Source organism: Priestia sp. YIM B13551 (assembly GCF_042787905.1).
GTDB lineage: Bacteria > Bacillota > Bacilli > Bacillales > Bacillaceae_H > Priestia.
Window position 1 is genome coordinate 1 of record NZ_JBHZOX010000016.1, and the last position, 50,351, is coordinate 50,351.

Here is a 50,351-nt window from a genome sequence, read left to right on the forward strand (position 1 = left end):
GGCTCCACAGGTAGGACTCGAACCTACGACCGATCGGTTAACAGCCGATAGCTCTACCACTGAGCTACTGTGGAATAATATTCATCAGACTTCTTACATTGTAATCGACATTATATGTAATGTCAATAAGTTTTTGTAATTTCTTTGCCGTTTATTTGAGACGGCTTTATTAATTTATCATAATCAATCTATTTTAGTCAAGCATCTTCTACATTTTTTTTAATTTACCTTTACACTTTCCACAAACATATTTAACCGTGTTCACTTTTCTTTTTCGAACATATTTTTGATCACACTGCATACATACATATATGTGCTCTTTTTTCTTTCCATCACTTTCTTTTTTCAATGCCTGACAAAAGCGGGGGGCGCCTACTTCTTTCATTAGCCTTTTAAAGTCTTGATCTCCATGCTTATACCCTTTCCCCTCAATATGCAAATGATAGTGACAGAGCTCATGTTTAATAATTTCTACTATTTCTTGTCTGCCATATTGTTCAAAGTATTTGTAGTTTACTTCTATATTAGATGTACGTAATAAATACCTTCCACCTGTCGTACGTAAACGAGAATTAAAAGTGGCTTCATGACGAAATGGTTTGTGAAACAGCTTCAATGAAATTTCTTCTACAAGTATTTGTAAATCCTTATCATTCATCTTATATACTCCTCTACTGTATGAAATCACCTGACTAGCTCTTTGGGCATACACTTCATTACATACTCACTATTCACCTTATCATAAATGAAAAGGAGTGATTGTCCTTATGCCAATGTGGCTACAAAAACAAATGAGGCGCGCTTATTCTGAAAAAGACCGTGCACAAATAAAATTGCTCAATCAATGTTGGTTTTTTTATCAAAAAAATAATTCCGCTTCTTAAATCACTTCTTTTTACAAATAAAATTGCCTTTTCAGATTTTCTGAAAAGGCAATTTTATTATTGATGAGGCGGAATCATCGTCAGTGCGACTCTTCCTTTTTTCATATCTACGTCTTCTACCCACACATTCACCAAATCTCCTACTGAAACGACATCGAGGGGGTGCTTAACGTACCGATTCGTTAATTTAGAAATATGGACTAGACCATCTTGCTTAACTCCTATATCGATGAACGCTCCGAAGTCTACGACGTTTCGCACCGTACCTTCAAGCTGAATACCTTTGGCAAGATCCTCTAACTTCAAAATATCCTGACGGAGCAAAGGTTTTGGCAGTTCATCACGAGGATCTCTTTCCGGTCTTACGAGCGCTTCTATAATGTCTTTTAAAGTAAGCTCCCCTATACTTAGTTCTTCTGATATTTCAGGTAAAGAAATATGTTTTAATGCTTCTTTTACTTTCTCCGTTCCAAGCTCAGTCTCTTTCACTTCCGCCTTCTTTAAAAGCTTTTTAACGTCTCCATACGTTTCAGGATGGATACCCGTTCTGTCTAAAGGTTCTTCACCTTCTATAATACGTAAAAACCCAATACACTGCTCATACGTTTTAGCGCCTAGACGCGGAATTTTCTTCAACTGTTTTCGGTTAGAGAATTTTCCGTTTTCATCCCGATATTTTACAATGTTTTGAGCAACTGTCTTATTTAGACCAGCAACGTATTGTAGAAGCGAAGCAGAAGCCGTGTTTGCATTTACTCCTACCTGATTTACTACTGTCTCTACAATAAAAGTCAGTGAATCATTTAATTGCTTTTGAGACACATCATGCTGATACTGCCCTACTCCTACCGACTTAGGATCGATTTTCACAAGTTCAGCCAGCGGATCTTGCAGCCTTCTGGCAATCGATACAGCGCTTCGCTCTTCTACTTGAAAATCAGGAAATTCCTCTCTAGCAACATCAGAAGCCGAATATACGCTTGCTCCCGCTTCATTCACAATCAAATAATAAACTGGGTTTTCAATTTCTTTAAGAACATCCGCTACAAATTGCTCCGTTTCGCGAGATGCCGTTCCGTTTCCAATGGCTACTACTTCAATAGGGTATTCAGCGAACATTTTCTTTAATTTATTTTGCGCTTCAGCTGCTTTTCTCACAGGAGGATGTGGATAAATAACATCAATTTTTAATACCTTGCCTGTTTCATCTACTACAGCTAATTTGCAGCCTGTTCGAAAAGCTGGATCTACTCCTAATACCACTTTCCCTTTCAATGGAGGCTGGAGAAGAAGTTTTCGTAAGTTTTCAGAAAAGATGTGAATGGCTCTTTCTTCCGCTTTTTCTGATAGCTCTTTACGGATTTCGCGTTCAATAGATGGTTCTATTAAGCGTTTATAAGCATCTTCTATAGCTGAGATGATATAACTTTCAGCTGAAGAATCCCTTTTTTTGATTACTTGTTTATGTAAATATGAAAGAATACGATCTGTAGGCGCATCAATACTCACTTTTAAAATACCGTCTTTTTCTCCTCTATTCATAGCTAAGATACGATGAGGAACGATTCGCTTTACCGCTTCTGTATATTCGTAGTACATTTCATAGATATTTTTTTCATCTTTTTCCGGATCTTTGACTGAAGTAACAATTATGCCATCTTTTACAGTGGTCGTACGAATCCATTGACGGTAAGATGCTTCGTCAGAAATTTGTTCCGCTACAATGTCTAGGGCTCCCTGAATAGCTTCGTCAGAAGATTGAACTCCCGCTTCTTCATTTATGTATGTTTGCGCTTCATTCTTCACGTCAGAACGTGGAAAACTTAGTAGCCACTCTGCTAATGGTTCAAGACCTTTTTCTTTTGCTACAGTTGCTTTTGTACGTCGTTTTTGCTTAAAAGGGCGGTATAAATCTTCTACTTGCTGCAATTTCTTCGCTTGATGAATTTGAGCAGCCAGTTCCTCAGTTAATTTCCCTTGCTCTTCAATTAATCGAAGAACTTCCTCTTTACGCTCCTCTAAATTCATTAAGTAGTTCCAGGAATCTAAAATATTCCGGATTTGGACTTCATCCAAAGCACCAGTTTGTTCTTTTCTATATCGAGCAATAAAGGGAACTGTATTACCGTCTTCTACTAAAGCAATTACGTTTTGTACTTGCTTTTGTGAAATCTCCACCTCTTTACTTACACGTTGAACAATTTGATTATCTAATTTCGTTGCAACAGACACAGCTTATCCTCCTACCTAAATGAAACTTTGTCTCTATTGTAACAAAACTCACATGCAATAACACATGTGAGCTAAAAAGAAAGGCTATGCAGTTGGAAGATGACCAGCGATATACGTAATATCGTCATTATGAGATCGAATTGCTGCCTGTAGCCGTGTCGACAATTGATCTACATTCATCGAGTTAGCAAAAACAGATTTAATCTCTTTTAATTCTAAGCCATCTGTATGAATCAAAAATTTAGAACCGGAGTCATATGGGAAGGTTTGTGTGCGGAACTTTTGAATTTTCCCTGATAAAAAACCTTGAATTGGCAGAGGGTACGTTAATTTCCCCTCCGGAGAATACAGATAAAAGCGGATATTACCTACATTTGTATAATGAAATTCGTTATGTTTTTTATCAATTTTCAAAATAGCTACTGCCGCGCCTCTTGTATGTCGAGTAGCTTTGTTGCACTTAGAAATGATTTCATCCACATCTAGATGATGATGAGCTTTCGCTACATCCGTAACAGCTACAGAAGCGGCTCTAGCTTGTTCACCGCTTCCTAATCCATCTGCCACTGCACATAGAAAATAGTCATCCGTTTCTTTGACATAGTAACTATCTCCACAACATACGTTCCCTTGCTTTGGCTCTTGGTATATATGAGTTTGAATCAACTTTGTATTAGGGTCTACTGTCATCACGACATATACTCCGAATCGTTAGAATCTGAGCGAGCTGCAGTCCTTAGCTTATCAAGAGCTCTTCTTTGCAGTCGAGATACATGCATTTGAGAAATCCCTAACTTCTCACCGGCATCTTTTTGACTCAGATTTTCAATAAATGTATAGCGAATCACTTCTTTTTCTCTATCGCTTAATACATGAAGAATCTTTTCTAACACTAAGCGCTGATCAGTTTTCTCATAACCCGACTCTTGTTCACCTACTAAATCAAGGATTGTAACAGTACTTCCATCAGAGTCTGCTTCAATGGAATGATCAACAGACAACGCTTGATAACTTTGCCCCATCTCCATCGTTTCTAAAATTTCTTCCTCTGTCACTCCGATATGATCAGCAATTTCTTTCACTTGAGGAGATCGCTGTAAACGGGTTGTTAGCTCTTCGACAGCTGCTTTAATTTTAGGACCTAATTCTTTGATGCGGCGCGGTACGTGAACACTCCAAGTTTTATCGCGTAAAAATCGCTTAATCTCTCCAATGATTGTAGGAACAGCAAACGATTCAAAGCTTCTTCCAAATGAAGCATCATACCTTCTAATAGCTCCTAACAGTCCTAGCATCCCTACCTGCACAATATCTTCATGTAAGCTTCTGCCTTTTGAATAACGACGTGCAATAGATTCAACAAGGTTCTTGTAATGTACTACTAGATCACTTTGTGCTTCTTCATCCTGCGTTTTTTGAAAGCGCTCAATTCGTTCCTGAACCTGTTCTTTAGTTAATTTCATAGGTTGAGACTGTGTTTTCATCACTCTCCACCTGCTCTCTTTGCACATACTTAGTCATCATTAGCGTTACACCTTTTGAATTGACCATTTTCACTTCGTCCATTAGTGTTTCAATTAAATATAAACCAAGTCCACCTTCAGGAAGAAATTCAACTTCTTTTGATGTTTCATAAGGTCCTATATGTTCCTTAAGCTCTTCAAAATTAAAACTTTCACCTTTATCGACCACCATGATTTCTAAACGGTCATCAAATAAACCAAAACCTACTCTCACTTCACCATTTTCTTCATTCTTGTAAGCATGCTGCACGGCATTCGTACATGCCTCACTCACAGCAATTTTCATATCTTCAATTTCATCATAAGAAAAACCCATCCGGTTCGCTACACCAGACAGCGTCAGTCGAATAATCGCTACGTAGTCTGGCTTAGCAGGAATCTTCATCTCAACAAAGTCATAAGGCTGTTTCATTTTACGCCACCTTCTACTTGTGAATTCACGTTTAAAATGTCTGTGAGGCCCGTAATATCAAATAAGCGCTTGATGCGCTCTGATACACCAACAAATTTCAAAGAGCCGTTATTTTTCTTATTGGCTTTTAACAATGCAATAAATACACCTAGTCCTGTACTATCCATGTATGATACATCGGTTAAATCGACTACAATTTCCGGTTCAGTATGTTCAGTAATTCCCATGAACTTTTCTTTTAGCTTAGGTGCTGTATATGCGTCAATCTCTCCAGCCAGCTTAATACGATATGCTTGACCGTCCTTTTGTATATCTATTTTTAAATTCATCGTATTAGTAGACCCCCTCTAATTTTGTGCTATCTTTTCTGTACCCTTTTTTAGAATACTTAAACTAAACTCTTCAAAATAATCAATGTAAAGTCATCCCTCAATTGAAAATGCTGTAATTTTTCCAGCTCTTTATATACAGATTCTACAATTTCTTGAGGAGACAAATGCATGTATTTTCGAATTAATTTTATGATGTCCAATCTTTCAATAAATCCTTCTTCAGTTCTGCATTCTGTTACGCCATCTGTTAACAGAACAATCATATCGCCTTTTGAAAGCTGCTGCTCGTACTGAAGATATTTCACATGGCGATCGACTCCTAGCACGAGTCCTTTTGCCTCCAAATCTTCAAATGAATCAGCTTTTGCATCATAATAAAAACCTGGCTCATGCCCTGCAGAAGCATAATCAAATAAGTTTGTCTCGGGATTATAGCTTCCGTAGAACATCGTAATAAACATACTTGGATCTACGTTTCGCTCTACAATATTATTCAAGTTCTCTAATACATAACTTGGATTTTTTCTTGAGTCCGGTAAGCTGTCCATTGCATATTTGATCATAGACATACACATTGCAGCTGGAATTCCTTTTCCGATCACATCGGCAATGGCAATACTTAACCCACCGTGCTCTTCTTCTACAAAGTGAAAATAATCTCCGTTCATCTGTTTAGCCGGTACGCTAATCGCACCAATTTCTAAAGTTGAACTAGCCGGAACCTTTGTCCCCAACAGCGTCTGCTGGACGTTAGCAGCAACTTCAATCTCAGAACGAAGTTCCCGCTGCTTATTTTTTAATGTTTGATGCTCACGAAGAGCAAGACCGTAGCTAATCATTACCTCAAGTAAAAAGTCCAGAGAATGCAGCACTTTTTCTGGAATATCAGAATAAATTTCTTCAATCACTTCTTTATGAATGCTCACAATATCTTCTGGCGATATTTCATTCTCTAAAGATTTTCTACTTAGTTTTTGTCCTTGATACAAAATTTGTTCATTTTGTGTTTGGATATAGTTCCCCAAAATATCTTTGTATAAATCTCTCATCTCTTTATCAAAAGACATTATCTATTTCCTCCTACCGGAGCCACTTAACTGCTTTAATCTCAGTACCTTCTCCGACATTTGTTTCGATGTCAAACTCATCCATCAATCGTTTTACCCCAGGAAGCCCAGCTCCTAGTCCACCCGATGTTGAGTATCCATCCTCCATTACTTTGCGAACGTCGGGGATACCTGGCCCTTCATCTGTTGCTACGACAAGAAGACCGTTTTTTCCTCCACGATTTAATTTCTCAATATAGATTTGACCCTTACCCGCATATAGGTAAATATTACGAGCTAATTCAGAAATGGCGGTTGTAATACGAGCTTGGTCAACTGTTCCAAACCCTAGCTCTTTCGACACATTTCTACCTAATTGGCGTGCCGCTACGATGTCCCATTCTGTTACGATTTTTACGCTGGATTGGAATTCCATATACTAATCCCCCAATTCCGATTGGAGTTTCTCAAGACCTTTTTCTAAATCGAGTGCAGTAAGAACATCATTTAGGCCAATCCCTAACTCAACAAGTGTAATAGCTACTGCAGGCTGGATACCTGTTAATACTACTCTAGCCCCCATCAAATTAGACATGCTAACCACGTCACCTAACACTTTTGCGATGAATGAATCGATCATATCAATTGAAGTTAAATCGATTACCACTCCTTTTGCTCCAGTTTGATGAATTTTACTTAGCAAATCTTCTTGGAATTGAATAGCCGTTTGATCATCCAGCTCCCATTGAATGGATACCAATAAATAGTCGTACAATTTCAAAATGGGTATTCTCACGTTTATTCCTCCGATTCTATATCAACTATTTTCCGCTCAGTCATTTCTAACGCAAACTCTACGCCTTTTTTTAATGAGTTTTTCGTAATAATTTCGTTTAAGTTAATACCTAAGTTCACAATAGTCTGAGCAATTTCCGGACGAATTCCTACTAACAAACACTTGGCTCCAACCAAACGTACGGCTTCAGCAGCTTGAATGATATGATGGGCAACCATCGTATCCACTACTGGTACTCCGGTAATATCTATTAATACGACCTCTGATCGGTGCTTTACGACACCTTGCAATAAATTTTCCATAATTTTCTTCGCACGATCAGTGTCAATTGTTCCCACAAGCGGCATTACTGTAATTTTATCAAATACCGGTATTAATGGAGCAGACAATTCTTGAAGTGCAACTTTTTGCAACATAACTGTATTTTCCCACGAGTTGGAGTATTGTTCTACTATTTTGTTATAAATAGGGCTTAACCACTTATCAAACCGATAGAATAATTCAGAATGAGTTTGGTCAGCCTTCACATGTTCACTGTTTACATACCCTTCAACCACTACGTGACCCAAGTTACGTACACCCTGTGTCAAATAAGCAAGAGGCCATCCTAAACTCACGACTCGTCCTACTACTTCCTCTAGTTCCTCTGCAAAATTTTCCTGATCACGGAATGCTTTTGCCAAAAGTAAATTTACAAAATCAGAGCTTACATTTACGTACACTTGCTCGGATACAATATTTTTAATCCGCTCTGTTTCCACATCATTCATTAACACTAGCCATCGATCAAAAATTTCTGATTTATGATTTTGTATATAATTGAATAAATCTTGATTCATGAGGTCCTCCTTGTGAGTCAATACACTCATTTATATCTATATATATATATTATCATTTTTAAAACGTTTCTTATTACAATATACGTTTACTGATTATTCCTAGTCAAATTAAAAAAGTTGCTCATAAAGGAGCAACTTAGTATAAATGGAAGTATAATTCTAAAAGTCGATAAGTCCTACACTGATTTGCAAGGCTTCATCCACTCTGTCCATCATTTCATCATCTAAATGGGTAATCTTGTCTGTTAGCCTCTGTTTATCAATAGTACGAATTTGTTCTAGTAAAATAACTGAATCTCGCTCAAATCCATAGCGCTTTGCATCAATTTCAACATGCGTAGGTAACTTTGCCTTTTGAATTTGAGCAGTGATCGCAGCTACAATAACAGTTGGGCTAAAACGATTGCCTATATCATTTTGAATGACAAGTACAGGGCGAACGCCTCCTTGTTCTGAGCCAACAACAGGAGATAGGTCAGCAAAATAAACGTCGCCACGTTTGACTACCAAGTCATTACCCCCCGCTTACTAAACGATCCACAGTATGATCAGCTTCATACTCTGCTAGAAAAGCCTCGGAAGCAATATTTAAGTTTATCTTTGCCATCTCCATATATCCACGTCTCATTGATTCGCGAATATGGCGTTTTTTTCGCTCACGAAGGTACAATTTTGTTGCTTGGTGAATAAAATCACTTCGGTTGCCATTTTCTTGTTTAACCATAAGATCGAGCTCCGATACTAAATTTTTCGGTAATCTTACTAGGATTTCTGTAGTTGCGCTCGCTTCAGACACAAACATACACCTCCAACATCAATACACACACCAATAGTCTCATCTTTCCTTATCATAACATTGATTAGCTTTAATGGAAAGTTAATTCTGTCAATTTCTACACTATTATCGTCAATTGATACCCTCTTTTATGCATGGAAGTTATTATTTTATTGTCTTTTGTTCGCAGACTTTTTATGTTGACTCAGGAAGATGTATATTCAGCGCAAGATATAATTATTAACATCAATATGCTGCGAATCTCTTGTATAAACCCTCGGAACCCTTGCTGCAACCATGCAAGGGATTTCATAATTAATTGTTTCAAGATGCTTCGCTACTTCATCAATTGTAATTTCAGCACCTTTTTGTTTTCCAATAAATGTTACTTTTGTGCCCATTTTATACATTTTAGGTAATTTAATCATCAATTGATCCATGCAGATTCTACCAACAATTGGCACTTTAACTCCATCTACTAATACTTCAAAATTGCTTAATTTACGAATCCAGCCGTCTGCGTATCCTACTGGAATAGTAGCAATCCATTCATCTTCTTTAGCTTCATAAGTAGCTCCGTAACTGATATGACTCCCTTTTTTGACTTTTTTAACATGCACAATACGGCTGTGCAGCGAAAAAGCTTGTTTTAACGGAATTGGCAAGACTTCTTTTAATTCCTCAGAAGGACTCAAGCCATACATAGAGATACCTAAGCGTACGCCATTAAAGATATCTTTCGGACGACGAAGCAAGGCTGCGCTATTTGCACAGTGAATCATCGGAGGTGTAAAATTATACTCTTTCACAATTCGAACCATTTCTTCAAAGAATGTGTATTGTTCTTCAAAATAAGACGAGTTTAGCTCGTCTGCTGTTGCAAAGTGTGTAAACACTCCATCCAGCACGAATCCCGAATGAGAAGCGATGATCTTCATCGTTTCGTGTAATTCTTCTTTTGTTCTAACTCCCAAGCGACCCATGCCTGTATCTATTTTTAAATGCATATGCAGCTGACTGTTTTCATCTAGAATGGACGCCGCTTCTTCAATCCAAGCTTTGCTATAAGCAGTGACCGTTACATCCCACTCCAATGCAGTTTGAATGTGTAGGGTAGGCACGGCGCCTAATACTAAAATGGATTCCTTTATCCCTTTTTTCCGAAGAGCAATAGCTTCATCCAAAAAAGCTACAGCTAGCATATCAGCACCAGCTTGAAGCGCAATCTCTGCTACTTCTTTATCTCCATGCCCGTACGCATTCGCCTTCACTACGGCCATTAACGTTTTATGCCCCGGTATCAGTTCTCTTACATGATTCACATTTTGAAAAATGGCTTCTACATCAATTTCTGCCCATGTTTCTCTATAAAATGCATCCATTACTACGACACTTCCTTTTTTCAGAACCATTCTAAACGTACTTTCCTCTGTTAGTATAATACATCTATAGCCAAACTTCATCTCGATCTTTATTCAAATTAAGCAAGAACAAGCCTACATATATGCAGGCTTGTAAGCTTCTCTTATTTTCCCATCTGACTTTGCACAGATCTAGCAACTGTACTCAATTCATCTGGTGTTAGCTGATCAGAAGCCAGCATAAAGTCTACTCCATTATATGTCCAAGATAGACTTTTATCCGTTAAAGCTCCCACAGTAAAACCTAAATCAAATGGCTCTCCGGCAGTAACTGTAGATGTTGCTGTTTTAGCTACTTGCGCTTTTTCTTGTACAAGCGTAAACGGCTTTTCTCCTTTGTACATTAAAACGACTCTCTCGCCATTTTCCGTCTCAATTTTCTTTTCCTTGGACAGCTTTGTACCTTTTGGAACATCCTTAGGATAAAGGACGCTAAATGATTTCTGCTGAGCTAATGTCGGAACGTCAATCTTTGCACTTGTCATGTTTCTTTTTGTATCAAAAGCCCCTTTATCAAACTTAGAATCGAATTTCACCTTAGAGAAATCAACTTTTATTAACACTTTATTATCCGTATCCATAATTTTAACAGAAACAGGCGCTAAATCACTTTTGTTCAGCGTAATTTCTTGTTTAGGAAGCATCGTGCTATTTTGATAGTTGGTTTTTGTTTCAAAAATATAATGCTTATCCGTTGATTTAAAACTTGCCTTTTCATCCTTCACAATATCTTGGACAAGGGATTCATACAAATAAGCTTGGCTGCTATTTTGCGGCCAATCACTTTGAAAACGAAAGCTTTTATTTAAGGCAGGCGTTAAAACAAAAACCCCTTCATCATTACGCAAAATCATTTGGCTTTGATCTTTCTTTGTATTTTTCAAATTCACTCGATAATACATAGGCTTACTATGCCAAATCTCTACATCGTATACTTGAGCATCTTTCCCTGTATTCAATGTCATCTTAGCATCTGATTTATACCCCGCCATTTCTTGTACCTTGGCATCCAATGCATCTGTTACATCCTGCTGACTTTTTTCACCGCATGCTGATAAGGCTAAGAGAAAAAAGGCGCAAACAAATAAGCCAATCCATTTTTTATGCATTTCCCCAACTCCTTTATTTCGTATATTCACAGCTAAACGGAGAAGCAAGAACATATCTTGTCTCCCCTATCCACACTATGAATATATGAACAAGAAATAGTGAATATGCAGACTAGCTTGACAAGCGTTCAATAATTACTTGAGCAATCGCATAGTGCGCACTGTGGGAAATAGATACGTGTACGGACGCGTCCAGTGGTTGTTTTGTAACAATGTGGGGTTTTCCTCTTTCATCATTCATAATTTCGATATCTTGGAAGCTGAAATCTTTTCCTATTCCTGTTCCAAGAGCTTTCGAATATGCTTCCTTCACAGCAAATCTTCCTGCTAAAAATTCGACCTTACGTCGGCTTGATAGCTTTTCATAGCGTTCTCTTTCATTTTTTGTTAAAATCCGAGTAACAAAAGCACTTTGACGCTGCACCATTTTTTCAATCCGCTCTAACTCTGTAATATCAATTCCAGTTCCTATAATCATTTTCATTTAATCCTCTCTTACAGAATAGTATATAAAAATGCCTTTATAAAAAGGAGTGACAAATATGTTCGTACGCACAGAAAATGCAGCTGAATTTAAACGTTTTTACCCTGTTACCTTCACGCTTATCTGCATCCACATTGCGCTATGGTTACTTGCCGCTCTTCCCTCACACCTTGCAGAATCTTTTATACATCAGCTTATTGGTGTGAATAGCTTAATTTCTCAAGGAGACTACTGGCGACTTTTCACACCTATCTTTTTGCATCTAAGCTTTTCACACCTTCTTTTTAACTCATTTTCATTGTTCTTGTTAGGGCCAGGTGCTGAGCGTATTCTTTCTTCTTATAAGTTTCTTCTATTCTACCTTACGTGTGGATTGCTTGGAAATATCGTTACATTTTTAATCCAATCTTCTTTTTACAGCCATGTGGGTGCATCCGGTGCCATTTTCGGGCTGCTTGGGTTTTACCTCTACCTTGTAATAAAACAAAAGCATATGCTTTCTCAAAGTAACCAGCAAATCATTGTCGTCTTTTTAATTATTGGATTACTTTCAGGTCTGCTAACGCCAGGAACCAACAACACAGCTCATTTCGTTGGAGGTATTGCTGGATTTCTTCTCGCTTTTCTCGCGTTCAAACAGAAAAACAAGCCACAGATATGAGGCCTGCTTTAAGATTTAATATAAAAAGTGGATGAGTTAATAAATTCCACATCTTCATAAGACTTCAAGTCTCTTACTAACTGAAAGAGCGCTTCATCTTTTTTCTTAGCTTCAATCATGCAATCAATTTGCGGTATCGTTCCATTTACTTCTTTTAAAAAGCTGTAAAACCCATTGACATCGATATAATCTGCATGGGCTCTAAATTCTTTATCACTTTTAGGACTAGATATATGCATTTTTAGAGGAAGCGTTTCCTGTTCCCACGTTCTAATGATACGGTCCCAATGCTCTTGCCATGAAGTTTCATCATTGTTTGCCTGATGATGATGAAGATCAAAAATGATTGGGACATTTAGTTTTTCACATAAATACAAGACGTCCTTTATATGAAAGGTTGTATCGTCGTTTTCTAACATAATCATTTGCTGAAGGGATTGAGGTACAAGCCCCCAATTATGAATAAACTGCTCCAGTGCTTTTTCTTTATCATTATAAGCCCCTCCAACATGTAAAACACAGCGATTTTTAAGCGGAATGTCCATTCCTTTTAGCAACTTTTGATGCATGCGAAGAGTTTGGATAGAATGCTTAAAAACCTCTTTATCCGTTGAGTTTAAAACAACAAAATGATCCGGGTGAAAATCTACTCGCATTGGATGTTCCTTCAAAAATACAGAAATACGCTGAAGAGCATCCTTTAAAGGAGCTATGTAGTTCCAATCTTTTAGCGCCTCATGGTTAGCTAACGGAATTAACTTAGAACTGAATCGAAAAAACTCAATTTCACTCCACGCATTATGTTTTAATAACCGTAAGCAGTTTTCTAAGTTGGATATTGCAATACGTTCGAGCTTGCGAATGGCCGCTTCATGGTCTTTCACACGCTGAAATTGTGCAAAAGTCATTGTTTGAGAAGGAGAACTATTTTCCAAATGAACGCTCATCGCCACATAACCTAACCGAACAATGGTCGACATCAGTGAACACCCCATTTTATTTTACTCATAGTGTGCACCAATAAAATAGCAATTAACACATAAAAAAACGAGCCTGTTAAGGCTCGTTTTTATTTTACGCTTTGCTGCGAGAATCTTTACGATTACTGCTGCTATTACGATTTCTATTATCACTGCCGTTGCTTCCACCGCGACGCTTGTCACCAAAACGCTTTGAGTTTCCACGACGATTTTGCTGTGAGTAGTTTTTAGAGTTAGAACGTGAACGACCTCCGCCATTTCCACGTTTGTTTTTATCACCTTTTGCAATTACCGGTGGTTCAGCAGTTAATTGAATTGGTGATTCGTTTGGTTCTTTTGTAAATAATTTGATTGCTGCTGCCACTAATGAAACTGAATCGTGCTCTTCAAGTAACTCTTCTGCCAACTGTTTGTAGTAAGATAAGTTGCCTTGTGTCACAGATTCTGTTAATTTGTCAGCTGCAATACGCTGTTGACCTTCCATTGCTTCATCAAGCGTTGGAGGAGTAAGACGCTCCATTTTACGTTTTGTTGTACGCTCAATATTGTGTAACTGTCCAGTTTCTCTTGGCGTTACAAATGTCATAGCAGCACCCATTTTACCAGCACGTCCTGTACGTCCGATACGGTGTACATAGCTCTCTGGATCTTGAGGGATATCAAAGTTGTATACATGAGTAACACCAGAAATATCAAGTCCGCGTGCAGCTACGTCCGTCGCAACTAATACATCAATAGAACCTTCTTTAAATTGACGTAGTACAGATAGACGTTTCGATTGCGTCAAGTCACCGTGGATACCTTGTGCAGAATAACCACGCATATTTAATGCTTCTGATAGCTCATCAACACGGCGCTTTGTACGACCAAAGATGATAGCTAATTCAGGTGATTGCATATCTAAAAGACGAGTAAGGATATCAAATTTACGCTTTTCTTGTACTTCTAAATAATACTGCGTAATGTTTGGCATCGTTACTTCTTTTGCTTTTACTTTTACCACTTTTGGTTCGTTCATGAATTTTTCAGCAATGCGACGGATTGGAGTAGGCATTGTTGCTGAGAATAAAAGTGTTTGGTGGTTCTCAGGTACGTTTGATAAGATTTTTTCAATGTCTTCGATGAATCCCATGTTTAACATTTCATCTGCTTCATCTAAAATAACTGTATGAACATCTTGTAGACGAAGTGTACGACGATTAATATGATCTAGCATACGCCCCGGTGTCCCTACGATGATATGAGGGTGCTTTTTCAATGCACGAATTTGACGACTGATATCTTGACCACCGTAAATTGATAGCACGCGTACGCGCTTTGTTTGACCAATTTTGTAAAGTTCTTCAGATACCTGTACAGCAAGTTCACGAGTAGGAGCAATAATTAACCCTTGAATTGCATCTACGTTTACATCAACTTTTTCAATAAGAGGAATACCAAATGCCGCTGTTTTCCCTGTTCCTGTTTGTGCTTGTCCGATCAAATCGTGACCTTCTAGTGCTAATGGGATAGTTTCTGATTGAATTGGTGTTGCTTCTTCAAAACCCATTTTACTCACAGCTTTATTAAGCTGTTGACTTAATCCTAAATCTTGAAATAATGCCAAGTTTTTCAAACTCCTTTTATATTTAGACTATCTATATTTTACAAAAAAAAGCATTCTCCGAGGAAACGGAAAATGCTCTAAACGACTACTTCAATAAATTCAACGTTTAGAGTATAAGCGCCTCAAGACACTCAGACTACATCATAACACTATGGCTTTCCGTTTGCAATAGAGCTTACTTATACTCTTTTTAATATCACGGTAATTTATGCATCATTTTTGAGATAACTTCCTCAAGCTTCATCCCTCGAGATGCTTTCACTAAAACCACATCTTCTCTTGTTGTAATCGCTGTTAATTTTTTAACAAGCTCATCTTTCTCCTCAAAGTGCATTACCTTATCTTCTGCAAAATTATTTTTTGCTCCTTGCTCAATTTCAACAGATAAGGGGCCGTATGTTAGAACATAATCAATTTTTTCTGCTTGAATAAACTCTCCCACTTCTTTGTGGAACTCTTTTTCCTGATCACCTAATTCAAGCATATCGCCGAGAACAAGAATTTTTTGCTTATAGCCTTCTAAATCATGCATCAACGTAATAGCAGCTTTAACGGACGTTGGGCTTGCATTATATGCGTCATTAATGAAGGTCAGGCCATCTGTTCTTTTCACGAGCTCCATACGCATATTGGTTAGCTTTAATTCTTTTAATCCCTTAGCGATTGTTTCATTGTCTAGTCCAAAATAATGACCTACCGCAATAGCAGAAAGCGCATTGTGAACATTATGTTTACCTAATACCGGGATAAAGAATGAATATGTTGTTTCACGTGAAACAGTGAATGTTGTGCCTAACTCTTCAGCTGAAATAGCACTTGGATACAAATCGTTTTGTTCTGAGCTGCCAAATGTCACCGTTTCAAATACTGGATTAACAACGCGCGACGTTAAAAGTGGCTCATCACCATTATAGACAAGCTGACCTGTTGGCGCTAAGCCGCTTGTAATTTCTAATTTTGCCTCCGCAATTCCATCACGGCTTCCTAAGTCTTGAAGGTGCGATTCTCCGATATTTGTAATAATGGCCACATCAGGCTCCGCTAAATTAGAAAGAAACTCAATTTCCCCTCGGCTGCTCATGCCCATTTCTAAAACTGCAATATCATGAGTTTCATCTAAACGCAAAATAGTAAGCGGCATGCCAATGTGATTATTAAAGTTTCCATCTGTTTTCAGCACACGGTAAGTTGTATCGAGCACAGCTTTCACCATGTCTTTTGCCGTTGTTTTTCCGTTACTTCCTGTAATGCCCACTACTTTAATATCTAACTCGTGACGATAAGATTTCGCTAATTGCTGAAGAGCTACTAGCGTATCATCGACTAAAATAACACTAATGTCTGTCGGTGGATTTTCTTCATCTTTGTTCCACAGTGTAGCGACCGCTCCGTTTTCAATTGCTTTATGAACAAATGTATGCCCGTTAAAACGTTCCCCTTTGATTGGGATATATAAATTACCTTGCTGAATGGTTCTCGTATCAATTGAGACTCCCTCAATTACAGCTGCTTCGTTCCCGCTATGAAATACACTTCCTGGAATCATTGTAGCTAGCTGTTTAAGCGTACGTTTAATCATTGTTGGTTTGCTCCTCTCGATATAAAGTAAACTATGGATAACATTAATTGAAACTAAACACAGAAACACTATTCATGATGAATAGTGTTGTGTGAGTTACATTGTGTGTTTAATTTGCTGCTTTTCGGTATGACGTTCAATTGCTAGTGATACAAGTTTTTCAATTAAATCTGGATATTCAACACCTGCGTGTTTCCACAATAACGGGAACATACTGAAAGGTGTAAAACCAGGCATCGTATTCACTTCATTAATAATGAATTTACCTTCTGATGTTAAGAAGAAATCTGCACGTACAAGACCAGATCCATCAATTGCTTTAAATGCTTTGATTGCTAGTGCTGACATTTCTTGATGCTGCTCTTCTGTAATTTCAGCTGGAATAATAAGACCTGTATCGCCGTCTTCATATTTGGCTTTGTAATCGTAAAACGCTTTTTTAGGTAAGATTTCTCCAACTACTGAACAAGCTGCTTCATCATTCCCTAACACACCAATTTCAACTTCACGACCAACTGCTGCTGCTTCTACAATGATTTTCCGATCGAATAAGAAAGCTTCAACAAATGCCGCTTCTAACTCTTCGCGGTTATCACATTTGCTAATCCCAACGCTTGAACCTAAGTTTGCTGGTTTAACAAAGCAAGGGTATCCAAGTGTTTCTACTTTTTCATAAGCAGCCGTTCGATCTGCTTCCCACTCGCGGCGGATAAATGATACGTACTCTACTTGAGGCAGACCTGCCTGTGCAAACAGCTGCTTCATTACAACTTTATCCATACCAGCTGCTGAAGCTAATACACCGTTTCCAACATAAGGAATATTCAATAATTCTAATAATCCTTGTACCGTACCATCTTCTCCATTTGGACCATGAAGAAGTGGGAAAATAACATCTAGCTGATCATCTGTTTTTGAATCTGTTAATGCAAACATTTCCGTATTCAATGAAACTGGTGAAATAGCAGTTCCGTTATCTTGAATTTCTAATTGAGCAACTGTTTCAAGCGGACCAGTCAGCTGTGTGCCGCGAATCCACTTTCCTGTTTCTGTAATGTAAATTGGATGCACTTCATATTTATCGTGGTTAATTGCTTTTGAAACTGCTAGAGCTGTTTGTAAAGATACTTTATGTTCAGCGGATTTTCCTCCGTATAAAAGGCCAAGCTTAATTTTCACTGATGTTCCTCCTAACACATATTCATCTTTTCTATTTTATCATGCACGTTTAGATAGTAAACAGAAATATTAACTATTATTACGTATGTCAAAATAGCTAGGCTTGTGAAAGAAATTCCATCGCCTACCTTTATTATTTAGAATCATCTTTTCCTTTGGCCCATTTATTTTTGAAAAAACTTTCTTGATTTTAAATCTTTTTTAAAAGTTTATTTGTAAAGTTTATTTATGCTAAAGACAACCATCAATAATCGAAACTATAGTTCTGGTACAAATCAGGAGGTTCAACAAACATGAGTAAAATGGGAAAGAAGATGATTGCTGCATGCAGCGTAGCCATTGGAAGTATTTATGCAACTGGTTATATAAACACTCTATCTGATGCACAAGCTGTTCAAGTCACACCTGCTCATCATCAGAAGAAAACGACAGATCAGACAGACAATCAAACGATTGTCAATGACAGCTGGGGAGAAGATATTGCTTCCTCTCATAAGAAACAGTCATCAGCGAGTGCCGAAAGTTCTGCTCCTAAAACAAAATACAAAGATGGAACGTATTCTGGCCAAGGAAGCAACCGTATCGGAACTGTCTACGTATCCGTGACCATTAAAAACGACCGAATTGATACCGTTGAAATTACAGAAGCGGATACTCACTATTCGGAAAGTTACATTGAGGGCCTTCCGACTCAAGTCGTACAAAGACAAAGCTCAGATGTCGACGTCGTGAGCGGAGCAACGCTTAGTACAGAAGATTTTCAAAATGCCGTGGACGACGCACTTCAGCAAGCAATGAATGCATAAAGGAGAAACGAATGATGTCCATAAAAACGTATAGCCGCTCTGTCTTATGTATGGGAACAACCGTGTCCATTCAAGTAATTGCTCCGCAATCAGATGAGGCAAATGTCCTTCACCACATCTCAAAGGCATTTACTATTTTTAAAACCGTTGAAACGACGTGCAGTCGATTTGATGCCAAAAGCGAAGTTATGAAACTAATTAGACATGTCAAAGAACCCGTTTCTGTTAGTCCTCTATTATTTGAAGCCCTTCATTTCGCTGTCTTAGTAGCAAATGAAACAAATGGAATCTTTGACCCAACGGTAGGAAAACAATTAGAAAACCGCGGTTTTAACGAACACTACTTATATGGAAAGCCCGTACAAGTGGACGAAGCAGTCGATTCTGGAAGTTATAAAGATATCGTATTGGATACACATAAAAAAACGGTTTGTTTACAAAAACCGATGATTATAGATCTTGGAGCGGTCGCCAAAGGGTTGGCGATTGATTTGGCTGCCCGCTCCCTTCCTTATCAGCATTTTATGATTAATGCAGGAGGAGACATCCTAGTTAAAGGACGCAATCAACACGGAGAGTTATGGAAAGTCGGGATTCAGCACCCTGGAATTCAAACGCAGTCATTACTGACTTTACGTGTAACAGATACGGCTGTCTGCACATCAGGAAATTATGCTAGAAAAAATAAGACGCAACCATTCATGCATCATTTGGTTAATCCCTTATCTCCATCCACTGGAAGCAGTCTACTGAGTTGTACAGCTATTTCTCCTTCTGCCATGCTGGCCGATGCATTATCTACGTCAGCTTTTATTTTAGGAGCGGAAAAAGGAATAAATTTATTGAATGATGCCGACATAGGCGGCGTACTCTTCAATTCTAGTTTCACTCCTTTTTTTACATCAGATATGGAGGAATTAATGAATTATGACCACACGTTCTGAACGAAGAAGCGGTGTTAAATATATTAGTACACCAAAAGGTTATATTATTGTAGATGAAAACAAACCAAAAGAAATAAGTCCTTGGGCGCAGCTAGTTAAAACACCTAAAAGATACGTGATGGCTATGCTGCTGCTTTTAACCTTATTAGGTGAATTCAACTCTTCTGCCTTTCAAGGATTAGGACACCTACTGCTTGCCGTATGCTCGGCAGCCGCCTTAGATTTAGGATTTTCTTTTGCCTATAAAAAGAAAATTCAGCTTCCTGACGGCGGAATTATTACTGGATTAATTATTGCCTTAGTGCTCAGCACCTCTACACCTGCTTGGGTCACATTTTGCACTGTAGCTGTTGCGATTTTATCGAAGCACTTAGTAAAAGTAAAAAAGAAGCCTATTTTTAACCCTGCCGCTTTTGGTCTTCTCTTTTCACTTATTGTCTTTTCAAACGGCCAAAGCTGGTGGGGAAGCTTATCTTTACTACCCGTATGGCTCATTGTATTCGTGTTTGTGACGGGGTACCTTGTGACCAGCAAGGTAAATAAATTCCCTCAAGTATTTGCTTTTTTGGGCGTGTATTTTGCTATTTTTACGATTATGTCATTAATAGGAGTAGGCGATGTAGCGGATGCTTTACGAGCTCCTTTTGTCAATTCCGCTTTATTTTTAGCCTTCTTCATGGTGACTGATCCGCCAACTTCTCCTGCCAAGTATAAAGACCAAATAAAATTTGGACTGCTTGCGGGGGCGATTAGCGCTGTAGATTACTTAGTTTTTGGCGGCCTTGCCTATTTATTAATTGGCCTGTTACTTGCTAATGCATGGAAAGCGTGGAAGACTGCCAACAAAAAAGTGATGAAAAAAGCTGCCTGATAATAGGCAGCTTTTTTCATAGCGGAATTTTCACATGAAATTCCGTACCCACGTTTTTTTGGCTAAAAACCTTAATTTCTCCGTCATGAGCTTGTACAATCCATTTGGCAATCGCGAGACCTAAACCTGACCCTCCTTCGGCACGTGCTCGGCTCTTATCACTTCGATAAAAGCGATCAAACACATATGGAAGGTCTTTCGCTTCAATTCCAACGCCTGTGTCCCTAACGATTAACGTCATAGAGTGATGGTGTTTCTTTAGACAGATGTGAATGCTTTCTCCAGATGGGGTGTATTTAAAAGCGTTATCTAATAAAATCATACATAGCTGATGAAGTCGTTCTTGATCTCCTCCGCACATTAACGATTCAATTTCCCTTGTGAAGTGTAGCTCCTTTAGTTCAAATATGGGCTCAAATTGATTAGCTACTTTATCAACCAGCTCGCCCATATTAAAGACCGTTTTGTTTAGCAGCTGCGCACTTGAATCAGATCTAGCCAGTGTTAGTAAGTTACCCACCAGCTTCGTCATCCGCTTCACTTCGTTTAAGCTTTGATAAATATTTTCGCTTTCTTGCTCGATCGTATGATTTGGTCGTCTAAACAATAGCTCGAGATGCGTTTGCATCACGGAAAGAGGCGTTCTTAACTCATGGGAAGCATCTGCAATAAATTCGACCTGTTTGTTCCACGACTTTTGTATAGGTACAAGCGCTCGATTAGCTAAAAACAAGCCAGCTATAAGCGAAAGAAGCAGTCCAATAAACGCTGAAATGATAAGAAGAAAAGCAAGGTGCTCTAAGGTTTGAGTTTCTGGATCTACGTTTAAGACAAGTTGAATCGTTGAAACGTCTTGGTCTTTTATATATCCTTCGTTTTTCACATTCATCACTCGATAAGCATGACCGTTTACCTCTTGCGACGTTTGGGTTTTTCCTTCTGAGAGCGCAGGCTTAAAGTCGTCAATATCGTTTGTATATAAACCTTTTTTAGGTGTGATTTTGATTAGTTTTTTATCACTGCTCCAAAGTAAAAACGCAACGCGTCTTTCTGTTTCTCTCTCATTGTTTTCCTGAATTTCATGTAAGTTTCTTTTTTTAACTTGCTCGCTCATCTCACTTAACCGATTGTCTGGATTTAAAAAAATAACATGCTGCATATAAACATATAAAACTAAACTAAAAATGCTCAAAATAACCATCAGCACGATTGTGTTAAATAACACAAGCCTGATTCTCGTCTTTTTAAACATGCTCTTCCCCTTTTAACATAAAGCCTACGCCTCTCACTGTACGTACATAACCGTCACAATTAAAAGGCTGAAGCTTCTTTCTTAAATGGTGAACATAGACATCTACTACACCCACTCCTACGTCAGATGTAAATCCCCATACCCGATTAAAAATTTGATCTCGAATAAGGATTTGTTCTTTATTTCGAATAAAGTATTCCAAAAGCTGAAATTCTTTAATCGTTAACGTTAGGGCACTCCCATTTATCATAACTTCATGATTGGCTTCTCGTATAGAAATGGGACCATATGAAATCATGCCTTCTTCTGCCTGCAAGTCTCTGAGCATCACCCTTAACCTTGCAAAAAGTTCAGCCATAGCAAAAGGCTTAACCAAATAATCATCAGCTCCATAATCGAGCCCTTTCACTCGATCTTCTACACTATCTTTTGCAGTGAGAAAAATAACTTTCGTCAGCACCTTTTGTTTTCTTAGCTTTTTTAGTATGTCAAGCCCTGTCATACCCGGCAGCATAATATCTAAAATCAAGGCATCATAAATATTCTGCTCTGCTAAAAACAAACCTTCATCTCCTTCAGACGCACAATCAACTTCATATCCTTCTTCTTTTAAGCCTTCTACGATACCGTGTAATAATGAGGCATCATCTTCTACCACAAGTACACGCATATCAAACTCCCCCTTTTGTGAGTACCTAAGTAAGCATTATCTTAGCATGTCACTTTTAAAAATATTTTAAAACTAGCGTGTTATCATCTCTTATACTTTATAAAAAAAGTTATGCCTGCAAGCAGACATAACTTTTAACTAAACGCTATTTATGATCCGGACGTCGGTAAATGAACACCGCTTCTTTTGGCAGTTTACCAAACAAAAAGCTAGCAAACGGTAAAAGACGATGACATCCCCAAATGATGAGGTAACAGCCCGCTAATGTTAGAATATAGCGTGCCAAGATTTCAAAGTGAAACATGTAGTTGCCTTGTATTGGTACTGCTTTTGCCACAAAATTTAAAACCATTGGGTGAATCAAGTAAAATCCAAACGAGTACATGGCAATATTTTTAACAATCGTCACAGACTTCACAGAAAGCTTTTCAGCTAATATCTCTGCAATTCGGAAGAAGAAGTAACTTCCAGCGACCAAATAAAGCGTATTAACAGCCTCATACGTAAAGCCTGAAATTTGGATTGTCTTCATTGTGTACAAGTGATAATTTAACAGTGAAATAGCTATTCCCGATCCGAGCGTCACTAGAAATAATACAATATTCGAACGACTGTACTTTTTATCCACTTGCTCACGATAATAAATGCCAATCCAACCGCCGAGTAAAAACGTAGCCATTGTATTTAAAAATAAATTAAATGAAGTGATATGATACGTATTGTTAAGCATTAAATAACCAAGCTGAATGATAATGCCAAACAGCCACATGTATTTTTTAAAAATGGTTACTTTTTGTGCTAGCCATACAAAAACCGGCAGCACGAGATAAACTTGTACAATTAAAAAGATAAAATGAAGCTGATAGTAGGACTCTCCGCGTAAAATACGTTTCACAATATCAGCTGCATTTAATTCTGTTGCTCCTACATAGTACGAATAAAATTCATAAATAAGTGCCCAAATAATATAGGGAACCAAAATATATGTCACTCTTCGAGCATAATACGTTTTCCATAAAGTCTTTGTTAAAGGCTTGTTAATATAACTATAAAAGAAAACCAAACCTGTGATCACAATAAAGATCCCTGCTTCAATTCGAACAATTCGGTTAAGAAAATGATATTTCTGATAAGCTTCGCTTGCAAATGGCAGTACCGTTGCATATGCTGCTGTTACATGTACGAGCACAACCATCATCATAGCGAATAATCGTAAAAAATAAATGGATTGAATATGCTGCTTTTGTTTTTGCTTCACTTTTTCTCTCCTATATAATGTGAAATATAAATTCTAGATGAATAATAGAACATTCAATTTTTTCTTATCTTTCCCGTTTTACAAATAAAAAAGCTAATAACATAAAATAAATGTTATTAGCTTTACTCGTTTGTATTTTATCTTTCCTCTTGCTATCACGCAACTGAATTTACAAAAACAATAAAGAACTTAAGTATGAAGACCTAATTAAGTTCCTTTTATTTACGGTGCATTTTAAATTCTAAAAATAATTCATTGTAATAAGCAAGCATTCGTTTGCCCAAGTTATTATATACTTCAAGCTTTTTTGTTAGTTCTTCCTCTGGATAAAAACGTTCATCTTCCGCTACTTCTTTCGGCAAATAATCTAACGCTTGTTTATTAGGCGTAGAATACCCTACATATTCCGCGTTTTGAGCAGCGTGTTTAGGATCTAACATAAAATTCATGAATTTATGTGCGCCTTCTACGTTTTTAGCCGTTTTGGGAATAACCATGTTATCAAACCATAAATTTGAACCTTCTTCTGGAACAACGTAATTCAGCTTATCGTTTTCACTCATAATTTCAGAAGCATCGCCTGACCAAACAACGCCAATTGCCGCTTCTTCATTTGCTAGGAGCATCTTAATCTCGTCTCCTACAATGGCTTTAACATTTGGTGTTAATGTATCAAGCTTTCTTTTTGCTTCTTGAAGATGGGCTTTATTCGTATCATTTAATGAATAATTTAAGCTGTTTAGCCCCATTCCCATCACTTCTCTAGCGCCATCTGCAAGTAAAATTTGATTTTTCAGCTTAGGATCCCATAAATCATCCCAACTTTTTATCTTCTTACCATGAATCATATCAGAGTTATACACAATACCCACAGTTCCCCAAAAATAAGGAATAGAGTACTTATTACCAGGATCAAAGGATAAGTCTAAAAAACGCGGATTAATGTATTTTAAATTAGGCAGCTTCGAATGATCAATTGGCAATAGTAAATTTTCTTCACGCATCTTGCTAATCGCGTACTCAGAAGGCACAGCAATATCAAATGTCGTACCGCCTTGTTCAATTTTGGTCATCATTGCTTCATTCGAATCAAAAGTCTGATAAATGACTTTAATTCCGGTTTCTTTTTCAAACTGATTCACTAAATCAGGATCAATATAATCTCCCCAATTATAGACAGTCAGCGTATCTCCTCCGGAGTATCCTTCGGCATTGTTCAAATGATGAACCACATACATAAGAACGAAAGAAAGGATGACGATGAAGATAAACGGCTTTGCTAATTGCTTCATTTTCCAGTCGCCACCCCTTTCACTTTATTGCTATATCGCTGACTGATAAAGTAATAACCAATTACAATCAGCACGGTAAACATGAAAATAAGAGTAGAAAGAGCATTGATTTTCAGCGAGACCCCTCTTCTTGCTAACGAGTAAATTTCTACTGAAAGCGTGGAAAAACCGTTCCCGGTCACAAAGAACGTAACCGCAAAGTCATCCAAAGAGTAAGTTAAAGCCATAAAAAAGCCTGCAAAGATACCAGGACGAATAAATGGCAATACCACTTTCGAAAGTACTTCAAAGCGGCTTGCTCCCAAATCACGGGCTGCATCGAGCAGTGTCGGACTCATTTCCTGCAGCTTAGGCAGAACCATGATGACCACAATCGGTACACTGAATGCAATATGCGCTAATAATACCGATATAAATCCGAGCTTTACACCGATAATGGTAAATAGAATTAAAAAAGATGCTCCAATAATAACATCTGGACTCACAATTAACACATTATTAAATGTTAACAGCGTATTTTGAACACGTCTGCGCTTCACGTATACGATAGCAAGTGCCCCTATCACGCCAATAATAGTTGAAATAACCGAAGACAATAGAGCAATAATAAGGGTATTCAAGACAATAATAAGCAAACGTGTGTCTTGAAACACTTCTTTGTACCAATCTAACGTAAACCCTTCAAATTCACGCATGTTCCCTCCGCTGTTAAAAGAGTAATACATTAAATAAAAAATGGGCGCGTATAAAATGAAAAACACAAAAAATAAATAAAGGTGGCTGAACTTCCACTTTCTCTTCATTTTACACACCTCTCTTTCCAGTGCCTGTTATGAGCATCATAACGGCCATCGCAATAATTAAAAAGACGGCTATTGTGGCGCCCATGCCCCAATCCTGCGTCACTAAAAAATGTTGTTCAATCGCTGTTCCCAGTGTAATGACGCGGTTTCCAGCAATTAAACGCGTAATCATAAAGAGTGATAGTGCTGGAATAAAAACAGCCTGACAACCTGATTTAACCCCTTCTAGCGTTAGCGGAAATACCACGCGCTTAAATGTCACCCATGAAGATGCCCCCAAGTCTCGCGAAGCGTAGATAAGCGAGGGATTAAGTTCTTCTAAAGAGTTAAAGATCGGCAAAATCATAAAGGGGATAAAAATATACACCGATACAAATACAAAACTAAAGTCAGTAAATAAAATTTGATGAGTACCAAGTCCCAGAAATCCAGTAAACTTATTAACCGTACCATACGTGCCAAATATACCTAAAAAAGCATAAGCTTTTAATAATAGGTTAATCCACGTCGGTAAAATAATCAGTAGAAGCCAAAGCTGCTTGTGCTTAAGCTTCGTTAGTAAATAAGCTGTAGGATAAGAAAAAACCAATGAAAATAACGTAATTAAAAAAGCATACCAAAATGAACTCAGTGTCATCTGTAAATAAACTGGGGTAAAAAATTTCTTATAGTTTTCAAGCGTCAGCTCATTATCGATGCTGAAAAAAGAATAATAGACAACTAATACAATGGGAGCAACTACAAAAAGCAAAATCCATAACACGTAAGGGACTAAGTAAATATTTCTTGATTTAGTTTGCATCGTAATCCTCTTCATAACCTTCGAGTCGCTTATCGAATTCTTCTTCCGTTTCATTAAATCGCATAACATGAATAGCTTCAGGTTCAAAATATAAACCAATTTCTTCGCCAACCGTTGCCTTTTTCGTAGAGTGAACGAGCCACTCATTCCCTGCATGGTCATAGCCTAAAATTTCATAATGGACTCCTCTGAACAGCTGTGAATCTACACGAACCTGCAGCTTTCCTTGATCGGAGCTTGTAATGGCTAAATCTTCAGGACGAATCACAATTTCAACCTGCTCATTTTGGTTTAATCCTTGATCAACACATTCAAATTGCTGGCCGCCAAACTCCACTAAAAAGTCAGCAATCATTTTACCTGGTACAATATTTGATTCACCAATAAAATCGGCAACAAAACGATTAATTGGCTCATCATAAATATCTGTAGGTTCCCCGCTCTGCTGAATTCTTCCTTTATTCAAAACAAAGATTTCATCGGACATCGCAAGCGCTTCTTCTTGATCGTGCGTAACAAAAATGAACGTAATACCTAGACGACGCTGTAATTCTCTTAACTCGTATTGCATTTCCGTACGCAATTTTAGATCAAGAGCTGAAAGCGGCTCGTCCAGCAAAATGACTTCGGGCTGATTTACAATTGCTCGTGCAATTGCTACGCGCTGTCTTTGGCCGCCCGACATTTCCTTTATTTCTCTGTTTTCATATCCTTCTAAGTTAACAAAACGAAGGGCTTCTTTAACTTTTATTGTAATATCAGCATTTTTTATCTTCTTGATTCGAAGACCAAATGCTACATTTTCAAATACATTCAAATGGGGGAAAAGCGCGTAGTCTTGAAAAACCGTATTAACCTGACGTTTGTTAGCCGGAACATCATTAATTCTTTTCCCATTAAAATAAATCGTTCCGCTTGAGGCTTCCGTAAAGCCTGCAATTAATCGTAAAATCGTTGTCTTTCCACATCCCGATGGACCTAAGAGGGTATAAAATTTCCCTTTTTCAATTTCAAAGCTTACATGATCCAATACAACTGAATCATTATCATATTGCTTGGTCACATTTTCAAATTGAATAATTGTATTCGTAGATGTCATTTCACTTCACCTCTTTTGTTCTATAAATAAGACTCTGTCGCCACGATAATTAACTCTGTTATTCCGTCATGAGCATTTAAAATCTGATGTTCTTCAGAAGCTTGAAAATAGATGGTTTCTCCTTGTTTGGCTTCATATATTCTGCCTCCAAGCTTCACCTTCACACACCCGCGCAAAATGTAGCCAAACGTTTCTGAAAGGGAAGGCTCAAATCTCTTAAATGCACCTTTTTCATGAAGAATAAGACGAATTGGCTCCATTTCTTTTTCATTTGATTCATGCACAAGCCACTGAATATGGTAACCTTTTTCATCTTCGCAATAACTCGTGTAGTCTTCCTCTCTGTATACAACCTTTTGAACATGCGTATCAATTTCGAAGAATTCTTTCGGTTCGCATCCTAGCACTTCCAAAATACTAAAAAATGTTTCTAAAGACGGCGAACTTAAATCGCGCTCTAGCTGCGAAATATAGCCTTTGCTTAAATCAGTACGTTCTCCTAGCTCTTCTTGTGTTAAACCTTTTTTTAATCGTAAATTTTTAATTTTCTTTCCTATTTCCATACTCTCGATCCTCAACTGTATTTAAAATTAGCAAACAGCATGAATGATTGTTCATGCTGTTCCAAACTCAAGTTTTGTTTTACTTAACTTAAAGTTTACTTTTAACCTTAAAATATTATACATGAATTATTTTTTAGTACAACCTTAAACACTTAAAAAATAAAAAACTCCTTTTATTTAAAAGGAGTTTTTATTTTTATTTATACAACTTATGCGTTTCGTACTGTTTCCCGGATAATGTATCAAACTCAACTTCATGGTAATCTTGAAGGTCTTTTGCAGCTTTTTTAGATAGCGCTGCCGGATCATCCACTAGCTTTCCTTTTGAATCTATATACATATTTGAACGAAAAGCCGGCACTTCTGTTTTCATTTGATTCAACTGATCGTAGAACAGATTACTTTTGTAACCAAGAGATTGAGCAAGCGTCGGAGCAATATAAATAGGACTCATCGTACCGAGATTTTTATCTATTTTCGTATCGTAATTAGATAAAAATAAGAGCGGCGTCTCATAAAATTTTTGAGATGTTTGCTGCGTTTTCTCGTTTCCAAAACCCGTTTCTTTGTAAGCTTGAAGGTTTTGTCCAAGTGCTGGCAAATGATCTCCCCAAAATACTACAATGGTCGGCTCGTCCAGCTTTTGAATTTCATCGTTCAATCGTTTTAAAGCAGCATCTGAACGTTTAATTCCTTCAGCATAAATTTCAATTTCCTTTTGCATTTCCGGTGATAACCCTTTACCGGTTACTTTAATGGTTTCCTGACCGTTATACTTATCCGCTGAATAAGGAAGATGATTTGCAATCGTTACAGCATGCACAAATGCAGGCTTTTTCGACTGACGAAGCGTATCGAGTACTTCATCAACTACCGCTTCATCGGAAACAAATTCTTTGTTATCTTTTTGCGTATGCTTCATTTGATCAATAAACTTCACTTGATCAAATCCCAAATTTGGATACACATTTTGCCTCATATAAAGCATACCGCTGTTTGGATGCATAGCTGTTGTAGCATAGCCTTGTTTTTCTAAATAAGAAACAAAAGACGGATATTCTTTTTTACTCAATACATGCTGATAAGGAAGGCCTCCAGGGTTAAAGAAAGACAAAGAGTAGCTCGTCAGCGCTTCAAATTCCACATTAGCTGTCTCCCCGCCAAATGAAGGACTTAAAGACCACCCAGAAGGATATTTCTTTTGAAGTTCTCTTGTATTTTTCATTGGATCTTCAGAGAACGTCACGCTAAGCTTTGTTGGGTCCCAAAACGTTTCGTTCATCACAAACACGACGTTTGGTTTGACTTCAGCATTGCTTTCTTGTGTTTTCTCTTCCTTTGACTGAATCCGCTTTGCCACTTTGGCCATTACTTCTTGTGAGTAGTCATCCGGCTCTTGCAGCACATCTGTTTTAACATTTGAAATCATGCCAATAACAGGTCCATTATAGTAATAATTATTTTGCTGATTCCAAGGCATCAGCGCAGCATATTGATCATAATATTTTTGAGCAAACGAGTGTTCAAAGAATAAAAATGATTTCATTAAAAAGATGAGCGGCAGAATCATAATAATTCGAAGAAACCATCGAATTTTAATTTTCGGCAAGAAAAACCAAAGAGCGATCAGTACGACAATGGATCCAATAACTCCTATTACAATAGGAATTGAAATCGAATCTTTAATCATCGGAATAACTTCTTTTAACTGACTCGCCTGAATAAAATCGTTCGGGAACAATGGTTCATTTCGAAAGATTTTTTTATAATAGTTTACAAGAGCTAAAATAAAATACAGAACAAAGGTAATCCCAGCCCCTAAATAAGCTTCTCCTACTAGCATAATGATCGCTAGTGTTAACAGCGAAAGTAAAAATACCGTAAAAAGATAGCGTTCGGGATATGCTTGCATCCACTCTATTGTTTTGCCTGGATTATGTATATCAATATGATATATAACAAAAACCATAGCAGAAACGGCTGCTACCGCAATTGAAAACACAATTGCCGTAAAAATGGCATACCACTGCGAACCTTGTATTCTCTCTATCTGATTAAATCGAAGTAGCAAATAGAAAGTGAGCGCCCATAAGACAAGTGAGCATCCCCCTATTAATACTACGAACCCAGCTGTATGGATTTGGGCCCAGTCAAACAACATTTTTGTGTCATTTGATACATTAAACATAACAACACTGTATAAAAAAACGCTAAGCAGGCCATACGCTGCCAGCATTGGCAAAGAACGATACAAATGTTTAAACATAACCTTAAGCCTCCTATTTACAATATCTTAACACTTTTAATATGATTTTAACATTCCTATCTCTCTCGCTTTCACGCCTAATTTTCCCATGATTATACCACTAACATTTCCCGAGAAATTCCACACGAAAAAAGCCCGCTTTTCTTATGAAAAGACGGGCCTCTTAGCCGTTTTATACATATGTAAAAATTGTTGTTATGAACGCTCTTTCACTGCTTCTGCTTTTAGCAGATCACGAATTTCTGTTAAAATCTCTTCTTCTTTTGACAGAACAGCCACTTCCTCCTCTACTTTCTCTTCTTCTTTTCTCTTAAAACGATTAAAGAAACGAACAAATAAGAAAATCGAGAATGCGACAATTAAGAAATCAACAATTGTTTGAATAAAAGATCCATATAATACCGTAGCTTTTCCAACCGTGAAGGATAAATCTTTAAAGTCTATCCCTGCTAACAACAAACCAATCAGCGGCATAATAATATCATTTACAAGAGACGTTACAATTTTTCCAAATGCCGCTCCAATAATAACACCGACAGCTAAATCCAATACATTTCCACGCAAAGCAAACTCTTTAAATTCTTTAAGCATCTGTTTCTTCCACCTCCTGCCCTTCATTTCAAACTTTCATGATAATACATCCTAAATTAAACATACAAGGTGCATTTTCACTTTTCTCTTTTTTATGAGATATATACCAGACCTTTAGTTGTATTTCTGCCCAGATTTTTACTTTATATTCGCTTATAAATAAAATGCACTTTCAGTTTTCATTCAGGAAAGGTTCATATTCAGTCCATTTTCCTTTTATACACTAATAGCATGTAATTCATCAAATATGTAAACGAACAATAGAGGAGATGGCTAGAACGTGAGAAAAATTATACTGCGAGCAGCTGCTTTATGCCTCGCAGCTATTATCAGCATTTCTTATACAGCAAGTGCGGCGAATGCAAGTGAAAACGCAACAAGTGGAGATTTAATTATTATTAATAAAAAAACAAATCAGCTTGCTTATTTTCATAATGGAAAGTTAGAAAAGACGTATTCAGTAGCTACGGGAAAAACATGGAGCGATACGCCGGTAGGCTTTTTCAAGATTGTTAACAAAATTAAAAATCGCCCTTACTATACAGGGCATATTGCAGGAGGCGCTCCTAATAATCCTCTTGGCTCTCGCTGGCTAGGGCTTAATGCAAACGGCACAACCGGCGACACATACGCTATTCACGGCAATAACTCAGAAGATAGCATCGGCAAATATGTAAGCCACGGCTGCGTACGAATGCATAATGCGGATATCAAAGAATTATTTGATAAAGTGGCAGTAGGAACATCTGTAACTATTACCTATTCATCAAAAACCTTCGAAGAGCTGGCAAAGGTATACGGCTACGGGCAGCCATGAAAGAATAAAAGCTTATCCAAGAAATCTGGATAAGCTTTTATTCTTCTCTATTCCCATACATGAGCTCCGTACTGTGTGAATATAGCTCAATAATATTCCCAAACGGATCTTCGCAATAAATTAAGTAATAAGGTTTTTCAGGTCTTGTATTCCATACTTGGCTGCGTTTTTTACCGCCTGATTGTTCAATTTTATCCGCTAATTTTTCCACGTCATCGGCTATTAAACACATGTGAAAATAACTTTGATACTGCTCATCGCTGTCTTTTAATACAAGCGGCATTTGCGGCTTATTAAATTCAAACAGTTCAATGCCTACCTGGTTGTCAGCTGTCATGTGAGCATTTTTCATTTTTTTGATATGAGACCCCAGTAAATCTTGAGTCATATTTTCAGCTTGTTCTTCCTCCGCATTAAACGTATAGGGACCAGCAATCAGCTTAAAACCTAAAACTTTTTCATACCACTGCACGGCTTCTTCTACATCAGGCACAGCTAACCCAACGTGTGTAATAGCTACCATTTTATCATCCTCCTATACACAAACATTCCCTTTCTGCTAAAAGAAAAACAGCCCATTTAAAATGGACTGTTTACACGCACTAAATTCATTCACGACTTTAAAGCATTATATTGAGCAATGATTTCTTTTGTTAAATCATCACTTGCCTCTAACCCACTAACCTCTTTTAACACGTACTCAATACCATACTCATGAATATTCGCTTGAAGCTTCATAGCCTCTTTATCTTCTTGCGGGTCAAATAAAAGCGCAGCGGCGATAGCCTTTGCCAAGTAGGTGTAAGAAAGGCCCGCTTTTTTTGCTTCTAGCGCTGGACGAATCAAGCGATCCTGAGGTCCAAGCTTGCGAATTGGCGCTCTTCCTACCCTTTTAACTGAATCATTTAAATGAGGATTTTTAAAGCGTTCAATGATTTTAGTAATATAGGCTTCGTGTTCCTCTCTATCTAAGTCATATCTTTTAATTAGATAGTTTCCTGTTTCTTGTAGCGTTTGCTGTACTTGTTCGTAAATATCTGAATCTCTTAACGTTTGATCAATCGTTTCTTTTCCTTTTAAATAACCAAAATATGCAATTACCGCGTGTCCCGTATTCACTGTAAATAACTTTCTTTCAATAAAAGGAGCAAGGTCAGGCACAATCGTCATTCCTTCTACAAAAGGGATATCTTCAGGTGCCTCTACTACCCATTCATAATAGGATTCTACTAAAACATCAAGCGAACCTTGGTTATGCTGAATAGGCACGATACGATCTACAGCTGAATTAAAGAAAAAGACCTTATTTATCATATGAGCTTTTGTCTCTTCATCCAGCGCGTCAAAAATATAGCCTTTTAATAAATCTGTCGCAGAGATTTGATTTTCACATGCAATCACATATACATTTTCGCCGCTTGTTTTTACACGTTCAGCCAAACCTTTAGCAATTAAAGGAGCAATTCGCGGCAGAACGTTCGGTCCGATGGCCGTCGTAATGTACGTTGCTTCTTTAATCGCTTTAATGACGGCTTGTTCTTGTGTCAGATTATTTAAACCAGATACGTTTTGAACAGCTAATGTCTCCGCGTGCTCTGCAGCTGTCACTACGTTATACCCTTTATCTGCGTTTAACTGATTAATAACCTTTTCAGCAATATCTACGAATGTGACGTGATAGTTGCTTTGAGAAAACAATGCCCCAATGAATCCTCGACCAATATTGCCTGCTCCAAAATGAACTGCTTGCTTCACAAAAATCATTCCTTTATCAAATTATTTCGAAGGTACTCATGAAACGTATCCTCTAGCTTTTTGCGAATTATCTCTTCGTTCGAAGACGAAAAAATCATCATTGCTTCATGGTCTTCAATTAAACTGGTACTAATTAAACTTAAGATTTCTTGCTGTGCTTCACTTAACTCTTCAGGTGCGAGCATTAATAGAAGGTTACGCGCCTGCATGTTTGTTCCGTCCATACCTTTAACTGTGCAAGGCTGTTCTAAATGTGAAACTTGAAAAATCAGCTCTTTCACGTGATGTTCACGGCAATGGAACAGTGCCATACTCGTTTGAGGAATGCCTAAACCGCCTTTGTTTTCTCGTTCCTTAAGCTGATGAATAACGCAGCTGGCATTGGTTATTAAACGTTCTTTTTCAGCGGCGCGTACTACGTGCGAAATCACTTGATCGTGACTCACTGCATCCGAAAATCGATACATTCTAAGGTTTTGAAGAATTGATTCGATACTTCCATGCACATCTTTAATTTGTTTCATCGTTTCCTCAAAAGACGGCTTTTCTGTAGAAACGGTCTTATTTTTATATTGGAACGAACGATAGTCCTTATCCTTGGTTAACTTTTGAATGTTTTTCTGTAAAAAATTCTGGACGGATTGAATATCCTCTTCGGTTAAGAGTGGATTGACTAAAATGTAATCGACATTTAAAAAAGGCAGTCTTACTGTTGAGATCACTACGTCATACCCTTCAAGCGCGGCTTCTTTGATTTCTTTTACCGATTTAATGACAACTGAATTAATCTCCGGAATCTCTTTACGAATACGGCTAGCTAACATTTTCGAGGTGCCAATTCCAGTTGGACATACAATCAGTGCCTGAATTTCCATGACTTCTTCTTTTAGCACTAGCGTTGAACCAAAATGCAAAACAAGATATGCCACTTCATCATCTGGAAAAACTAAATCCGGCAGCTCTTGATCGATACTGTTTCTCACAGCCATAAATAAAACAGGATACTTTTTCTTAATCTCTTCTGTTAATGGATTAAAAAGCTCCATTTTTTGCTTAAGGCGAAAAATTGCCGGTTCCATATGAGCAAGTAACCCTTGATAAAGGGAAAAATCACCGGTTAAGTCGGTGTTAAGCTGAACAGAAACATGAGCAATCATATTCTTAATAATCTGCCCAACCACTACGCTGTCGTAATATACGTCTCTAGTAGTTTGGAATTTTGCTGCACGTAGCCGCACTGCTAAGAAATGAATATCTTTTTCTGTAAAAGAAAGAGAAAATACCCTTTCAATTTCGCGGCAAATATCCTTCATTAAGAACATTTCACTTACCAGCTCTTCCGTTTGGCCGCCGTCGTCTTCTAGATACATTTGCTTTTTCGTTCGCTGTATCATAATGCAAATATGAACAATGAGCCCTATATAATCGCTGTCAGCCAGCTTAGAATGATGCTGATTAATCGCTTGATGTACAATTCGGTCTACTTCTGCCAAATAATCCGGATAAAAATAATGCAAAATTGTTTCATCCGTATGCTGCTGATCTTCTGCTAAAAACAAGCACTCAATTAACTCTTCATTAAAGTGAACAAGAAAATAATTAGCTAATGCTTTCCGTTTATTGGCTTCAGTAGCTTGAACCTCTACTCCCACCCCTCTTTTTCGATGAAGGAGAACGTCAAATGTGGTTAACCACTCTGTTAATTCATCTAAATAAGCAGTTAGTGTAGTGATACTTACTTCTAAGTCTTTAGCCAGCGTTTGTAATTTAAATGAATCTCCTTCTTCTAGAAGAAGAATTAAAAGAATTAATTTTCTTTCCTGTGGAGACTGATCCGTCGTTTTAATCTTCATCAGCTCTTGGATAAGACGAAAAATTTGTTCATTTTTACCTTCAATCATTAGGCCTTCATCTTGTGTACGAATCAGCTCCAAATCAAATTTTTTAAGTATTGATTCAATTGCCTTCAAATCTCGGTGAACGGTTCTTACACTTACATTCAAAAAAGTAGCAAGTGTAAGTGCTGTATGCTTTCCTGCCGTTTTAATAATTAACTCAATGATTGATTTTTCTCTTGAAGTAATAAACAAGAACATCAACTCTTTTCTTATTTATAAACAAAGGACAAAAAGGCATCTCCATGCCTTTCTATCCCGTTAGTTACTTTGAATAATAGCCATTAATTCTTTAGCTGATTTGGCATGAACCATCTTTTCAATATTGTCCATATCAGAACATGTAATCGCGATACCAGATAAAATTTCTAAATGGGTGCCGTCTTTTCCGGCAATTCCAAAAATCAAACGAACTTTCTCACCATCAAAATCAACGCCTTCTGGCACTTGAATCACTGTAAAACCGGATCTTAAAACGTTCTTTTTCGCTTCTTCTGTACCGTGCGGAATCGCTACGTCATTTCCCATATAAGTAGAAGTCATATTGTCGCGATCAATCATCGCTTCAACGTAGTTTTCTTCTACATATCCGCCTTTTACTAACACGCTTCCTGCAAATCGAATTGCTTCTTCCTTAGAAGAAAAGTGCTGATTCAAGAAAACGTTTTCTTCTTTTAATAAACCATCATTACTATCTGTATTATTTTCTGCAGATACTCTCTTTTCTTCTTCCACTTTAGAAGTAGTATGATCATTTTTTAGTTGATCAATTAGTTTGTCATATTCCGGACTAGATAGAAAATTATCAACCGAGATATGATACGCATCTGGAACTTTGTTTTGAGCTCTTGGCGTTAGCTCTTCCTGTGTAATAACGATTTGAGCATCACTTGGAATATTACTGATCGCTGTATTCGTTACCGAAATATTTAAATCTGCTTGTTTAACTTTCTTGCGAAGAAGAGAGGCACCCATCGCACTCGATCCCATACCTGCGTCACAGGCAAAAACAATTTTCTGAACGCTTGCTGGTACTTCGCCTTGCTGTTTTGTAAAGCTTCCTGCTACAGAACTCTTCTTGCCCTTCATCTCTTGCATTTTGCGAGCTGCTTCATCTAAATCTTCGGACTGCTTACCTGTTTTTAAAATGAGTGCTCCTACAATAAACGATACGACGGCTGCAACGAGAACACCTGAGATATTTGCAACATAGCTGCCTGCATTACCTGGTGTAGCAGCCAAAATAGCTAAGATACTTCCTGGTGAAGCAACCGCTTGTAAGCCTCCGCCTAAAAGAACAAATGTAAATACGCCGCTCATTCCTCCTAAAATAGCCGCAATGATTAGAAGCGGACGCATTAAAACGTAAGGGAAGTAAATTTCGTGAATTCCGCCAATAAAATGAATGATGGCCGCTCCCGGCGCTGACTGTTTTGCTGTTCCTTTTCCAAAGAAGCAATACGCTAACAGAATTCCTAACCCCGGACCAGGGTTTGTTTCTAATAACAATAGAATGGACTGTCCATTTGTTCGAATTTGTTCTGCTCCGATCGGAGATAAGATACCGTGATTAATAGCATTGTTTAAGAATAAAATTTTAGCTGGTTCAATTAGAATACTTGTAAGTGGAAGAAGGCCATGTGCAACCATCCAATCTACACCCACTACAAGCGCACCTGTAAATCCGTCCACTGCTGGACTAACTCCTAAAAAGGCTAGAATTGCTAGAATTCCTCCAAGAATACCTGCTGAGAAATTATTAATTAACATCTCGAATCCTGTTTTGACTTTACCTTCAATAAACTGATCAAACTTCTTGATGATATAACCGCCAAGCGGTCCCATAATCATAGCGCCTAGAAACATCGGAATATCAGATCCAACGATGACGCCCATGGTCGCGATAGCACCTACAACGCCTCCGCGCTGATCGTGTACAAGCTTTCCTCCTGTATAGCCAATTAGCAGCGGAAGCAAATACTTGACCATTGGATCCACTAGTTTGGCAAGGCTTTCATTTGGAAAAAAGCCTGTTGGAATAAATAAAGCAGTAATAAGTCCCCATGCAATAAATGCTCCGATATTTGGCATAACCATTGAACTTAGAAAGTTCCCAAACTTTTGTACAGCTACTTTTATATTAGATTGAGCCATTTGCTCTCTTCCTTTCTCTACGTGATGATACTTTAATCGTAAGAGATTAAACGCTTTCATTCAATGAATAGGAAAACTAACTTTGTCGTACCACAGACAGACAAAGCTTTTAATTACATAAAAAAGCAGCTGAACTGTAAAAGTTCAGCTGCTTTCTAACTTAATATTTATCTAATTCACTTACAGGAGATTGAATAATAACCGGATTTTTCTCTGGATTTAACCATTTTAAAATAGAGACAACTTGTTCTTTAGAAGTAGCCGTACATCCTGCGGTATAATTTGTTCCTACATGGAAGAAGATTGCACTTCCATTTCCTGGAGTTCTAGATTCATTATAATTAATGACAAACCCATAATCGTAAGCCGGGATGTCCATGTTCTCAGCGCTCGTCCAGCGGCCATTAGCCGGCTTTTGCTGCCACGTATTATATAGAGAACTTTTTGAATCGTCTACCCACACATCATTTGCTGTAATCTTTCGATATGGAAGCTTAGTTCCAGGATTTTCATAGCGTCCGAATGCTGTGCCAATTGTATATTTCCCTGTCGGAGATTCCATATCTCCTTCTTTTTTCGATAAAGCGAATCCTTTTTGCCCAAGTACACCGTTCGCAGTTAAAACTTGCTTCCATTTCCCATCAACTTTTTCAAACGTTTGAATTTTAGCAGACTTCGTATCGTAGTTATCTGCTGTAACCAAGATGACTTGCTGAGCGTTACCTAACGTTTTAAAAGAATCGACTACGAGCTTTGGAGACGCTGTAGCTGAAGCCTGTACATAGTCACTGCTTACATAGCCTGTGCGGCCGTTGTAATTAATTTTGTACCAGCTTCCGCTTTTGCTCACCACAGACAGCTTCTGGCCTTTTGTCACACTTCCTATAGACGCATAGCTAGTGCCTGCTCCGCTTCTTACATTCAGCGTGCTTGCCGTTACTGTGTACGTTGTGCTTTCTGCTGGCGGCGTTGTTGTTCCTGATGCTTGTACATAATCGCTGCTTACGTAGCCCGTGCGACCGTTATAGTTAATTTTGTACCAGCTTCCGCTTTTACTCACCACAGACAGCTTCTGGCCTTTTGTCACACTTCCTATGGATGCATAGTTAGTACCCGCTCCGCTTCTTACGTTCAGCGTGCTTGCCGTTACTGTGTACGTTGTGCTTTCTGCTGGCGGCGTTGTTGTTCCTGATGCTTGTACATAATCGCTGCTTACGTAGCCCGTGCGACCGTTATAGTTAATTTTGTACCAGCTTCCGCTTTTACTCACCACAGACAGCTTCTGGCCTTTTGTCACACTTCCTANTTTTACTCACCACAGACAGCTTCTGGCCTTTTGTCACACTTCCTATGGATGCATAGTTAGTACCCGCTCCGCTTCTTACATTCAGCGTGCTTGCCGTTACTGTGTACGTTGTGCTTTCTGCCGGCGGCGTTGTTCCTGATGCTTGTACATAATCACTGCTTACGTAGCCTGTGCGGCCGCTGTAATTAATTTTGTACCAGCTTCCGCTTTTACTCACCACAGATAGCATTTGATCTTTCACTACGCTGCCGATAATCCCGTAATTCGTTCCCGCTCCGCTTCTCACATTTAGCTTGCTTGCCGTTACTTTATATGTAACTGTCGCTGCATATGCCTTTCCTTGATTTCCCCCAATTGAGCCAAAGCCAGGCGTTACAGCCGTTGCAAGTGTAGCCGTTAACGCCATCCCCACCATTAATTTTTTCAACTGCTTTCCCTCCATTTATCTCTTATAAAATTCTACTATTTTCTATTCTTAATTCATTATCTTACCATATTCCAAACGAAGGGAAAGGGTCAATAGATGCTTTTCACACGGCCTATAAAAAAAAGACAGACCTCTTTGATAGGTCTGCCTCTTTCACTATTATCCTAAATCAACGTTGTGATATACTTGCTGCACGTCTTCTAAGTCCTCTAATGCATCAATCATTTTTTCAAACTGAGCTTGTGCATCTTCAGGAAGAGTGACATCATTTTGAGCAAGCATCGTTTGCTCAGCTACTGTAAATTCCGTAATACCAGCATCGTTGAACGCTTTTTGTACCGCATGGAATTGATCCGGATCAGCATAAACAATTACAGAATCTTCTTCTTCTAAAATGTCACGCACGTCTACATCTGCTTCCATTAACAGTTCTAGCGTCTCTTCTTCATCCTTACCTTCTACACCAATAACAGCTGTTGGATCAAACATGTACGCTACTGATCCGCTTACTCCCATATTACCGCCGTTTTTACCAAAAGCAGCACGCACGTCTGAAGCTGTTCTGTTTACGTTATTCGTAAGAGCATCTACGATAACCATTGAGCCATTTGGTCCAAAACCTTCGTAACGAAGATTATCGTAATTTTCTTCTGATCCGCCTTTTGCTTTTTCAATCGCACGATCAATAATTGCTTTTGGCACATTGTATGTTTTCGCGCGTTCTAATACAACTTTTAACGCTTGGTTTGATTCTGGATCTGGCTCGCCTTGTTTCGCAGCCACATAAATTTCACGGCCAAACTTGGCATATATACGACTTGTATTAGCATCTTTTGACGCTTTCTTTTCTTTAATATTGTTCCACTTACGGCCCATATTGTTTCACTCTCTTTCAAAATTGAATCTAATAAAATAAATAGGCAATGATATATCCGTTTTTATTATACATCAATTCCCTCTTATCTTTCGAGTTTAATACTTAAAAAAGAAAAGCAATCTTTTGGTATATTTCGTTAACTAAATAAATGAGAAAACCATTTGAGAACAGGCTGAATGATTTTGATATACACTTTTTTAAGGGGGTTATATATACATGTCATCCAAAACCAGCGTAAAGGGTAATAGATTATATGAATTCCGATCCACTTAAATCCCTTCCAGAAACAGAAAAAGATACGCTGACAGAATGAAAGCACAGGAAGAACAATTTCATTGTAAAAAGGCAGCACAAGGTATTTCCAAAAAAGATAACAAGGGTAACAAACTAAATACAATATAGGATATACGGCATACCTCCATATAAATCTAGTTATAGGCAAAAAACATCGTTTCCAAACAAAGAGAATACAAGGATATATTATCTCATTCCATAGCCAAGAAATAGGGTAGACGAACAGAAAACGTATGATGTATATCCAAATGAAATAAAAGATAGGTTGAATGATTCTTTTTCCTATCCACATGAGGGGCTGAGCGATGAAATATATCCATATTTTACAAAAGACTTGAAATACAAAATAAAAGGGAAAATACAAGACAAAAAAGATGCCTCGCAACACGTACTTTATACTTTGAGCCAATCCACTAATGCTTTCCACATCCTTTTTAATAGCTGAGGTTCGTTCCTTTACCTATTTCATTATATAAAATAAATGGAGCAAGCAAATATATTTTTTAGCTCAATGAGACTTATGATAAAAAAAGTGTTTGTTCTCTTTCTCGGATATACAAAAACACCCTTCTATAGTAGAAGGGTGTCTAGAACCTTATTATTCTACAGTAACTGATTTTGCTAAGTTACGTGGTTTATCTACATCACAATCGCGGTGCAGTGCAGCGTAGTAAGAGATTAATTGTAAAGGAATAACCGCTGCTAATGGTGAAAGTGTTTCATGAACTTTCGGAATCACGTAGCGATCTTCTTCTGTTTCTAATCCTTTCATTGAAATGATACAAGGATTAGCTCCACGTGCTACTACTTCTTTTACGTTACCACGGATGCTTAAGTTTACATGCTCTTGTGTTGCTAATGCAATAATTGGCGTATTGTTTTCAATTAAAGCGATTGTTCCGTGCTTAAGCTCTCCTCCAGCAAATCCTTCTGCTTGGATGTAAGAGATTTCTTTTAGTTTTAACGCACCTTCTAAACCTACATAATAATCGACAGAACGTCCAATAAAGAATGCGTTGCGAGTTGTTGCTAAGAATTGAAGAGCAATGCTTTCCATTTCTTCTTTGTCGTCGCAAAGTACTTCCATTGTGTTTGCTACGATTGCTAACTCTTGAACTAAATCAAATTCTAATTCAATGCCGCGTGTTTTTGCTGTTACAGCCGCTAGAATTGATAGCACTGCTAATTGAGCTGTGTAAGCTTTTGTTGATGCTACAGCAATTTCCGGACCTGCATGAAGTAATAACGTATAATCAGATTCACGAGATAATGTTGATCCCGGGACGTTTGTGATTGTTAACGCTTTGTAACCTAGTTCTTTAATTTGAACTAATACTGCACGGCTGTCAGCTGTTTCTCCACTTTGAGAGATAAAGATAAACAATGGCTTTTCAGATAAAAGCGGCATGTTATAAGAGAATTCACTTGCTACGTGCACTTCTACTGGAACCTTCGCCCACGTTTCAATGAATTGTTTACCTACTAGGCCTGCATGATAGCTTGTTCCACATGCTACGATATAGATGCGGTCTGCTTCATCCATTGCTCCTAAAATGTCTGCATCAATGTGCAGTTCATTGTTCTCATTTTGATACTCTTGAATGATTTTACGAACAACTAAAGGCTGCTCATCAATTTCTTTTAACATATAGTGAGGGTACGTACCTTTTTCAATATCACTTGCATCAAGCTCTGCTGTATAAGGTGCTCTTTCTACCACTTCACCATCAAGCGTTTTAATTGTTACGCCTTCTTTTGTAACAATTACTGTTTCTTTATCCATTAATTCTACGTATTGATCTGTTACTTGAAGCATTGCCATAGCATCGCTCGCTACAACGTTAAATCCTTCGCCAACACCTACAAGAAGCGGGCTTTTGTTTTTAGCTACGTAGATTGTATTTTTATCTTTGTTATCAACAAGAGCTAGTGCATAAGAACCGTGAAGCAAGCTCACTGTCTTACGGAACGCTTCTTCTACATCTAAGCCTTCTGCTGCGATTTTTTCAATTAACTGAACGATTACTTCTGTATCCGTTTCGCTTTTGAACGTTACATCTTGTAAATATTCACGTTTCAAAATAGCATAGTTTTCAATTACACCGTTATGCACAAGTGTGAAGCGTCCAGATGTACTTTGATGCGGGTGAGCATTTTCTTGGCTTGGTACACCATGAGTTGCCCAACGCGTATGACCGATACCTGCTGGTGCTACAACACTGTTATCTACTGCCTGACGCAATTCTGCAATACGGCCTTTTTCTTTGAATACGTGTACGCCTTCATTGTTAACAACTGCAATACCCGCTGAGTCATAGCCACGATATTCTAACTTTTCAAGACCACGTAATAAAATTTCTTTCGAATCTTCTGTTCCAATATATCCTACAATTCCGCACATAGATAAAATCCTCCTTCATGTATGAAAAGAGAGTCTCTTTTCATCATCAATGATTATCATCTCAATGCTTTTGTCCAATAAGTCACCTCATTGATTTTCACATCAAGTTTTCGGCCGTGATAATCAACAACCGGGAGGCATCCGCCGATACTTCGATAAACCTCCTCCTCGTCAACTAAGTCGTTTCCGTCCCTTTACTTAGTTCAGGCGCTTTGTATTCACTTTTAAAATAGATTGTTCACTCCTTTACATAAATTAAGAGACGAACAGATTTAATATTACAATAAGAAGTGAGAAAACGTCAATTATCTTCTTTATTGTCTGCAAAAACAGCCTTTGGCATCAGATAATTTCCAAGAATTTTTCTCAACAATATAAAAATATGCATAAACGGCTTGAAACGTCACCGCTTATGCATATAATTAATGAATTACTCTAAGCCCATTTCTTCTTTTACTACTTCTACGATACGCGTTACATAAGTTTCACATTCTTCTTGTGTTTGTGCTTCAACCATCACACGCACTAACGGCTCTGTTCCTGAAGGGCGTACAAGTACTCGGCCATTACCGTTCATTTCTTTTTCCACTTCTTCAATAACCACTTTTACCTTCTCGTTATCTGTAACATGATGCTTATCTGTTACTTTTACATTTACAAGAAGCTGAGGATATTTCTTCATTTCAGCTGCTAATTCTGATAAAGGCTTTTTCGTTGCTTGCATAATGTTTACAAGCTGAATAGCTGAAAGCATACCGTCACCTGTTGTGTTGTAATCTAAGAAAATAATATGACCTGACTGTTCTCCACCTAGGTTATATTGATTAGCTTTCATTTCTTCCACTACATAACGGTCGCCCACACCAGTTTGTGCACTTTCAATCCCGCTAGCTTCTAGTGCTTTATAGAAGCCTAAGTTACTCATAACGGTAGAAACAAGCGTGTTTTTCTTTAAACGTCCTTGTTCATACAAGTATTTTGCACAAATGAACATGATTTGATCACCGTCTACAATCTCGCCTTTTTCATCGATTGCGATTAAACGATCTCCGTCTCCATCAAATGCTAACCCAACATCTGCTCCTTTTTCTTTTAAGAAGGCACTTAATGCTTCCGGATGTGTAGATCCTACACCGTCATTGATGTTTAATCCGTTTGGAGATGCCCCCATTGTAGAGATATCTGCATCTAGATCTGCAAATAAATGTGCTGCTAAAGATGACGTTGCCCCGTGCGCACAGTCTAATGCCACATGAATACCTGAGAAGTCTTCATCAACCGTTTGTTTTAAGTATTGAAGATATTTTTGTCCACCTTCGAAGTAGTCATTTACCTGACCTAAGTCTCCCCCAACAGGTCTTGGTAATTGATCTGTGTCACTATCCATTAACGCTTCAATTTCATTCTCTTGGGCATCTGAAAGTTTAAATCCATCTGGACCAAAGAATTTAATTCCGTTATCTTGAACTGGGTTATGCGAAGCAGAGATCATGACTCCTGCTTGTGCGCCAAGTGCTTTTGTTAAATACGCTACCCCTGGAGTTGAAATAACGCCTAGTCGCATAACTTCTGCTCCAATTGAAAGCAATCCTGCAACAAGCGCTCCTTCTAACATATGACCAGAAACGCGTGTATCGCGTCCGATTAATACTTTTGGTCGCTCTGAATCTTTTGTTAGAACGTAACCACCTAAGCGTCCAATTTTAAAAGCAAGCTCAGGAGTTAATTCACTATTGGCAACTCCTCGTACTCCGTCTGTTCCAAAATACTTACCCATTAATTTTCTCTCCTTCATGTCAAAACATTTAGTTTCCTGATGTATTATCTGTCTGTCCATCTACGGGTGTAGAATTTTCATCACTTTGATTACTACTGTCGTCACCAGTTTCTGTACTATCTGTTGGTGTATCTGTATTGTCTTCAGGTGTATCAGTCTCTTCGCTTGGTTTATCAGCTGAATCACCTGAATTTTCCGTCCCAGGATTTGTTCCTGATCCAGTTCCCGTGTCTGGCTTTGTTTCTTTATCGCTCGTACTTCCACTTGTTTCTTTATCTGTTTGCTCATCATTTGTCCCTGATTGTTTTTTCGCTGTTACACGAACTTTTGCCTGTTTAGTCGATAGAGTTGATGTAACGGAGTCGGGACTATTTATTATAATAGGAACCGTGTGCTCCCCGGCAGATAAATTCCCTACATTCGCTGACAAGCTAATGCCGCTTTTCGTCAACTTATCTAAATCAGATTTTGGTCCTTTTACATCCGCATCTACTGAAGTAGGAGAAAGCAGTTCATACGTGTACTTTGAGGATTGACCAGTTAAAGAAACCGGTAAATTCTTAAATGACTTAGTCTCAGCTGCACTTGCGTCCGTTTCTTCTGCGTCTTTCTCATCACCTTGTTTGTCTACTTCCACATGAACGGTAATTTGTTTAGGACTTACACTATCTATTCCGTCTGGAACAGGGACGTTCACCTTAATATCTTTAGATTTCGTAATACCGGTAACATCGACTGGAATATTATCAATTTTATCGATTTTTTCTAAAGAATCAGATGGACCGATAATTTTCACTGTATCTGTTTTAGGCTCTAGCTTCGTAATGTTGACACCGTCGCCTGGCGTGCCTTCTTGAATCACATCGATCGGCACTTTTTTACTAATATTTCTCACTGGGATTGTTACATTGACCGTTTCTGGTTGAACTGTTACATTCAATTTATTTAAATTCTTGTCTAGTGCGACAACAGTTGCTTGTTTCGTCACTGTTTTTGAAGCATTATCTAAATCAATAATAGCTTTCACATAAGCAACTTGATCTAATTGACTTGATGCGCCCGTTACCGTGACGGCTCTTGGACTAACGGTTGCTTCCCCTGCTTCATATCCATTCTTGACCTTGTTTTTATCATAGCTTGCCTCTACTGAAAACTGTTTTGAATCGCGTTCTTCAATTGTTACGTTTACAATATCAGGCTTAACCACTACGTTTAAATTATCAGAGATATTTCGATACTGAACCTTGACTCTATGCTGCCCTAAGCTTAAATTATCAAGGTCAATATAAGCTTGATAATCTTTTTGTAACTTTGTTTGAGCCAAAATATTTTTAGGACCTTCCAGTGTCATAATAACCGTATCCGGAACACCTCTTACAATTCTGTTCTTCTCATTATAGGATACTTGAACTGGAACATCTGTTAATGTTTCTACTCCAGTGTTGGCAGAACTGCTTCGGTTCAGAATCTTATTTGATGAACTGGCACCATCATCTAAATTAACAGATAAATATAACATGAAGGCTAACAGCAACGCGATAATTTTCATAACCCACGATCGATTCATCAATTTATCCATTCTTCTTCAACCTCCATTGCCAACGAGTGGAAGAAGTTGCTTTAGAAGTTGTGACTAATTCTTTTTCTAGCATTTCTCTCAATGTATCAATTGTCAATTCACGATACAATTCACCATTTTTGGTAACGGAAATGCCTCCAGTTTCTTCAGATACAATAACAGTCACACTATCTGTTACTTCACTTATTCCTACAGCAGCACGATGGCGAGTACCTAATTCTTTTGAAATAAAAGGACTTTCAGATAAAGGTAAGTAACATGCTGCAGCGGCTACTTGATCCCGCTGTAAAATAACCGCTCCATCATGAAGTGGTGTATTTGGTATAAATAAGTTGATTAATAATTCAGAAGAAATATTCGAGTTGAGCGGTATACCTGTTTCAATATAATCACCCATACCCGTCTCTCTTTCGATTGAGATCAATGCACCTATGCGTCTTTTAGCCATATAATGCGTTGCTTTTATAATCGCCTCAATCGTAACGGTACGCTCATCTTCTTCAGGCAAATTACTGCGTGAAAACAAACGTCCTCTCCCAAGCTGTTCAAGCGCTCGGCGCAGCTCTGGCTGGAAGATAATAATGATAGCTAAAAACCCATACGTTAACGCTTGGTCCATTAACCATTGCAGCGTATTTAGTCCAAGGAAGTTACTTATAAAGCGAACAACTAAAATCACCGTGATTCCTTTTAAAAGCTGTACTGCTTTTGTACCTCTTATGACCATAATTAATTTATATATGACGAACCATACCAGGAGAACATCAACAATTTTTCCTAAATATGAGAGGATTGGCAGGTCTCCAATAGGCATCTTCTCACTTCCTCTATATATGTAATAAAGATAACATAACCGTTTTATTATACCATAAAACAAAATTACACTGTAAATTACATCTTATTTTTAAATCCTTGTTCCTATATAATGTAGCCTTCTTTTTATATAAATAAAACCGTCCACTGTTCCTCTCTAACAAGATAAGCGGACGATTTTATGTTTCAACTATTAAAAGTCAACAGCTTGTTTGGCATGAGTTTTGACGTTATACCATACCCAGTCAAAAATCTTGTCTAACTCTTCAATATTGCCTGTCACTTCTCCTGCAGAAGCTAGATACTTATCACCATGTATAACAGTAACGTTTCCATCTACTTTTCCTTCAATTTTAATATCGCCATTTCTCACAGTAATATCACCTTTGACGGTCTCACCTTTTGGTACAACGACTGTTTTATCGTGAATGACCAAGTTCGACTGCTTTGAAACAGAAAAGTCTTCATCCGTTTCCCAAGCTGAAAACACGGTGCCTGACATTAACAGCACAAATACAGCAGCTGCACTAAGAATCGGGTGGTTTGTAAACCATCTATTCATTCGAATTCGATTCTTCTCACGTGGTAACCCAGCCATGACACCTGCTGTAAAGTTCATAGGTAATTCTATATGAGAAGTGCTTTGCACAAATGCAATGGTTCTTTTTAACTGATGCATATGCTGCTGACAATCTTTGCATTGATGCAAATGCTCTTTTAATAACAGTTCATTTTCTTTTGTAATATCTCCATCTAAATGCTCATGAATGAGATTTACATACATTTTTGGACATTTCATTCTTAGTTCACTCCTTACAAGTGGCGAAGTCGATTTCTTAAAGCTTCACGTCCTCTATGAATTCTAGTCTTTACCGTACCAAGAGGCAGGTCTAAAATATCGCTGATTTCTTTTAACGACAGCTCATCTATATATTTTAGGACAATGACAGTTCGATATTTCTCAGGTAGCTTTAATATTTCCGACTGAATGAATTCTTGCAATTCTACTTGCTCTAGTTCTTCCTCTGGTAAGGCCTGATCGGCAGCTATTTGAGAGTACATATTTAACCCGTCGGTCCCGGCTACTTCTGCATCTAAATAATAGTCTGGCTTTTTTTTACGAATTCGATCAATACAAAGATTTGTAGCAATTCGATATAACCAGGTGGAAAACTTTTTACTCGTGTCATAGCTATGAATATTTACATAGGCTCGAATAAACGCTTCTTGGGCAGCGTCTTGCGCTTCTTCCCGGTTTCCTAACATTCGATAACATAGATGAAAAAGTTTATCCTTGTGATATTCTACTATGTCAGCAAACGCATCCTGGTCACCTTTTTTTACTTTTTTTATTTTTCTTTTTAATAATAAATCCATGTAACGGTTACCTCCGCCCATTGCGGGATAGTATATATACGTGTACTTTATCATAAAGTTTCACTTATGCTTAATTATTTTAACAAAAATTTGTCAAATACGTTTAAAAAGATCGTACGTAGGTTATGTAATTAGTATAGATGAAAAGAAGAGGAGTGGAAAGCTTGACTCATACAAAAGAGAACCTTTTGAATCAAATTGAAGAATGTAGAAATAACATGGTCACTCTTGCAGCAGAAAACCCTTTATCATCACTAACAGTAGTGAGAGTAAGTTCAGAGCTAGATGGTTTATTAAATGAATATGAAAAGTTTTTCTCTATATAAAGAAGCTCTCGAATCCGAACTAAGAGCTTCTTTTTTTTATCTTCATATATATTTCATGTACCTTTTGGTAGGTACTAATGTTTTATACTAATTTCTCTCCTAAAAGTGAGCCCATTAATGCAACAGCTACGGTAGCTGTTTTATTCCGTTCATCTAAAATAGGATTCACTTCCACAAACTCAGCAGAAGTGATTAGCTGAGATTCTGCTAACATCTCCATAGCTAAATGACTTTCTCTGTAGCTTATTCCACCGATAACTGGCGTTCCTACTCCAGGTGCATCATGTGGATCCAATCCATCTAAATCGAGTGATAGATGAACGCCATCTGTTTTATCACGCAAATATAAAATTGTTTCTTCCATTACTTTTGTCATACCCATTCGATCTATCTCATGCATCGTATACACTTTAATCCCTTTTTCCTTTATTAACTCTTTTTCTCCTTCATCTAAAGAACGTGCTCCGATAATCACAATATTTTCCGGCTTGACTTTAGGTGTATAACCACCAATTCGAGTCAATGCGTCGTCTCCTATACCTATACTTGCCGCCAATGGCATACCGTGAATATTTCCTGAAGGAGACGTATCTGCTGTATTCAAATCTCCGTGTGCATCATACCAAATCACGCCCAAGTTTTTATAATGACGACTTACTCCTGCTAGTGTTCCGATAGCGATGCTGTGATCTCCCCCCAGTACTAAAGGAAACCTTTTATTTGTAATAACATCACTTACGGTCTGAGCAAGCCTCTCGCTAGCATCTGCTACAGCTTTTAAATTCTTTAAGTTTGTATTTTCATCACTATGTACTCGTTCAGCTAAGGCAATTTCAATATTCCCTTTATCTTCTACACTATATCCAATATTCTCGATGCGTTCAATAACACCTGCATATCGTATCGCACTTGGCCCCATATCGACCCCTCGACGAGTTTGACCTAAATCCATTGGTACTCCAATAATTGAAAGCTTATTCATAATATGTCCCCCCATCACAAATGTTGCTACTCTCCTATTGTAACGGCTAAATGAGCGATGGCTCAACTCGACACTTTTTTGAATATATATACAATTCTAATTTGTAGAAACTACATAAAAAAACCTTTAAGCAATTTGCTTAAAGGTTGTATGTTTATATGTATGGTGGAGCCTAGCGGGATCGAACCGCTGACCTCCTGCGTGCAAGGCAGGCGCTCTCCCAGCTGAGCTAAGGCCCCAATATCTTTTTTATATAGAAATGGAGCGGAAGACGAGGTTCGAACTCGCGACCCCCACCTTGGCAAGGTGGTGTTCTACCACTGAACTACTTCCGCTTATTAAAATGAGCCATGAAGGACTCGAACCTTCGACCCTCTGATTAAAAGTCAGATGCTCTACCAACTGAGCTAATGGCTCTCTATGGCTGGGCTAGCTGGATTCGAACCAACGCATGACGGAATCAAAATCCGTTGCCTTACCGCTTGGCGATAGCCCA

General features: G+C 38.0%; 50 protein-coding genes and 5 tRNA genes. 7 read left to right on the forward strand and 48 right to left on the reverse strand.

Annotated features, from left to right (window positions below; all coding sequences use genetic code 11):
* Nucleotides 1-2: 2 nt before the first annotated feature.
* Nucleotides 3-74 (reverse strand) — tRNA-Asn (locus tag ACFX4N_RS29130).
* Nucleotides 75-208: 134 nt separating this feature from the next.
* Nucleotides 209-658: a SprT family protein gene (locus tag ACFX4N_RS29135; protein ID WP_013055015.1), complete on the reverse strand. Its 450-nt coding sequence runs from the start codon at nt 656-658 to the stop codon at nt 209-211.
* Nucleotides 659-767: 109 nt separating this feature from the next.
* Here ACFX4N_RS29135 and cmpA point away from each other — a divergent pair, with 109 nt between their 5' ends.
* Nucleotides 768-884 carry a cortex morphogenetic protein CmpA gene (gene cmpA, locus ACFX4N_RS29140; protein WP_013055014.1) on the forward strand — a complete coding sequence of 39 codons (117 nt, stop codon included), beginning with the start codon at nt 768-770 and terminating at the stop codon, nt 882-884.
* Nucleotides 885-941: 57 nt separating this feature from the next.
* Here the strand turns inward: cmpA and ACFX4N_RS29145 are convergent, their stop codons facing one another.
* The 14 genes from ACFX4N_RS29145 to acpS form a co-directional block, all read right to left on the reverse strand.
* Entirely contained in the window at nt 942-3,116 is a 2,175-nt protein-coding gene (locus ACFX4N_RS29145) for a Tex family protein (RefSeq protein ID WP_057274099.1), read from the reverse strand.
* A gap of 84 nt (nt 3,117-3,200) precedes the next feature.
* Nucleotides 3,201-3,806: a PP2C family serine/threonine-protein phosphatase gene (locus ACFX4N_RS29150; RefSeq protein WP_013081423.1), complete on the reverse strand. Its 606-nt coding sequence runs from the start codon at nt 3,804-3,806 to the stop codon at nt 3,201-3,203.
* Nucleotides 3,806-4,600, reverse strand: coding sequence for an RNA polymerase sigma factor SigB (gene sigB, locus ACFX4N_RS29155; protein WP_013055011.1), 795 nt, complete (start codon nt 4,598-4,600; stop codon nt 3,806-3,808). The genes ACFX4N_RS29150 and sigB overlap by 1 nt, the downstream gene beginning before the upstream one ends.
* Complete coding sequence (gene rsbW, locus ACFX4N_RS29160; protein ID WP_013055010.1) at nt 4,566-5,051, reverse strand: anti-sigma B factor RsbW; 486 nt, start codon at nt 5,049-5,051, stop codon at nt 4,566-4,568. Before rsbW ends, sigB begins: the two co-directional genes overlap by 35 nt.
* On the reverse strand, nt 5,048-5,380 hold the full coding sequence (locus ACFX4N_RS29165) for an STAS domain-containing protein (protein WP_377263576.1): 333 nt from the start codon (nt 5,378-5,380) through the stop codon (nt 5,048-5,050). The genes rsbW and ACFX4N_RS29165 overlap by 4 nt, the downstream gene beginning before the upstream one ends.
* 59 nt (nt 5,381-5,439) lie before the next feature.
* The gene (locus tag ACFX4N_RS29170) at nt 5,440-6,450 is read right to left on the reverse strand and encodes a PP2C family protein-serine/threonine phosphatase (protein ID WP_013055008.1); all 1,011 of its coding nucleotides are present in this window, start codon (nt 6,448-6,450) and stop codon (nt 5,440-5,442) included.
* Nucleotides 6,451-6,463: 13 nt separating this feature from the next.
* Entirely contained in the window at nt 6,464-6,865 is a 402-nt protein-coding gene (locus ACFX4N_RS29175) for an anti-sigma regulatory factor (protein ID WP_013055007.1), read from the reverse strand.
* Nucleotides 6,866-6,868: 3 nt separating this feature from the next.
* Nucleotides 6,869-7,225, reverse strand: coding sequence for an STAS domain-containing protein (locus ACFX4N_RS29180; protein ID WP_013055006.1), 357 nt, complete (start codon nt 7,223-7,225; stop codon nt 6,869-6,871).
* Nucleotides 7,226-7,227: 2 nt separating this feature from the next.
* Complete coding sequence (locus ACFX4N_RS29185; RefSeq protein ID WP_013055005.1) at nt 7,228-8,064, reverse strand: RsbT co-antagonist protein RsbRA; 837 nt, start codon at nt 8,062-8,064, stop codon at nt 7,228-7,230.
* Nucleotides 8,065-8,223: 159 nt separating this feature from the next.
* The gene (gene ndoA / locus ACFX4N_RS29190) at nt 8,224-8,574 is read right to left on the reverse strand and encodes a type II toxin-antitoxin system endoribonuclease NdoA (RefSeq protein WP_013055004.1); all 351 of its coding nucleotides are present in this window, start codon (nt 8,572-8,574) and stop codon (nt 8,224-8,226) included.
* Between the two features lie 4 nt (nt 8,575-8,578).
* Nucleotides 8,579-8,860, reverse strand: a complete 282-nt coding sequence (locus tag ACFX4N_RS29195) for a CopG family ribbon-helix-helix protein (RefSeq protein ID WP_013055003.1) — start codon at nt 8,858-8,860, stop codon at nt 8,579-8,581.
* Between the two features lie 200 nt (nt 8,861-9,060).
* The gene (alr, locus tag ACFX4N_RS29200; protein WP_406643764.1) at nt 9,061-10,302 is read right to left on the reverse strand and encodes an alanine racemase; all 1,242 of its coding nucleotides are present in this window, start codon (nt 10,300-10,302) and stop codon (nt 9,061-9,063) included.
* A 62-nt stretch (nt 10,303-10,364) separates the two neighbouring features.
* Nucleotides 10,365-11,423, reverse strand: a complete 1,059-nt coding sequence (locus tag ACFX4N_RS29205) for a LolA family protein (protein ID WP_013055001.1) — start codon at nt 11,421-11,423, stop codon at nt 10,365-10,367.
* A gap of 58 nt (nt 11,424-11,481) precedes the next feature.
* On the reverse strand, nt 11,482-11,847 hold the full coding sequence (gene acpS, locus ACFX4N_RS29210; RefSeq protein ID WP_029325479.1) for a holo-ACP synthase: 366 nt from the start codon (nt 11,845-11,847) through the stop codon (nt 11,482-11,484).
* Between the two features lie 64 nt (nt 11,848-11,911).
* Between acpS and ACFX4N_RS29215 the strand changes: the two genes are divergently transcribed.
* Nucleotides 11,912-12,514 (forward strand): rhomboid family intramembrane serine protease, encoded by a 603-nt coding sequence (locus tag ACFX4N_RS29215; protein WP_013054999.1) that lies wholly within the window; start codon nt 11,912-11,914, stop codon nt 12,512-12,514.
* 8 nt (nt 12,515-12,522) lie between these two features.
* Here the strand turns inward: ACFX4N_RS29215 and uvsE are convergent, their stop codons facing one another.
* The 4 genes from uvsE to ACFX4N_RS29235 all read right to left on the reverse strand — a co-directional run bounded on the left by uvsE (nt 12,523) and on the right by ACFX4N_RS29235 (nt 17,858).
* Nucleotides 12,523-13,494, reverse strand: coding sequence for a UV DNA damage repair endonuclease UvsE (gene uvsE, locus ACFX4N_RS29220; protein ID WP_035439664.1), 972 nt, complete (start codon nt 13,492-13,494; stop codon nt 12,523-12,525).
* A 94-nt stretch (nt 13,495-13,588) separates the two neighbouring features.
* Entirely contained in the window at nt 13,589-15,100 is a 1,512-nt protein-coding gene (cshA, locus tag ACFX4N_RS29225) for a degradosome RNA helicase CshA (RefSeq protein WP_013054997.1), read from the reverse strand.
* 196 nt (nt 15,101-15,296) lie between these two features.
* Complete coding sequence (locus ACFX4N_RS29230) at nt 15,297-16,679, reverse strand: UDP-N-acetylmuramoyl-tripeptide--D-alanyl-D-alanine ligase (protein ID WP_057274102.1); 1,383 nt, start codon at nt 16,677-16,679, stop codon at nt 15,297-15,299.
* A gap of 96 nt (nt 16,680-16,775) precedes the next feature.
* On the reverse strand, nt 16,776-17,858 hold the full coding sequence (locus ACFX4N_RS29235; protein ID WP_013054995.1) for a D-alanine--D-alanine ligase: 1,083 nt from the start codon (nt 17,856-17,858) through the stop codon (nt 16,776-16,778).
* Between the two features lie 293 nt (nt 17,859-18,151).
* On the opposite strand from ACFX4N_RS29235, the gene ACFX4N_RS29240 reads away from it, so the two are divergent.
* The 3 genes from ACFX4N_RS29240 to ACFX4N_RS29250 are packed head-to-tail and all read left to right on the forward strand — an operon-like array spanning nt 18,152 to nt 20,479.
* Complete coding sequence (locus ACFX4N_RS29240; RefSeq protein WP_057237517.1) at nt 18,152-18,664, forward strand: FMN-binding protein; 513 nt, start codon at nt 18,152-18,154, stop codon at nt 18,662-18,664.
* Between the two features lie 14 nt (nt 18,665-18,678).
* Nucleotides 18,679-19,608, forward strand: a complete 930-nt coding sequence (locus ACFX4N_RS29245; protein ID WP_235567349.1) for an FAD:protein FMN transferase — start codon at nt 18,679-18,681, stop codon at nt 19,606-19,608.
* The gene (locus ACFX4N_RS29250) at nt 19,592-20,479 is read left to right on the forward strand and encodes an RnfABCDGE type electron transport complex subunit D (protein WP_013054993.1); all 888 of its coding nucleotides are present in this window, start codon (nt 19,592-19,594) and stop codon (nt 20,477-20,479) included. Before ACFX4N_RS29245 ends, ACFX4N_RS29250 begins: the two co-directional genes overlap by 17 nt.
* 16 nt (nt 20,480-20,495) lie before the next feature.
* Here ACFX4N_RS29250 and ACFX4N_RS29255 read toward each other — a convergent pair whose 3' ends face one another.
* The 10 genes from ACFX4N_RS29255 to mscL all read right to left on the reverse strand — a co-directional run bounded on the left by ACFX4N_RS29255 (nt 20,496) and on the right by mscL (nt 31,075).
* Entirely contained in the window at nt 20,496-21,731 is a 1,236-nt protein-coding gene (locus ACFX4N_RS29255; RefSeq protein WP_057274104.1) for a sensor histidine kinase, read from the reverse strand.
* Nucleotides 21,724-22,401 (reverse strand): response regulator transcription factor, encoded by a 678-nt coding sequence (locus tag ACFX4N_RS29260; protein WP_013054991.1) that lies wholly within the window; start codon nt 22,399-22,401, stop codon nt 21,724-21,726. Before ACFX4N_RS29260 ends, ACFX4N_RS29255 begins: the two co-directional genes overlap by 8 nt.
* A gap of 145 nt (nt 22,402-22,546) precedes the next feature.
* A complete protein-coding gene (locus ACFX4N_RS29265) occupies nt 22,547-23,659 on the reverse strand; it encodes an acyltransferase (protein ID WP_057274105.1) in 1,113 nt (370 codons plus the stop codon).
* A 218-nt stretch (nt 23,660-23,877) separates the two neighbouring features.
* Nucleotides 23,878-24,951, reverse strand: a complete 1,074-nt coding sequence (locus ACFX4N_RS29270) for an ABC transporter substrate-binding protein (RefSeq protein WP_029325470.1) — start codon at nt 24,949-24,951, stop codon at nt 23,878-23,880.
* Nucleotides 24,948-25,754 (reverse strand): ABC transporter permease, encoded by an 807-nt coding sequence (locus ACFX4N_RS29275; RefSeq protein ID WP_013054988.1) that lies wholly within the window; start codon nt 25,752-25,754, stop codon nt 24,948-24,950. The genes ACFX4N_RS29270 and ACFX4N_RS29275 overlap by 4 nt, the downstream gene beginning before the upstream one ends.
* Nucleotide 25,755: 1 nt before the next feature.
* The gene (locus ACFX4N_RS29280) at nt 25,756-26,556 is read right to left on the reverse strand and encodes an ABC transporter permease (protein ID WP_057274106.1); all 801 of its coding nucleotides are present in this window, start codon (nt 26,554-26,556) and stop codon (nt 25,756-25,758) included.
* Complete coding sequence (locus ACFX4N_RS29285; protein WP_057274107.1) at nt 26,546-27,655, reverse strand: ABC transporter ATP-binding protein; 1,110 nt, start codon at nt 27,653-27,655, stop codon at nt 26,546-26,548. Before ACFX4N_RS29285 ends, ACFX4N_RS29280 begins: the two co-directional genes overlap by 11 nt.
* A 20-nt stretch (nt 27,656-27,675) precedes the next feature.
* The gene (locus ACFX4N_RS29290; RefSeq protein WP_013054985.1) at nt 27,676-28,218 is read right to left on the reverse strand and encodes a helix-turn-helix domain-containing protein; all 543 of its coding nucleotides are present in this window, start codon (nt 28,216-28,218) and stop codon (nt 27,676-27,678) included.
* Nucleotides 28,219-28,414: 196 nt separating this feature from the next.
* Entirely contained in the window at nt 28,415-30,484 is a 2,070-nt protein-coding gene (locus tag ACFX4N_RS29295; RefSeq protein WP_057274108.1) for an LTA synthase family protein, read from the reverse strand.
* A gap of 195 nt (nt 30,485-30,679) precedes the next feature.
* Nucleotides 30,680-31,075: a large conductance mechanosensitive channel protein MscL gene (gene mscL / locus ACFX4N_RS29300; RefSeq protein WP_057237503.1), complete on the reverse strand. Its 396-nt coding sequence runs from the start codon at nt 31,073-31,075 to the stop codon at nt 30,680-30,682.
* Nucleotides 31,076-31,355: 280 nt separating this feature from the next.
* On the opposite strand from mscL, the gene ACFX4N_RS29305 reads away from it, so the two are divergent.
* Nucleotides 31,356-31,892, forward strand: coding sequence for a L,D-transpeptidase (locus tag ACFX4N_RS29305; RefSeq protein WP_057274109.1), 537 nt, complete (start codon nt 31,356-31,358; stop codon nt 31,890-31,892).
* 37 nt (nt 31,893-31,929) lie between these two features.
* Here the strand turns inward: ACFX4N_RS29305 and ACFX4N_RS29310 are convergent, their stop codons facing one another.
* The 13 genes from ACFX4N_RS29310 to sigW form a co-directional block, all read right to left on the reverse strand.
* A complete protein-coding gene (locus ACFX4N_RS29310; RefSeq protein ID WP_013054981.1) occupies nt 31,930-32,415 on the reverse strand; it encodes a VOC family protein in 486 nt (161 codons plus the stop codon).
* An 89-nt stretch (nt 32,416-32,504) separates the two neighbouring features.
* A complete protein-coding gene (locus ACFX4N_RS29315) occupies nt 32,505-33,647 on the reverse strand; it encodes a mannitol-1-phosphate 5-dehydrogenase (RefSeq protein WP_192101321.1) in 1,143 nt (380 codons plus the stop codon).
* Between the two features lie 5 nt (nt 33,648-33,652).
* Entirely contained in the window at nt 33,653-35,743 is a 2,091-nt protein-coding gene (locus ACFX4N_RS29320) for a BglG family transcription antiterminator (protein ID WP_013054979.1), read from the reverse strand.
* A 60-nt stretch (nt 35,744-35,803) separates the two neighbouring features.
* Entirely contained in the window at nt 35,804-37,696 is a 1,893-nt protein-coding gene (locus ACFX4N_RS29325) for a PTS mannitol transporter subunit IICBA (protein ID WP_057274111.1), read from the reverse strand.
* Nucleotides 37,697-37,856: 160 nt separating this feature from the next.
* Complete coding sequence (locus tag ACFX4N_RS29330) at nt 37,857-38,993, reverse strand: SH3 domain-containing protein (RefSeq protein ID WP_377263583.1); 1,137 nt, start codon at nt 38,991-38,993, stop codon at nt 37,857-37,859.
* Complete coding sequence (locus ACFX4N_RS29335; protein ID WP_483879976.1) at nt 38,959-39,444, reverse strand: SH3 domain-containing protein; 486 nt, start codon at nt 39,442-39,444, stop codon at nt 38,959-38,961. The genes ACFX4N_RS29330 and ACFX4N_RS29335 overlap by 35 nt, the downstream gene beginning before the upstream one ends.
* Nucleotides 39,445-39,588: 144 nt before the next feature.
* Nucleotides 39,589-40,305, reverse strand: a complete 717-nt coding sequence (locus ACFX4N_RS29340) for a YebC/PmpR family DNA-binding transcriptional regulator (protein WP_013054976.1) — start codon at nt 40,303-40,305, stop codon at nt 39,589-39,591.
* An 893-nt stretch (nt 40,306-41,198) separates the two neighbouring features.
* Complete coding sequence (glmS, locus tag ACFX4N_RS29345; protein ID WP_013054974.1) at nt 41,199-43,001, reverse strand: glutamine--fructose-6-phosphate transaminase (isomerizing); 1,803 nt, start codon at nt 42,999-43,001, stop codon at nt 41,199-41,201.
* A 430-nt stretch (nt 43,002-43,431) separates the two neighbouring features.
* On the reverse strand, nt 43,432-44,778 hold the full coding sequence (gene glmM, locus ACFX4N_RS29350) for a phosphoglucosamine mutase (RefSeq protein WP_013054973.1): 1,347 nt from the start codon (nt 44,776-44,778) through the stop codon (nt 43,432-43,434).
* A 28-nt stretch (nt 44,779-44,806) separates the two neighbouring features.
* Complete coding sequence (locus ACFX4N_RS29355; RefSeq protein WP_192101319.1) at nt 44,807-46,357, reverse strand: CdaR family protein; 1,551 nt, start codon at nt 46,355-46,357, stop codon at nt 44,807-44,809.
* Nucleotides 46,350-47,171: a diadenylate cyclase CdaA gene (gene cdaA, locus ACFX4N_RS29360; RefSeq protein ID WP_013054971.1), complete on the reverse strand. Its 822-nt coding sequence runs from the start codon at nt 47,169-47,171 to the stop codon at nt 46,350-46,352. Before cdaA ends, ACFX4N_RS29355 begins: the two co-directional genes overlap by 8 nt.
* A gap of 192 nt (nt 47,172-47,363) precedes the next feature.
* Nucleotides 47,364-47,969, reverse strand: a complete 606-nt coding sequence (locus ACFX4N_RS29365) for an anti-sigma factor family protein (protein WP_013054970.1) — start codon at nt 47,967-47,969, stop codon at nt 47,364-47,366.
* A 14-nt stretch (nt 47,970-47,983) separates the two neighbouring features.
* A complete protein-coding gene (gene sigW / locus ACFX4N_RS29370; RefSeq protein ID WP_013054969.1) occupies nt 47,984-48,547 on the reverse strand; it encodes an RNA polymerase sigma factor SigW in 564 nt (187 codons plus the stop codon).
* Between the two features lie 155 nt (nt 48,548-48,702).
* Here sigW and ACFX4N_RS29375 point away from each other — a divergent pair, with 155 nt between their 5' ends.
* Nucleotides 48,703-48,873 (forward strand): aspartyl-phosphate phosphatase Spo0E family protein, encoded by a 171-nt coding sequence (locus ACFX4N_RS29375; protein WP_223260213.1) that lies wholly within the window; start codon nt 48,703-48,705, stop codon nt 48,871-48,873.
* Nucleotides 48,874-48,955: 82 nt separating this feature from the next.
* Here the strand turns inward: ACFX4N_RS29375 and rocF are convergent, their stop codons facing one another.
* From rocF to ACFX4N_RS29400, 5 genes are all read right to left on the reverse strand, one after another.
* A complete protein-coding gene (gene rocF, locus ACFX4N_RS29380; RefSeq protein ID WP_013054967.1) occupies nt 48,956-49,855 on the reverse strand; it encodes an arginase in 900 nt (299 codons plus the stop codon).
* A gap of 163 nt (nt 49,856-50,018) precedes the next feature.
* Nucleotides 50,019-50,094 (reverse strand) — tRNA-Ala (locus ACFX4N_RS29385).
* 21 nt (nt 50,095-50,115) lie between these two features.
* Nucleotides 50,116-50,190, reverse strand: a tRNA-Gly gene (locus tag ACFX4N_RS29390).
* Nucleotides 50,191-50,199: 9 nt separating this feature from the next.
* Nucleotides 50,200-50,272, reverse strand: a tRNA-Lys gene (locus tag ACFX4N_RS29395).
* 4 nt (nt 50,273-50,276) lie between these two features.
* A tRNA-Gln gene (locus ACFX4N_RS29400) sits at nt 50,277-50,351 on the reverse strand.

Bases quoted from the DNA above. Each gene is read 5' to 3' on its own strand.
- alr (WP_406643764.1), bottom strand. From the start codon at position 10,302: ATGAAGTTTGGCTATAGATGTATTATACTAACAGAGGAAAGTACGTTT.
- ACFX4N_RS29365 (WP_013054970.1), bottom strand. From the start codon at position 47,969: ATGAAATGTCCAAAAATGTATGTAAATCTCATTCATGAGCATTTAGAT.
- rsbW (WP_013055010.1), bottom strand. From the start codon at position 5,051: ATGAAACAGCCTTATGACTTTGTTGAGATGAAGATTCCTGCTAAGCCA.
- ACFX4N_RS29270 (WP_029325470.1), bottom strand. From the start codon at position 24,951: ATGAAGCAATTAGCAAAGCCGTTTATCTTCATCGTCATCCTTTCTTTC.
- ACFX4N_RS29290 (WP_013054985.1), bottom strand. From the start codon at position 28,218: ATGGAAATAGGAAAGAAAATTAAAAATTTACGATTAAAAAAAGGTTTA.
- ACFX4N_RS29295 (WP_057274108.1), bottom strand. From the start codon at position 30,484: ATGTTTAAACATTTGTATCGTTCTTTGCCAATGCTGGCAGCGTATGGC.
- ACFX4N_RS29260 (WP_013054991.1), bottom strand. From the start codon at position 22,401: ATGCGTGTACTTGTGGTAGAAGATGATGCCTCATTATTACACGGTATC.
- ACFX4N_RS29355 (WP_192101319.1), bottom strand. From the start codon at position 46,357: ATGGATAAATTGATGAATCGATCGTGGGTTATGAAAATTATCGCGTTG.
- ACFX4N_RS29175 (WP_013055007.1), bottom strand. From the start codon at position 6,865: ATGGAATTCCAATCCAGCGTAAAAATCGTAACAGAATGGGACATCGTA.
- ACFX4N_RS29230 (WP_057274102.1), bottom strand. From the start codon at position 16,679: ATGATTAAACGTACGCTTAAACAGCTAGCTACAATGATTCCAGGAAGT.
- cmpA (WP_013055014.1), top strand. From the start codon at position 768: ATGCCAATGTGGCTACAAAAACAAATGAGGCGCGCTTATTCTGAAAAA.
- ACFX4N_RS29285 (WP_057274107.1), bottom strand. From the start codon at position 27,655: ATGACATCTACGAATACAATTATTCAATTTGAAAATGTGACCAAGCAA.
- rocF (WP_013054967.1), bottom strand. From the start codon at position 49,855: ATGAATAAGCTTTCAATTATTGGAGTACCAATGGATTTAGGTCAAACT.
- ACFX4N_RS29255 (WP_057274104.1), bottom strand. From the start codon at position 21,731: ATGTTTAAAAAGACGAGAATCAGGCTTGTGTTATTTAACACAATCGTG.
- ACFX4N_RS29320 (WP_013054979.1), bottom strand. From the start codon at position 35,743: ATGTTCTTGTTTATTACTTCAAGAGAAAAATCAATCATTGAGTTAATT.
- ACFX4N_RS29240 (WP_057237517.1), top strand. From the start codon at position 18,152: ATGAGTAAAATGGGAAAGAAGATGATTGCTGCATGCAGCGTAGCCATT.
- uvsE (WP_035439664.1), bottom strand. From the start codon at position 13,494: ATGTCGACCATTGTTCGGTTAGGTTATGTGGCGATGAGCGTTCATTTG.
- ACFX4N_RS29310 (WP_013054981.1), bottom strand. From the start codon at position 32,415: ATGGTAGCTATTACACACGTTGGGTTAGCTGTGCCTGATGTAGAAGAA.
- ACFX4N_RS29215 (WP_013054999.1), top strand. From the start codon at position 11,912: ATGTTCGTACGCACAGAAAATGCAGCTGAATTTAAACGTTTTTACCCT.
- glmS (WP_013054974.1), bottom strand. From the start codon at position 43,001: ATGTGCGGAATTGTAGGATATATTGGAACAGAAGATTCGAAAGAAATT.
- acpS (WP_029325479.1), bottom strand. From the start codon at position 11,847: ATGATTATAGGAACTGGAATTGATATTACAGAGTTAGAGCGGATTGAA.
- mscL (WP_057237503.1), bottom strand. From the start codon at position 31,075: ATGCTTAAAGAATTTAAAGAGTTTGCTTTGCGTGGAAATGTATTGGAT.
- sigB (WP_013055011.1), bottom strand. From the start codon at position 4,600: ATGAAAACACAGTCTCAACCTATGAAATTAACTAAAGAACAGGTTCAG.
- ACFX4N_RS29325 (WP_057274111.1), bottom strand. From the start codon at position 37,696: ATGGCTCAATCTAATATAAAAGTAGCTGTACAAAAGTTTGGGAACTTT.
- cdaA (WP_013054971.1), bottom strand. From the start codon at position 47,171: ATGCCTATTGGAGACCTGCCAATCCTCTCATATTTAGGAAAAATTGTT.
- sigW (WP_013054969.1), bottom strand. From the start codon at position 48,547: ATGGATTTATTATTAAAAAGAAAAATAAAAAAAGTAAAAAAAGGTGAC.
- ACFX4N_RS29165 (WP_377263576.1), bottom strand. From the start codon at position 5,380: ATGAATTTAAAAATAGATATACAAAAGGACGGTCAAGCATATCGTATT.
- ACFX4N_RS29135 (WP_013055015.1), bottom strand. From the start codon at position 658: ATGAATGATAAGGATTTACAAATACTTGTAGAAGAAATTTCATTGAAG.
- ACFX4N_RS29250 (WP_013054993.1), top strand. From the start codon at position 19,592: ATGACCACACGTTCTGAACGAAGAAGCGGTGTTAAATATATTAGTACA.
- ACFX4N_RS29170 (WP_013055008.1), bottom strand. From the start codon at position 6,450: ATGTCTTTTGATAAAGAGATGAGAGATTTATACAAAGATATTTTGGGG.
- ACFX4N_RS29280 (WP_057274106.1), bottom strand. From the start codon at position 26,556: ATGCAAACTAAATCAAGAAATATTTACTTAGTCCCTTACGTGTTATGG.
- ACFX4N_RS29150 (WP_013081423.1), bottom strand. From the start codon at position 3,806: ATGACAGTAGACCCTAATACAAAGTTGATTCAAACTCATATATACCAA.
- ACFX4N_RS29340 (WP_013054976.1), bottom strand. From the start codon at position 40,305: ATGGGCCGTAAGTGGAACAATATTAAAGAAAAGAAAGCGTCAAAAGAT.
- ACFX4N_RS29205 (WP_013055001.1), bottom strand. From the start codon at position 11,423: ATGTTCTTGCTTCTCCGTTTAGCTGTGAATATACGAAATAAAGGAGTT.
- ACFX4N_RS29245 (WP_235567349.1), top strand. From the start codon at position 18,679: ATGTCCATAAAAACGTATAGCCGCTCTGTCTTATGTATGGGAACAACC.
- glmM (WP_013054973.1), bottom strand. From the start codon at position 44,778: ATGGGTAAGTATTTTGGAACAGACGGAGTACGAGGAGTTGCCAATAGT.
- ACFX4N_RS29275 (WP_013054988.1), bottom strand. From the start codon at position 25,754: ATGAAGAGAAAGTGGAAGTTCAGCCACCTTTATTTATTTTTTGTGTTT.
- ACFX4N_RS29185 (WP_013055005.1), bottom strand. From the start codon at position 8,064: ATGAATCAAGATTTATTCAATTATATACAAAATCATAAATCAGAAATT.